Annotated in this window: 51 protein-coding genes, 6 tRNA genes and 1 pseudogene (1 of these 58 cut by a window edge); 39 read left to right on the top strand and 19 right to left on the bottom strand. The window is 70.6% G+C overall.

All coding sequences use genetic code 11. The features are described from left to right. Positions 1-502: the beginning of an ATP-grasp domain-containing protein gene (locus IEZ13_RS16700; RefSeq protein ID WP_183218602.1), read on the bottom strand. It extends 719 nt beyond the left edge of the window; 502 of the gene's 1221 nt are visible here — the first part of the coding sequence; it begins with the start codon at positions 500-502; its stop codon lies beyond the left edge, outside the window. Between the two features lie 460 nt (positions 503-962). Here IEZ13_RS16700 and IEZ13_RS16695 point away from each other — a divergent pair, with 460 nt between their 5' ends. The 9 genes from IEZ13_RS16695 (at position 963) to IEZ13_RS16655 (ending at position 5980) form a co-directional block, all read left to right on the top strand. Further along, entirely contained in the window at positions 963-2252 is a 1290-nt protein-coding gene (locus IEZ13_RS16695; protein WP_183218601.1) for a lysine N(6)-hydroxylase/L-ornithine N(5)-oxygenase family protein, read from the top strand. A 2-nt stretch (positions 2253-2254) separates the two neighbouring features. Beyond that, positions 2255-3865, top strand: coding sequence for a phosphotransferase (locus tag IEZ13_RS16690; RefSeq protein WP_183218600.1), 1611 nt, complete (start codon positions 2255-2257; stop codon positions 3863-3865). After that, a complete protein-coding gene (locus IEZ13_RS16685) occupies positions 3862-5082 on the top strand; it encodes an ATP-grasp domain-containing protein (RefSeq protein WP_183218599.1) in 1221 nt (406 codons plus the stop codon). Before IEZ13_RS16690 ends, IEZ13_RS16685 begins: the two co-directional genes overlap by 4 nt. A gap of 388 nt (positions 5083-5470) precedes the next feature. Continuing rightward, a tRNA-Ala gene (locus IEZ13_RS16680) sits at positions 5471-5544 on the top strand. Between the two features lie 25 nt (positions 5545-5569). Then, positions 5570-5642: transfer RNA gene (locus tag IEZ13_RS16675), tRNA-Lys, on the top strand. A gap of 1 nt (position 5643) precedes the next feature. Then, positions 5644-5720: transfer RNA gene (locus tag IEZ13_RS16670), tRNA-Met, on the top strand. 2 nt (positions 5721-5722) lie between these two features. Beyond that, a tRNA-Val gene (locus IEZ13_RS16665) sits at positions 5723-5795 on the top strand. Positions 5796-5800: 5 nt separating this feature from the next. Continuing rightward, positions 5801-5873: transfer RNA gene (locus IEZ13_RS16660), tRNA-Val, on the top strand. Positions 5874-5906: 33 nt separating this feature from the next. Beyond that, positions 5907-5980 (top strand) — tRNA-His (locus IEZ13_RS16655). 73 nt (positions 5981-6053) lie between these two features. Here the strand turns inward: IEZ13_RS16655 and IEZ13_RS16650 are convergent. Next, positions 6054-8438 (bottom strand): sensor histidine kinase, encoded by a 2385-nt coding sequence (locus IEZ13_RS16650; RefSeq protein ID WP_183218598.1) that lies wholly within the window; start codon positions 8436-8438, stop codon positions 6054-6056. 203 nt (positions 8439-8641) lie between these two features. Between IEZ13_RS16650 and IEZ13_RS16645 the strand changes: the two genes are divergently transcribed. Then, positions 8642-9313, top strand: a complete 672-nt coding sequence (locus IEZ13_RS16645) for a DUF4097 family beta strand repeat-containing protein (RefSeq protein WP_183218597.1) — start codon at positions 8642-8644, stop codon at positions 9311-9313. 19 nt (positions 9314-9332) lie between these two features. Then, positions 9333-10112, top strand: coding sequence for an alpha/beta fold hydrolase (locus IEZ13_RS16640; RefSeq protein ID WP_183218596.1), 780 nt, complete (start codon positions 9333-9335; stop codon positions 10110-10112). A gap of 19 nt (positions 10113-10131) precedes the next feature. Here IEZ13_RS16640 and IEZ13_RS16635 read toward each other — a convergent pair whose 3' ends face one another. From IEZ13_RS16635 to IEZ13_RS16625, 3 genes are read right to left on the bottom strand one after another with little or no spacing between them, the layout of a single operon-like run. Next, positions 10132-12027: an ABC transporter ATP-binding protein gene (locus tag IEZ13_RS16635; protein ID WP_183218595.1), complete on the bottom strand. Its 1896-nt coding sequence runs from the start codon at positions 12025-12027 to the stop codon at positions 10132-10134. Between the two features lie 58 nt (positions 12028-12085). Next, complete coding sequence (locus IEZ13_RS16630; RefSeq protein WP_183218594.1) at positions 12086-14140, bottom strand: hypothetical protein; 2055 nt, start codon at positions 14138-14140, stop codon at positions 12086-12088. After that, positions 14137-15177, bottom strand: coding sequence for a phosphotransferase family protein (locus IEZ13_RS16625; RefSeq protein ID WP_183218593.1), 1041 nt, complete (start codon positions 15175-15177; stop codon positions 14137-14139). Before IEZ13_RS16625 ends, IEZ13_RS16630 begins: the two co-directional genes overlap by 4 nt. A gap of 164 nt (positions 15178-15341) precedes the next feature. Between IEZ13_RS16625 and IEZ13_RS16620 the strand changes: the two genes are divergently transcribed. The 10 genes from IEZ13_RS16620 (at position 15342) to IEZ13_RS16575 (ending at position 25143) form a co-directional block, all read left to right on the top strand. Next, on the top strand, positions 15342-15671 hold the full coding sequence (locus IEZ13_RS16620; protein ID WP_183218592.1) for a hypothetical protein: 330 nt from the start codon (positions 15342-15344) through the stop codon (positions 15669-15671). Positions 15672-15677: 6 nt separating this feature from the next. Beyond that, complete coding sequence (locus tag IEZ13_RS16615) at positions 15678-17153, top strand: sensor histidine kinase (protein ID WP_203833708.1); 1476 nt, start codon at positions 15678-15680, stop codon at positions 17151-17153. Continuing rightward, on the top strand, positions 17150-17842 hold the full coding sequence (locus IEZ13_RS16610) for a response regulator transcription factor (RefSeq protein ID WP_183218591.1): 693 nt from the start codon (positions 17150-17152) through the stop codon (positions 17840-17842). Before IEZ13_RS16615 ends, IEZ13_RS16610 begins: the two co-directional genes overlap by 4 nt. Positions 17843-18136: 294 nt before the next feature. Continuing rightward, complete coding sequence (locus tag IEZ13_RS46545; RefSeq protein ID WP_229794740.1) at positions 18137-18331, top strand: hypothetical protein; 195 nt, start codon at positions 18137-18139, stop codon at positions 18329-18331. A gap of 348 nt (positions 18332-18679) precedes the next feature. Continuing rightward, complete coding sequence (locus IEZ13_RS16600; protein WP_203833709.1) at positions 18680-21067, top strand: PEP/pyruvate-binding domain-containing protein; 2388 nt, start codon at positions 18680-18682, stop codon at positions 21065-21067. Continuing rightward, entirely contained in the window at positions 21064-21672 is a 609-nt protein-coding gene (locus IEZ13_RS16595; RefSeq protein WP_183218590.1) for a gamma-glutamyl-gamma-aminobutyrate hydrolase family protein, read from the top strand. Before IEZ13_RS16600 ends, IEZ13_RS16595 begins: the two co-directional genes overlap by 4 nt. Next, positions 21669-22433 carry a phosphocholine cytidylyltransferase family protein gene (locus IEZ13_RS16590; RefSeq protein WP_183218589.1) on the top strand — a complete coding sequence of 255 codons (765 nt, stop codon included), beginning with the start codon at positions 21669-21671 and terminating at the stop codon, positions 22431-22433. The genes IEZ13_RS16595 and IEZ13_RS16590 overlap by 4 nt, the downstream gene beginning before the upstream one ends. Then, on the top strand, positions 22430-22948 hold the full coding sequence (locus tag IEZ13_RS16585; RefSeq protein WP_183218588.1) for an adenylyl-sulfate kinase: 519 nt from the start codon (positions 22430-22432) through the stop codon (positions 22946-22948). Before IEZ13_RS16590 ends, IEZ13_RS16585 begins: the two co-directional genes overlap by 4 nt. Continuing rightward, complete coding sequence (locus IEZ13_RS16580) at positions 22945-24174, top strand: SGNH/GDSL hydrolase family protein (RefSeq protein WP_183218587.1); 1230 nt, start codon at positions 22945-22947, stop codon at positions 24172-24174. Before IEZ13_RS16585 ends, IEZ13_RS16580 begins: the two co-directional genes overlap by 4 nt. 6 nt (positions 24175-24180) lie before the next feature. Beyond that, positions 24181-25143, top strand: coding sequence for a helix-turn-helix transcriptional regulator (locus IEZ13_RS16575; RefSeq protein WP_183218586.1), 963 nt, complete (start codon positions 24181-24183; stop codon positions 25141-25143). A 7-nt stretch (positions 25144-25150) separates the two neighbouring features. Here the strand turns inward: IEZ13_RS16575 and IEZ13_RS16570 are convergent, their stop codons facing one another. Both IEZ13_RS16570 and IEZ13_RS46540 read right to left on the bottom strand, forming a co-directional pair. Further along, on the bottom strand, positions 25151-26521 hold the full coding sequence (locus tag IEZ13_RS16570; RefSeq protein WP_183218585.1) for an MFS transporter: 1371 nt from the start codon (positions 26519-26521) through the stop codon (positions 25151-25153). After that, entirely contained in the window at positions 26518-28170 is a 1653-nt protein-coding gene (locus IEZ13_RS46540; RefSeq protein WP_203833710.1) for an alpha/beta fold hydrolase, read from the bottom strand. The genes IEZ13_RS16570 and IEZ13_RS46540 overlap by 4 nt, the downstream gene beginning before the upstream one ends. A gap of 194 nt (positions 28171-28364) precedes the next feature. On the opposite strand from IEZ13_RS46540, the gene IEZ13_RS16555 reads away from it, so the two are divergent. The 4 genes from IEZ13_RS16555 (at position 28365) to IEZ13_RS16540 (ending at position 31165) form a co-directional block, all read left to right on the top strand. Beyond that, positions 28365-29243 carry a sulfotransferase domain-containing protein gene (locus tag IEZ13_RS16555; protein ID WP_183218584.1) on the top strand — a complete coding sequence of 293 codons (879 nt, stop codon included), beginning with the start codon at positions 28365-28367 and terminating at the stop codon, positions 29241-29243. Positions 29244-29285: 42 nt separating this feature from the next. After that, positions 29286-29900 carry a phosphatase PAP2 family protein gene (locus IEZ13_RS16550; RefSeq protein WP_183218583.1) on the top strand — a complete coding sequence of 205 codons (615 nt, stop codon included), beginning with the start codon at positions 29286-29288 and terminating at the stop codon, positions 29898-29900. A 66-nt stretch (positions 29901-29966) separates the two neighbouring features. Further along, on the top strand, positions 29967-30377 hold the full coding sequence (locus IEZ13_RS16545; RefSeq protein WP_183218582.1) for a VOC family protein: 411 nt from the start codon (positions 29967-29969) through the stop codon (positions 30375-30377). Positions 30378-30379: 2 nt separating this feature from the next. Then, on the top strand, positions 30380-31165 hold the full coding sequence (locus IEZ13_RS16540; RefSeq protein ID WP_183218581.1) for an SDR family NAD(P)-dependent oxidoreductase: 786 nt from the start codon (positions 30380-30382) through the stop codon (positions 31163-31165). Here IEZ13_RS16540 and IEZ13_RS16535 read toward each other — a convergent pair. Both IEZ13_RS16535 and IEZ13_RS16530 read right to left on the bottom strand, forming a co-directional pair. Further along, the gene (locus tag IEZ13_RS16535) at positions 31135-32295 is read right to left on the bottom strand and encodes an alkaline phosphatase PhoX (RefSeq protein ID WP_183218580.1); all 1161 of its coding nucleotides are present in this window, start codon (positions 32293-32295) and stop codon (positions 31135-31137) included. The two genes, IEZ13_RS16540 and IEZ13_RS16535, sit on opposite strands and share 31 nt — an antisense overlap. 295 nt (positions 32296-32590) lie before the next feature. Next, complete coding sequence (locus IEZ13_RS16530) at positions 32591-33577, bottom strand: hypothetical protein (RefSeq protein ID WP_183218579.1); 987 nt, start codon at positions 33575-33577, stop codon at positions 32591-32593. 254 nt (positions 33578-33831) lie between these two features. On the opposite strand from IEZ13_RS16530, the gene IEZ13_RS16525 reads away from it, so the two are divergent. Further along, the gene (locus IEZ13_RS16525) at positions 33832-34770 is read left to right on the top strand and encodes a nucleotide-binding protein (RefSeq protein ID WP_183218578.1); all 939 of its coding nucleotides are present in this window, start codon (positions 33832-33834) and stop codon (positions 34768-34770) included. A 160-nt stretch (positions 34771-34930) separates the two neighbouring features. Continuing rightward, positions 34931-35617 carry a hypothetical protein gene (locus tag IEZ13_RS16520; protein ID WP_183218577.1) on the top strand — a complete coding sequence of 229 codons (687 nt, stop codon included), beginning with the start codon at positions 34931-34933 and terminating at the stop codon, positions 35615-35617. 59 nt (positions 35618-35676) lie between these two features. Here the strand turns inward: IEZ13_RS16520 and IEZ13_RS16515 are convergent, their stop codons facing one another. Further along, the gene (locus IEZ13_RS16515) at positions 35677-36561 is read right to left on the bottom strand and encodes an NAD(+)/NADH kinase (protein WP_183218576.1); all 885 of its coding nucleotides are present in this window, start codon (positions 36559-36561) and stop codon (positions 35677-35679) included. A 25-nt stretch (positions 36562-36586) separates the two neighbouring features. Next, entirely contained in the window at positions 36587-37645 is a 1059-nt protein-coding gene (locus tag IEZ13_RS16510) for an SPFH domain-containing protein (RefSeq protein ID WP_183218575.1), read from the bottom strand. A gap of 66 nt (positions 37646-37711) precedes the next feature. Here IEZ13_RS16510 and IEZ13_RS16505 point away from each other — a divergent pair, with 66 nt between their 5' ends. Beyond that, complete coding sequence (locus IEZ13_RS16505) at positions 37712-38395, top strand: NUDIX hydrolase (protein ID WP_183218574.1); 684 nt, start codon at positions 37712-37714, stop codon at positions 38393-38395. Here the strand turns inward: IEZ13_RS16505 and IEZ13_RS16500 are convergent. After that, a complete protein-coding gene (locus tag IEZ13_RS16500) occupies positions 38307-39293 on the bottom strand; it encodes a LysR family transcriptional regulator (protein ID WP_183218573.1) in 987 nt (328 codons plus the stop codon). The genes IEZ13_RS16505 and IEZ13_RS16500 overlap by 89 nt on opposite strands. Positions 39294-39365: 72 nt before the next feature. On the opposite strand from IEZ13_RS16500, the gene IEZ13_RS16495 reads away from it, so the two are divergent. Next, positions 39366-40337 (top strand): DMT family transporter, encoded by a 972-nt coding sequence (locus IEZ13_RS16495; protein ID WP_229794739.1) that lies wholly within the window; start codon positions 39366-39368, stop codon positions 40335-40337. Here IEZ13_RS16495 and IEZ13_RS16490 read toward each other — a convergent pair. From IEZ13_RS16490 to IEZ13_RS16470, 5 genes and pseudogenes are all read right to left on the bottom strand, one after another. Then, a pseudogene (locus IEZ13_RS16490) lies at positions 40256-41086 on the bottom strand (NAD(P)-dependent oxidoreductase); the annotation flags it as partial. The gene IEZ13_RS16495 and the pseudogene IEZ13_RS16490 sit on opposite strands and share 82 nt — an antisense overlap. A gap of 104 nt (positions 41087-41190) precedes the next feature. After that, a complete protein-coding gene (locus IEZ13_RS16485) occupies positions 41191-42540 on the bottom strand; it encodes a CotH kinase family protein (RefSeq protein ID WP_183218571.1) in 1350 nt (449 codons plus the stop codon). 36 nt (positions 42541-42576) lie between these two features. Next, positions 42577-43983, bottom strand: a complete 1407-nt coding sequence (mptB, locus tag IEZ13_RS16480; RefSeq protein WP_229794738.1) for a polyprenol phosphomannose-dependent alpha 1,6 mannosyltransferase MptB — start codon at positions 43981-43983, stop codon at positions 42577-42579. Positions 43984-44133: 150 nt separating this feature from the next. After that, a complete protein-coding gene (locus IEZ13_RS16475) occupies positions 44134-44727 on the bottom strand; it encodes a dihydrofolate reductase family protein (RefSeq protein ID WP_183218569.1) in 594 nt (197 codons plus the stop codon). Positions 44728-44770: 43 nt separating this feature from the next. After that, on the bottom strand, positions 44771-45673 hold the full coding sequence (locus IEZ13_RS16470) for a LysR substrate-binding domain-containing protein (protein WP_183218568.1): 903 nt from the start codon (positions 45671-45673) through the stop codon (positions 44771-44773). Between the two features lie 71 nt (positions 45674-45744). On the opposite strand from IEZ13_RS16470, the gene IEZ13_RS16465 reads away from it, so the two are divergent. After that, complete coding sequence (locus IEZ13_RS16465; protein WP_183218567.1) at positions 45745-46365, top strand: LysE family translocator; 621 nt, start codon at positions 45745-45747, stop codon at positions 46363-46365. Between the two features lie 28 nt (positions 46366-46393). Here IEZ13_RS16465 and IEZ13_RS16460 read toward each other — a convergent pair whose 3' ends face one another. After that, on the bottom strand, positions 46394-46822 hold the full coding sequence (locus IEZ13_RS16460; protein ID WP_183218566.1) for a hypothetical protein: 429 nt from the start codon (positions 46820-46822) through the stop codon (positions 46394-46396). Positions 46823-47198: 376 nt separating this feature from the next. Here IEZ13_RS16460 and IEZ13_RS16455 point away from each other — a divergent pair, with 376 nt between their 5' ends. From IEZ13_RS16455 to IEZ13_RS16440, 5 genes are all read left to right on the top strand, one after another. Next, positions 47199-48095, top strand: a complete 897-nt coding sequence (locus IEZ13_RS16455) for a sulfotransferase domain-containing protein (protein WP_183218565.1) — start codon at positions 47199-47201, stop codon at positions 48093-48095. A 40-nt stretch (positions 48096-48135) separates the two neighbouring features. Continuing rightward, the gene (locus IEZ13_RS16450; RefSeq protein ID WP_183218564.1) at positions 48136-48990 is read left to right on the top strand and encodes a transglutaminase-like domain-containing protein; all 855 of its coding nucleotides are present in this window, start codon (positions 48136-48138) and stop codon (positions 48988-48990) included. 273 nt (positions 48991-49263) lie between these two features. Next, positions 49264-49482 carry an HAD hydrolase family protein gene (locus tag IEZ13_RS47900; protein WP_372441846.1) on the top strand — a complete coding sequence of 73 codons (219 nt, stop codon included), beginning with the start codon at positions 49264-49266 and terminating at the stop codon, positions 49480-49482. Continuing rightward, on the top strand, positions 49464-49838 hold the full coding sequence (locus IEZ13_RS47895; RefSeq protein WP_373293026.1) for an HAD family hydrolase: 375 nt from the start codon (positions 49464-49466) through the stop codon (positions 49836-49838). Before IEZ13_RS47900 ends, IEZ13_RS47895 begins: the two co-directional genes overlap by 19 nt. 263 nt (positions 49839-50101) lie before the next feature. After that, positions 50102-51238, top strand: a complete 1137-nt coding sequence (locus IEZ13_RS16440) for a hypothetical protein (protein WP_183218562.1) — start codon at positions 50102-50104, stop codon at positions 51236-51238. Between the two features lie 116 nt (positions 51239-51354). Here the strand turns inward: IEZ13_RS16440 and IEZ13_RS16435 are convergent, their stop codons facing one another. Beyond that, the gene (locus IEZ13_RS16435; protein WP_183218561.1) at positions 51355-52263 is read right to left on the bottom strand and encodes a hypothetical protein; all 909 of its coding nucleotides are present in this window, start codon (positions 52261-52263) and stop codon (positions 51355-51357) included. A gap of 220 nt (positions 52264-52483) precedes the next feature. On the opposite strand from IEZ13_RS16435, the gene istA reads away from it, so the two are divergent. The 4 genes from istA to IEZ13_RS16415 all read left to right on the top strand — a co-directional run. Then, a complete protein-coding gene (gene istA / locus IEZ13_RS16430; RefSeq protein WP_183218875.1) occupies positions 52484-53959 on the top strand; it encodes an IS21 family transposase in 1476 nt (491 codons plus the stop codon). After that, on the top strand, positions 53956-54786 hold the full coding sequence (istB, locus tag IEZ13_RS16425; protein ID WP_203833712.1) for an IS21-like element helper ATPase IstB: 831 nt from the start codon (positions 53956-53958) through the stop codon (positions 54784-54786). The genes istA and istB overlap by 4 nt, the downstream gene beginning before the upstream one ends. Positions 54787-55026: 240 nt before the next feature. Continuing rightward, entirely contained in the window at positions 55027-55431 is a 405-nt protein-coding gene (locus tag IEZ13_RS16420; RefSeq protein WP_183218560.1) for an NUDIX domain-containing protein, read from the top strand. Positions 55432-55615: 184 nt separating this feature from the next. Next, on the top strand, positions 55616-56758 hold a 1143-nt coding region (locus IEZ13_RS16415; protein WP_189285744.1), incomplete at its 3' end, for a pentapeptide repeat-containing protein.

Below are 56758 nucleotides of genomic sequence, written 5' to 3'. Positions count from 1 at the left end.
GACGGTCCAGGCGGACGACGGCGAGGCTGCCCACCCCGTCGACCGGTTTGACCACGGCCGGTGTGCCGTGGCGTGCGGCGAAGGCGGCCAGATCGGTGACGTCGCCGAGCGCGGCCGCCGGGACCGGGCTCAGGTCGGCGGCGGCGAGACGTGCCCGCATCGCCAGCTTGTCCTTGAGCAGCCGTACCACCCCGGCCGGGGTTCCGCCCAGACCGAGCTGCTCGTTGACCAGGGCGGCCGGCACCAGGCCGGGTTCGGTCAGCGACACGGCACGGGTGAATCCGTAGCGGGCGTGCAGATCCCGGGCGACGCCGGGCAGCACGTCCGGGTCGGTGTAGTCCACGAGCTCGATGTGGTGCGCCTGCCGGGCGGCGCCGGGATCCGACCACCCCGGCGGCTGGAGCAGCACCACTCGGGCGCCGGTCGCGGCGGCCTGTCGCAGGGCGCGTGGGGAGCCACCGATGAGCAGGACGGCAGGGCGCCCGTCCGGCGATGAGGTCATGGCGGAGCAACTCCCGAGGTGGTGTTTCTGTGGAATGCCAGCCACATTAACAGCGGGGGAATAGACCGTGAACGGTTTCCGGAATGAGAGAGATCACAACGCTGGTCGATCGCCGTTCCGTTTCGGGGCATCGACGCAGCTCAGCGGCGTTTTCGGGGGATCCCGGCCGAGTGCTCGAAAACTGTCTCGACGTTTATGAATACGAGCTGCTCAACATGCCTTCGGAGCACCCTTTTCCCAGTAGTTGAGAGGGGCGTTGTGTCCGGTTAGCGGCAGCCGTTACGTTTCTGGAGGCCGCCGAACAGGTGAACAGAAAGTTTCTAGAGGGTGTCCACGCCCCCTCCATTCGGCGCCTGCCTGACCGGCTCGAGAATTCCCGCCACGGCGGGCGGAGCCATTCGACATTCATGGTGCGACACGGTCGTCGCGACAATGAACCATCACCGGGGGAAAGCAATTCATGTCTGAATCGACCTACGATCTCGTCGGCATCGGCTTCGGCCCCGCCAACCTCTCCGTCGCCATCGCGGCCGAGGAGGCCGGGCAGCCGGTGCGCGCCGTCTTCTTCGACCGCAAGCCGGAGTTCTCCTGGCACGAGGGCCTCATGTTCGCCGGCGCGGAGATGCAGGTGTCCTTTCTCAAGGACCTCATCACCATGCGGAACCCCCGCAGCGACTATTCGTTCCTGAGCTATCTCGCCGACCGTGAGCGACTCGCGAAATTCGTGAACCTCAGGACCTTCTACCCCACGCGTACGGAATTCAACGACTACTACCGATGGGTCGCCGCACGCTTCGCCGACCGCGTCCACTGGGGCACCGAGGTCGTCGCCGTCCACCCCGTCGCCGGCGCCGCTGACGACGTCGAACTGCTCGACGTCGTGGTCCGCGACCTGGCCGACGGCACCGAGCGCACCGTACGCACCCGGAACCTGATCATCGCGCCCGGCGGGCAGCCGCACCTGCCGGCCGGAGTCCAGGCGGGCCCGCGCGTCTTCCACGCCTCCGAGACCGCCCACCGGCTGGACGAGTCGTACACCGACACCGCGGCGCCGTACCGGTTCGCGATCGTCGGCGCCGGGCAGACCGCGGCCGACGTCTTCCTGCACCTGCGCCGCACCTACCCGAACGCCCGCATCGACCAGGTCATCCGCGGTTTCGCGCTGCGCCCCGAGGACGACACGCACTTCATCAACGAGTTCTTCGACCCGGCGATGCCCGGCTGGTTCTACGGCCAGCGCGAGGAGTTCCGTGGCGAGGTGCTCGACACCTACGGCCTCGCCGCGCACACCGGCGTCAGCTACGACCTGATCCCCACCATCTACCGGGAACACTACGAGGACCTCGTCACCGGCTCGCAGGCCGTCACCCTGCACCGCTGGAGCGAGCTGACGGCCGCGGAGAACGGCCCGGACAAGGCGACCGCGCACCTGCGCCGCCGCGACACCGGCGACACCACCACCCTGGACGCCGACGCGATCATCCTGGCCACCGGCTACCGCTACCCGATGCCGGTGCCCGTGCTGCACGACGTCCAGCGGCACCTGACGATGGCCCAGCCGGACCGCTACGCCCTGCGCCGCACCTACGACATCGAGGCCACGCCGCGGTTCCGGCCCAAGATCTTCCTTCAGGGGTACGGCGAGGCGACCCACGGATTCAGCGAGGTCCTGCTGTCGCTCATGCCGTTCCGTGCCGCCGAGATCGTCGACGCGGCGATGGCCGGCGCGCCGATCCCGGTCGAGGCCTGACCATGACCGCCACCACGAATCCGGTCGACCTGCACGGGCGGGTCCGCGCCGCGACCACCGACGAGATCGACACCGTACGGCGACTGCTCGGCACGCCGGCCGGCGACCCGGTGATCGTCTTCGCCTACCCGGGCCACGGCGTCGGCGAACAGCACCACGACCTGTCCGGCTGCACCAGCCAGACGCTGCTGCTCGGCGCCGTCCACCACGAGGTCCGCCGCCTCGGCATCACCGTGGCCGCGCTCAGCACCGAGGACCCGCAGAAGCACGCCCACCTGCCGGCCGACCTCGCGGCCGCCGTCCGGCAGCCGGGCGACGACGCCGCCCGCCTGCCTCACGTGGACCGCGACGGCAACCGCTACCTGTCCCGCTGGACGCTGTTCCTCGACGGCCCCCGCCACGGCACGATGATCGACCGGATCACCGACAGCGCCCAGCACACCCGCGCCGTCATCGACCTGCTCGTCGCCGACCGGCTGCGAACCTGGGCGGACACCGCCGACGTCACCCTCGGCGAACCGGCCACCGTCCGGGCGGCGTACGCCAACGGCGCCGACTCACTGGGCATCGTGGCCTTCGGCGCCGACCCGGCCCTGGTCGCCAAGGTCGGCTCGCGCGACGTGGTCACGGCCGAGGCCGAGTTCGTCGACCGGGTCAACGACCACCTCGCCGCCCACCGGCAGCCGCCGCTGTTCCCGCGCCGCTTCGGCACCCACCTCGACGGCACGCTCGCCACCAGCGTCATGGAACAGGCCGACCCGGCCACCCTGGACGAGATCGTCTTCGCCGACGAGGGCCGGTGGCGCCTGCGCCCCGACGCGCCGGACACGATGCGGCCGCATCTGGAGCTCCTCGACACGCTGTACCGCACCTCCACACAGCAGCGGACCCCCACCGTCGCCGCGTACCTGTACCGCGACCGGTTCCAGGCCGTCGTCGAGCACCCCGGATACCGCGGCACCTTCGCCGCACTGCTGCCCGGCTGGCGGGCCGACGAGGTGCTCGGCGCCCGGGTCCGCGTACCGGGCGGGCGGCTGCTGCCGTCCTTCCAGGAGGCCACCCAGCGCCTGTACGAGGTGTACCCACGTCTGGAACCCGGCCACGGCTGCCTGGTGCACGGCGACGTCCACCTGCGCAACATGATGCGGCGGGCCGACGGATCCCCGATCTTCGTGGACCCGCGCACCGTCTGGGACGGACGCGACCGGCCCGACATCGGCTACGGCGACCCGGCGTACGACTACGCCACCCTCCTGCACAGCGCCCTGCCGATGAGCGGGCTGCTCACCGCCATCGCCCGTGGCGCCACCGCGCAACTGCTCGACGGCCCGCCGTCCCCACCGGCCGACGGTGTCCTGGACCTGACCGGCCTGCGCACACCGTTCACGATCGACCCGGTGCTCCAGGGGTTCGAGGACCGGCTCGCCGCCGACACCGCCGCGCACGATCCGGCACCGGCCCGCGCCCGGCTGCTGATCGGAGCCGCGAACGCCCTGGCCGGCTGGCTCAAGTACCAGGACGCCCTCCGGACCACCGAAGTGTGGCTCGCCGTGCACGCCTACACCCTGTGGTATCTCGACCGGGCCTTCACCACACTGGAGGAGACGTCGTGACCCGCATCCTCATGATCAACTCGGGCAAGGCCGAAGCCCTGGACGAGCTGCGGCAGGCCGCCCCCGGCGCCCACATCGACGTGCTCACCGAACCCGCCTACCGGGCGCAGTACCCCGGCGACGCCCACCTCACCTTCGTCGACGACATCGGTGACCTCACCGCCGTACGGGAAACCGCGCTCCGCCTGCTCGCCGGCAACCCGATCGACCACATCGTCACCCCGTCCGAACGCAGCGTGCCGGCCGGCGGCTACCTGCGCTCCTACCTCGGACTGCCCGGCATCGGCTTCGAGGTCGCCAACCGGTTCACCAACAAGGCGGTGATGAAGGCCGCGCTCACCCGCGCCGGACTGCCGGTGGCCGCGCACCGGGTCGCCGCCGACCTGCCGGCCGCCGTTCGCGCCGCCCACGAACTCGGCGGGCCGGTGGTCCTCAAACCCGCGTTCGGCACCGGCTCGATGAACGTCCACGGCTTCACCGGCGCCGCCGAACTGGAGGCCTTCACCGCCTCGGCCGCGGGGGACACCCTGCGCCGCGCCGCCTGCCCGCTGCTGGTCGAGCGGATGGTGACGATGTCCGCCGAATACCACTCCGACGCCATCGTGCAAGACGGCCGGCTCGTCTTCGCCTCCGTCGGACGCTACCTGGTCTCACAACTCGACCCGGTGGGCCGGCTCAACGGCTCCCACCTGCTCCCCGAACAGCGACCCGAGACCGAAGCCGTACGCCGCCTGCACGCATCGGTGGTCACCGCCCTCGGCCTCCGCGACGGCGTCACCCACCTGGAGGTCTACCAGTCCGGACCGGACCTCGTCGTGGGCGAGATCTCCTGCCGCCCGGCCGGCGGCGGCATCACCGACATGATCAAGGCCGCCTACGGGGTGGACCTGTGGGAGGCGTTCAACCGCATCTCCCTCGGCCTGCCCGCCCCCACCGCCCCCGCCCGTCCGGTACGCGACGGCCTCGTCGCCGTCTGCCTCCTCCCGGTCCGTCCGGGCCGGGTGAAAGCGGTCACCGACGCCGGCGAACTGCGCGCCATCGACGGCGTCATCAGCGCGACGGTACGGGTACGGCGTGGCAGCACGATCGGCGCCCGCCTGCACTCCGCGTCCGCCGCCGGAACGGTGCTGATCGAGGCGACCGACGAGGACCTCCTGAACAAGCGGATCGACCTGGTCGCCGAACGCTTCCACCTCGACCTGGAACCGCTCGCCTGACCCACGCCAGGCCCGGCCGGACCCATCCGGCCGGGCCGATCACCCGCGCAACGACAGAACGACCGATAAATACGTCGCGCATTCCGCAGGCATGATGCAGAGTGATCTCAACGCCGGTGAGGCGGGCGAAGAACCCGCAACACCATGATCGTCGAAGGGAGTTGAACCGTCATGTTGACGCAGCCCACGTGCGCGACCGCCCAAACCCGGGCCAAGCGATATGGGTCCGCCGTGCCCGTCGTGGCGGCGAGACTGCACCGGCGAGGTCATGGCCCGCATCGGTGGAGCGGATAGCGCAGCATTTTCTGCGTCCTGGCCGCCCACCTCGCCATTCGAGGAACGGGCGGCTTTCCTGTTTCCCGCTCGTGTCCACCGCAGAAACACCCTCGGGCCTGTAGCTCCAATTGGTAGAGCAACGCTTTTGCACAGCGAAGGTTGTCGGTTCGACTCCGACCGGGTCCACTTAGTCCCGCCCAAGGGACGTCACGCGCCGTTAGCTCAGCTGGTAGAGCTGCCGCCTCTTAAGCGGCAAGTCCGGGGTTCGAGTCCCCGACGGCGTACTGCGGGGTAGAGGAGCTCGGTCGTCCTCGCCGGCCTCATAAGCCGGAGATCACGTGGTTCAAATCCCGTCCCCGCTCCCGTTCCGGTGGCTCAGTTGGTAGAGCGCCGCCTCGACAAGACGGAGGTCCCTGGTTCGATTCCAGGCCGGAACACGCATGCCCGTGTAGCTCAGCGGCGAGAGCACCGGTCCTACAAACCGGCTGTCCCGGGTTCGAGTCCCGGCACGGGTACGACCCGTCACCGGAGTCGCCGGTGACGGCATGGTGGCTGTAGCTCATCAGGTAGAGCGCCAGGTTGTGGACCTGGAGGCGGCGCGGTTCGAGTCCGGCCAGTCACCCTCACGCGGGCGCGCCGACGTTGGAGAGCCGGGCCGACCTCGCCCGGCAAGCGATCCCGATCCGCCGTATTCCCTATTCCGGCACGTGCCGGTTCGGCTCCAGCGGCCGGAACACGCCCCGCAGGGGGTAGCGCAGCGCGACACCGGGCTGTCCATCGGCCGGCGTCGTCGCCGCGGCGTGCAGCGGCAGGCGTACGAGGATGCGGGTTCCGTCCTTCTTGGTGGGATCCAGGGCCACGGTGCCGCAGTGCGCCTGCACGATGGCTCGCACCAGGGTCAGCCCCAGCCCTGATCCGGGGATGTTGTGGCGGGCGTTGTCGCCTCGGTAGAAACGGTCGAACAGCCGGTCCCGGTCGTCCGGGAGGATGCCGATACCGCTGTCGGTGACGGCCAGCTCCGCGAAGTCCTCCCCGGCGACCAACTCGACATGGATGTCACCGCCGTCGGGGCTGTACTTGACGGCGTTGGAAAGCAGGTTGTCCACCACCTGACGCAACCGCCGGGCGTCGCCGGCCAGCATCACCGTGCTCGGCAAGCCGGTGTGCAGCCGGGTCCCGCCTTGATCGCCGAGCTCCGCGATCGCGTCGGAGACGACGGCGACCAGGTCGATCGGCAGCAGATGCGGTCTCAGGTGGCCCGACTCCAGGGCGGCGAGGTCGAGCAGGTCGTCGATGATCGCATGCACGGATCCGACGTTGCGGCTGACGATTTCGACCAGCTCACGCGCGTCGCCGGACAGCTCTTCGTCCTCCAGCAACAGGTCGCTGCAGGTGGTGATCGACGTCAGGGGCGTGCGCAGCTCATGCCCGACCAGGGCGATGAAGTCGTCCCTCGCGCGGACCAACTGCATCGCCAGTTCCATGCTGCGGCGACGGGCGAGGAAGTAGCCGACCTGCTCGGCGATGTCCTCGAGCAGGCCGGTGAGCAACGGCCTGTCGTTTTCGACCGTGTCGGCGAAGCAGGTCAGCACGCCGACGACGCAGTCCTCATCGCGGATCGGCACCGCCACCGCTGTGTACAGACGCGGCCCTTCACCGGCCGGGCTGAACTCCCGAGCTCCGGGCCCGCGGACGTACCGGGACTCGGCATATTGCGGCACCCACAGCAGCGTGCCGCTCCGCCAGCATTCACCCGTCACGCTCGCGCCACGCCCCATCCGTGCCGGAATCGGCGCGGCGAGCGCGATGCCGGGGTCGACGTGGTGCGCGACGAGGTCGAGCACCCGTTCGGCCGGGTTGGCCAGCCAGAGCGCGACGCACGGCCAGTCCAGGGCCTCGCCCAGCGCGTTGACCAGCTCCGGACCAGCCTCTTCGACGGTGTCAGCGTGGTTGAGCATGGTGGCGATCCGCAGATTGCACTCGCGGAACCGGTCGGCGCGCCACCGGTCGGTGACGTCGAGGACCGTCGTGACGGTGCCGAGCACCTTGCCCTCGTCGGTGCGGAGCGCCTTGCCGTAGGCGACCACGTGCTGGTCCAGGAACCCGGGACCGTGCGAGATCGATTCGGCTCGCTGCACGGTCTCGTCGACGAGCGCCCGCACGTACGCCATCTCGTGTCGCTCGAACGGAGTGCCGTCGGGGTGGTACAGCCGGCGGCAGATCAATGCGATGGCCTCCTCCGGAGAGAGGCCGGCGGGAACCTTGTTCCGCTCGCGCGACATTTTGTTGACCAGCACCGGGCGGCCGGTGCTGTCGGCCACCACCACGCCGACCTGCAGGCTGTCCAGGAGCGCGGCGAAGAACTGACGGTCCCCCTCGAAGCCGGCCTGCATGCTCGACGGCCAGGCCTGGCCGGTCGGCCCGGAGGGCGGAGGCTCCTCGATGAGCGTGGCGCGGGCGGCCTCGCCGTCCGGCTCGAACCGGAGCATCTCGGCGACCTCGGAAAGTACCGCGAGTTCGCCCGGATCCCACGCGCGCGCCACGGTGTCGGCGACCGACACCGCACCCAACGGCCGGCCGGCCCCGTCGCGGAGCGGGGCACCGGCGAAGGCGCGAATTCCGCCATCGACGAGCAGCGGGTTGTTCCGGAGCGGATCGTCGGACGCGACCTCGCCCGCAAGCAGCTCCTCGACCGCGAGCACGTCGTTGCCGCAGACCACGTAGGCGCAGAGCGCGTGCCGGCGTGCACCGTGCCGGTCCGGTGCGAACCACTCGGGAACCCCGCACTGCCCGATGAGCTCTTCTTCGGTGTTGCCGAGCAGAGAGATCATCCCGATGGGGGCGTGCGTGAGACGGGCGGTCATCCGGGCGATGGCATCGAAGCCGACGGGCCTGCCGGCGAAGGTTTCGCGGGCTTGCGAGACGGCATGTAGCCGGGTGGGGGCGTCGAGTACGGCCCTGTCGAGCATGGGCATGCCCACCATCGCTGCACCCCCGTTCCGTGTGCCGCGCCCTACCACCTGACTATATGAGGCGGCCCGGATCATCGACGGCGCATTGGACCCGTCCTCGGCGTTCAACCGTCGCGCCCCACTGTCGCAGAAGTAGCGTTCAGTCCACCCTATTGCAACGCCGCCATTGCATTAGCTGGATGGCAGTTGCAACGAAATGATGGCGATGAGCTGGTTGTTTCCCACTGCAGTGCAACAAGCTTGTTGCTGGATTCGCAAACGCAACGTAGCGTTTCCTGCATCGGAAACAACGAGCTCGCAGGGAGAACATCATGTACAAGTTCGACACCACCACCGCCGTCACCGCCGTCCTGAACATCCCCGCCGGCCGCATCCAGGTCATCGCCGCCGACCGCTCGGACGCCACCGTCGAGGTCCGGCCGATCGACCCGGCCAAGAGCCGCGACGTGAAGGCCGCCGAGCAGACCACGGTCGAGTTCACCGACGGCGTCGTTCGGGTCACCGGCCCCGCCGCGACGAAGCAGATGTTCGGCCCGTCCGGCACCGTCGAGGTCACCCTCCAGGTCCCGTCCGGCTCCCGCATCGAGGCGACCGCCGGCGCCGCCGAGTTCCGCGGCGTCGGCCGGCTCGGCGACGTCACCGCCACCGGCCTGCACGGCACCGTCAAGATCGACGAAGCGGGCAGCCTGACGATCGACGCCCTCGGCGCCGACGTCACCATCGGCCGCCTCACCGGCCCGGCCGAGATCAGCACCCAGAAGGGCGACATCACCGTCGCCGAGGCCACCGGCGGCACGGTCGTGCTCCGCACCCAGATGGGCAACGTGGCCGTCGCCGCCGCCCACGGCGTGTCCGCCACCCTCGACGCCGGCACCGGCTACGGCCGCATCAACAACACCCTGCTCAACACCGACGGCACCGCCGCCGCCCTCACCATCCACGCCACCACCACCCACGGCGACATCACCGCCCGCAGCCTCTGACCACGAAAGAGAGAAACAGATGACCACCGGCACGATCGAAATCGACGACACCGCACTCGCCTTCACCGACACGGGCGGCCCCGGGATCCCGGTGGTCTACCTCAACGGACAGTTCGCCACCCAGGGCTACTGGCGACACGTCATCACCGGCCTGGGCCCGGGCTTCCGCCACATCACGTACGACGAACGAGGACGCGGCAGAAAGTCGAGGACGTCCGCCGACTACTCCTTCGAGACCGTGGTCCGTGACATCGACGTGGTCCTCGCCGACCGGGGCGTGGACCGGGCGCTGCTGGTCGGCTGGTCCTACGGGGCGTACGCCGCCGCCCACTGGGCCAGCCGCAACCCGGAGCGCACCATCGGCGCGGTGCTGGTCGACGGCGCCATGCCGTACGACTGGCTGGACGAGGCCATGGAACAGCGCATCCGGAAGCTCTTCGGCCGGCTCCGCTGGATCAGCCCGCTGCTGCGCCCGTTCGGGCTGATGCCCCGGTTGACCCCCGGCCAGCAGGCCGACAGCAACATCGAACTCGGCCGGATCGGCAGCGAGAACGAACTGTGCCCGGTGCTCGACGCGATCACCGTCCCGACCCGCTACGTGATCGCCTCCGGCCAGTCCCTGGGCAGCCGCGGCGACGAGCAGGAACGGATCCGCGCCAACCTCGACAAGGTAACCGCCGGCAACGCGAACATCAGGATCCACGCGAAGGTTCCCAGCAACCACGGCGCCATCCTGCGCAAGGACCACGCCGCGATCGCCGCGGCCGTCCGCGAGATCGCCACCCTCGACCAGCACTGACACACCGCCAGGCGGGTCCTCATCCGGCGCCAGCCCCGGACGAGGACCCGCCTGCGGCGTCTGCCCAGGCGGTTCGTGCCAGGTTCCTGGCGGTGCTGTGACGATGTCCGGCCATGGTCGAGGCGCTGGACGAGCCGGCTGACGACGGTGCGGCCAGCAGGTCGTTCATGTCGCGGAATCGTCCCGGCCGGCTGGTGAGCTCGGCGTGGGTGCCTGCTTCGACGACACGGCCGCGGTCGATGACGAAGACCCGGTCTGCGTGGCGCAGCGTGGTCAGGCGGTGGGCGATGACCAGGACGGTGCGCCCGGCCGTGAGCCGGGCCAGGCCGCGCATCACGTAGGACTCGCTGATCGGATCCAGCCCGCTGGTGGGTTCGTCGAGCACCACGATGGGGGTGTCCGCGGCGAGGGCGCGGGCGATGGCGATGCGCTGTCGCTGACCGCCGGACAGGGAGAGGCCGCCCTCGGTGACCTGGGTGTCGTACCTGTGGGGGAGGCGGTCGACGAATTCGTCGACGTAGGCGGCCTGCGCGGCGGCGAGCAGCTCGTCCCGGCTGGCGTGGGGGGCGCCGTAGGCGATGTTGTCGAGAATTGTGCCGGAGATCATCAGTGGTTCCTGGAGGACGACGGCGACCTGGCTGCGTACCGAGCGGAGGGTGAGGTCGCGGACGTCGTGGCCGTCGAGGAGGACCTGGCCCGCGGTGACGTCGTAGAGGCGGGGTACGAGGGTGGCGATGGTGGACTTGCCGGCCCCGGTGGGCCCGGCGAAGGCGACGACCTGGCCGGGGCGGGCGTGCAGGGACACCTCGTGCAGGACGGGCTGGCCGGGCTGATAGCCGAAGCAGACGTTTCTGAGTTCGACGTCGCCGGACAGCCGGGGAGCGGGCGTGGCATCGGGGCGCTCGTGGACCATCGCGGTGGACCGCAGCACCTCTTCCACGCGTTCGGTGCCGGCCTGTGCCTTGCTGATCGTCGAGGTGAGCCGGGCAAGGGCTTTCATCGGGGCGTACACCTGTTGCAGGTAGGCCAGCAGCACCAGCAGGACACCCAGGCTGAGCTGGCCGCGCAGGACGAGGGTGGCACCTACGAACATCACGGTGGCGCGGCCGGCCTGGGCCACGATTTCGACCGCGGCGGGAAGCCGTGATTGCAGTTCCACGGCGCGGAGCCCGGCGTCGAGCCGGGCCTGGTTGTGGGTGCGGAACCGCTCCAGAACGCGGCGCTCCGCGGCGAAGGACTGCACCAGGCGGATCGTGGTCAGGGTCTCGGTGACGTGGCCGGAGAGCCGGCCCTCATGGGTACGCGCTTCGCGGGAGGCGTGCTTGATGGCGCCGCGGTAGTGCCGGACGACGGCATACAGCGCCGGGGTGACGCACAGCAGCAGCACGGCGAAGACCGGCTGGATCGCGATCGCCACGACGACGATGCCGATGAGCAGGGCCAGGTTGGGCAGTAGCGTGCTGAAAGCGGCTACCAGCAGCGCCTGGACGGCTGTCACGTCGCCGGTCAGCCGGGCGGCGAGGTCCCCGACCCGTCGCTGGTCGTGGAACGTGAGGGACAGACGTTGCAGGTGGGTGAAGATGTCGGCGCGCAGGTCGGCGACGAGCCGCTCCCCGACACCCTGCAACAGCCGGGAGGCCAGGTAGGTGCCGAGCGCGGCCAGGGCGGCGAGCACGACCAGGGACAGGGCGCAGACGGCGAGCACGGCTGTCGGGGAGTCGGCGACCGGACCGAGCAGATCGCCGAACAGGCCGCTGGGCGGCCGCTGTCTCAGGACGTCGTCGACGACGACCATCAGCGGCCATGGCTGTGCGAGTTCGACGGCCGCCACCAGCATCACCAGCACGCCACCGGCCACCATCCGGGGTCGGTAGGGGCGTAGGTTGGGGCCGAAACGGCGCAGGATCTCGAACACGGTCACTCCTTGCCTCTCGACGATGCTGGAACTCTTCGCGTACGGATCATGGTGGTGTTCACCCGGCTCCGACCGTCGCGGGCATCGTGGTGGTCTGCCCGGCCGGCGCGGCCGCGTGTAGCCGGGCGTCGGCGGCGGCGATGTGTGCCGCGCCGGTGCTGTCGTCGACCGGGCCGGTGCCCAGCACCAGGTGCAGGTGGCGGCCGCAGCCGTCGACGGCGCCGACCAGGGCGTGTCCGGTGGCCGGGCTGGTGGCGACCAGTTGGCCGGTGTGTTCGGCCGGGTCGTGCGCGACCCATGCGTCGATCATGGGGGTGCTGGCGCCCCACCAGGTTCGGCCCTGGCGCAGGCTGGTGTGGCGGCGGCCGGCCCGTAGCAGCCCCGGGTAGTCCGGGGAGAGCGCGACGGTGGTGCGCAGTTCTCCGGGTAGGCCGCTGCGCCGTACGCACACCACCAGGGCGGTGCCGTCGGCGGTCAGGAGCATCTGCTTGGTCAGGCCCCGGTCGGGACCGGGCTCGACGTCGATCAGTTCGACGACCGCGGCCGCGGGGGTGACGGTGACGCGGCCCAGCTCGTGCCGGTGGGTCTCGGTGCCGAGCACGGCCAGCGCGCCCGGATGGTTGGGCGGCGTCCGCATGTGCTGGTGCAGCTCGGCCTGGAAGTTCCAGTGGTCGGCCGGGTTGCCCACGAGCATCACCGCGCACGGAGCCGCGCTGGTGTGGGTGTCGCGGCGCACGAGCAGGCTGAGACGGCCCCCGTGACGCGGGGAGAGCACGGCGAACAGCCGGTCGCTGCTGAGAACGACCTCCTCGCCGCCGTCCTCGTCCACGTCGGTGACCAGGACCCGCGGACCGTGCGGGCTCGGGTCGGCGGCCCAGCGGGCGGCGGCGAGCACGGGCAACGCGTCGGCGGCGTGGACGGCGGTGGCCCGCGCCCACGGGGCGGGGGAGCGGCCGCCTTCGGTGCCGGGGTCCTGCCAGGCGGTCTCGTGGCGCCCGAGCAGCACCAGCCGTTCGGCCAGCGCGCACAGGGTGGGGTCGGCGCCGTCGTTCTCGGCCTGTTCGAGGGTGGCCTCCACGTGGTCGAGGCGATCGGCGTGCGGGCGCCACCGTGGGTCGTCGGCCCATCGGGCGTAGTTCTCGCCGGCGCCGTGCTGGTGGGCCAGTTCGTAGTAGGTGCCGGCCTCCACGGGTAGCTCGGGTGCGGGGTCGATCCGACCGCACCAGTCGTCGAGCGCGACCGGGCGTACCGCGTGGCTGTGGGTCAGCCAGCGCAGGAACCGTGCGTAGCGTTCCAGCCCCTGTTCCCAGCCGGCGACGCCGGCGACCCGTTCGAGGTCGTCGGCGAAGACGAGCAGTGATCCCTCGGGGGCCTGTTGGGCGTCTTCGCCGAGTTCGGTGAGCAGCCGCAGGTGGCCGGGGTCGTGCGGTGGCACCAGGTAGCGCAGGTGGGAGGCGATGGGGACGGCGACCAGCCCCTGGCCTTCGGCGATGCGGTACGGCCTCAGCGATGGGCGGTGCAGCCGGCCGTGGACGCTGGCGGGGAAACCGTCGCTGTGCCAGCGGTACGGGCCGTCGGCGTCGAAGGCTTCCCGCGCGCTGCCCGGGTAGCGGCCCTCGCGCAGGGGATGGGACAGCCGATCGTCGAGCAGCACCCGCTGGTAGCGCACGCCGGTAGCGGCGGCGTCGCGCAGCGGCGGCGCGCACGACGCGGTGGCCCACACCCGTTCGGGCACCCAGGCGGTCTTCAGCCGCCGGCGGGGGACTTCGAGCAGATCCTCGGCGAGCTCGTGGAAGGCCCGCAGCTGCCGGCGGTTGTGGCGGGGCGAGGCCAGCGGCATGACGTTCTCCCCGTAGGTGCCACCGATCAGGGTGACCACCCCGCTGGCCAGGTGCTGGCGAAGCCGGGCCAGCAGGGCGGGCCGGTGCCAGGCGATGGCCTCCAGCACCGGGCCGGACATGTGCAGCGAGGCCGGGACGCCGAGTTCGACGTGCAGCGACAGGACCGCGTCGTAGCCGGCGGCGATGGTGCTGATCCCGTCCCGGTCGGCGTACCCGTCGGTGATCAGGAACTGGTTGGCGTGGTGGACGAAGGCGATCGGGGCAGCGGTCATGGCACGGGCTCCTGGACGGTGGTCAGGGTGTGGAAGGCGGCGCAGAGGCCGTCGGCGAGCACCGCCTCGGCGATGTCCAGCCAGCGGTCGAGCAGGTCTGTCCGGGCGGTGCGGTAGATGATCAGCTCGAAGTGCAGGCTCTGCATCAGGGTGCGAGCGACCTCGGCCGGCACGGCGTCGGCGCCGGCGCCGTCGTGGGCCGTCCACCGGCGCCAGAACGCCATGCCGGCGCCGGCTCCGGGCCGGAACGATCCGGTGCGCATCCATGAGGCGACCAGCAGTTGGGCCAGCGCATAGCCGACGTCGTAGGACGGCCGGCGCAACCCCGCGGTGTCGACGTCGATGGCGGTCACCGTGGGCGATCCACCGGGTGTCAGGTGCAGGTTCTCCGGGTGCAGGTCTCCGTGGGAGGGCACCAGGGCGGGGCCGGCCGCCTGCCGGTCGTCGTGCAACCGTCGATGGGTCGTCTCGGCGACCCGCAGCAGCCGGGTGGCGTGATCCGGATACCGGTCGGCGAGCCGGCCGGCTTGCCGGCGCAGCTGCGCCTCGGCGCGGTAATCAGTGCGGTCGGGCAGCGTCACCGACAGCGACTGCAACCGGATCAGCCAGTCGGCGGCGGCGACCGCGGCGGCGCGGCCGGCGGCCGGAGCCCGCAACCAGTGGGCCCAGGCGTGACCGCGAGCCACGTCGGTGACCAGGGTGTGGTGGATACCGGACCAACCCCGCGCCGGAGTCACCGCGAATCGGGCCGGTGGGGCGAAACCCGCTTCGGTCAGCCGCTGCAACCATTGCCGGGTCCACGCGCCCTGGCTGTCGCCATACCGCTTGAGCGCCAGCCACCGGCCGTCGCGGAGTTCGACCAGAGCCAGCCGCCGGTGGCCATCACGCAGCATGACGACCCGGTCCAGGCCGCCGGCCAGAGCCGGAACCGCCGCGGCCAAGACGTCGCGCGCCCACAGAGACACGGCCGGGCTCGCCTGACCGGACGTCACCATCCGTCCGGGGCCGGACGAGCGCTGGTGCTGCAAGACCGTCATGTCTACGAGGTTGGGCGCCCGGGATGACACCCGCCTTGGCCCTGCCTTAGAGACCTCTCATCTCGGTCAGCGGGTCGTCGACGGTCGCGAGCATCGCCGCGGACCCGAGAGTTTTCTCATCGTTGGCTCATCCGGCCGCAAGGCTGCGACGGAGACTTGATGGCATGACTGGTCGCCGGCTGGCGGCGCTGCTTGCGGTACCGCTGCTCCTGGCTGCCGCGTGGATGCTCGGTGGAGCGCTGTTCACCCACCCACCGCTGGACGTGGGCGGCGTGGTCGTGGTCCCCGCCGGCGACCGGCCGCCCGCGACCGCTCCCGCGATCGGCGCCTCGACCCAGCCGGGCGACCCGGCGACCCGCGCTCCCGCACTGCCTGCTCCGGGGACCGCCACCCCGGCTCCGCCGGGAGCCACCAGGGTGACCAACGGCCCCGCGCCGACAGCCGGAGACGACGATGACGACGACGGCATCGACGACGACTGCACCGACAGGTGAATCGCCATGCTTCGCCACCCTGCGCCCCATGCCGTGAGCCTGAGCGCCCGCAGCCGGATCATCGGCTGGATGATGCTGCTGGTGGCGTTGGCGCTGAGCGCGGAACTACTCATCGCCGCCCGCGTGCTGACCGAACGGGCCGAGGCCGAACTCGACCAGGAACTGGTCCACGAGGGCCACAAGCTGCGTGACTATGCGGGACGGACCGTGGACCCCGCGACAGGCGAGCCCTACCGTGAGGTTCGCGGCCTGCTCGCCGGCTACCTCGCCGAGGCTGTTCCCGACGCCGACGAGACGCTGTTCAGCCTGATCGACGGTCGTCCCGCGCATCGCGCCCGCACCGAGCCGCTGGCCCGGCTGGACACCGATCCGCAGTTCGTGGGCCGGATCGCCGGGCTGGGGCAGCCGCAGACGGGCACGGTGACCAGCACTGCCGGCCCGGTCCGGTACGCCGTCTTCCCGGTCCGCTTCGAGGGCGCCCCGGATCTCGGCGCCCTGGTGGTGGTCGAGTTCGCCGCACCGGTCAAGGAGCGTGTCGCCTCGACGGTCCGGGTGCTGGGCGCGGTCAGCTTCGTGGCGCTGAGCCTGGCGGGCCTGGCGAGCTGGCAGGTCGCCGGCCGGGTCCTGGCCCCGATCCGAACCCTCCGGCGGACCGCGGAGACGATCCGCGGGTCCGACCTCGACCAACGGATCACCGTGACCGGAACTGACGACGTCGCCGCCCTGGCCCGCACCTTCAACGAGATGCTCGACCGCTTGCAGAGCGCCTTCGCCGGCCAGCGGCAGTTCCTCGACGACGCCAGCCACGAGCTGCGAACCCCGATCACCGTGATCCGCGGCCACCTCGAACTGATCAGCGAAGACCCGGCGAAACGGAAACGGACCCTCGCCCTCGTGCTGGACGAACTGCAACGGATGAACCGCCTGGTCGACGACCTGATGCTGCTGGCCAAGGCCGAACGCCCCGACTTCCTGGACCTGTCCGAAGTCGATGTCACCGATCTGGTGATGCAGGTCCTGGCCAAGGCCGGCGCTCTGGGCGACCGGCACTGGACGGTGTCCGACCTCACCGAGCAGACGGTGCTCGCCGACAACCAACGGCTGACCCAGGCGCTGATGCAGCTGGCCGCCAACGCCGTACGCCACACCCGGCCCACCGACCGAATCTCCATCGGCGCCACGACGGTCACCGACCGGCTGAGGCTCAGCGTCACCGACACCGGCACCGGCATCGCACCTGAGGACCAGACCCGCATCTTCGACCGCTTCACCCGCCTCGATCACCCCGGCCGCCGCAGCCGCGGAGGCGCCGGCCTCGGCCTGGCCATCGTCGCCTCCATCGCCCACGCCCACGGCGGTCGGGTGCTGCTGGACAGCACTCCGGGCAAGGGCTCGACATTCACCCTCGACCTGCCCCTGACCCCGGCCCACCGTCCACACCGTCCCGGCGCTGCCGCCGACTCGCCCAGGATCCACCGGTGAACCGCGTCCTGGTCGCCGAGGACGAACCCCGGATCGCCTCGTTCCTGGAGAGCGGCCTGAACAGCAACGGGTTCGTCGTCACCGTGGTCACCGACGGTGAGTCGGCCTACCAGTACGCCCGAACCGGCGCGTTCGACCTGATGGTGCTCGACCTCGGCCTACCCGTCACCGACGGCCTGACCGTGCTGCGCCTGCTACGTGCCGAGAAGATCGACCTACCCGTGGTCGTGCTGACCGCCCGTGACAGCGTCGCCGACACCGTCACCGGTCTGGAGAGCGGAGCCGACGACTACATCCGCAAGCCCTTCGGCTTCGACGAACTGCTCGCCCGCGTCCGGCTCAGGCTCAGAGGGCCGGGACACGCACCGGAGCCGACGATGCTGCGTGCCGGCGACCTGACCCTCGACCTGCGCACCCGCAAGGTCCTGATCGACGGCGGCGCGGCGGAGGTAGCGCTGACCGCCCGCGAGTTCGCCCTCGCTGAGGTGTTGTTCCGCCACGTCGACCAGGTCCTGACCCGCGAACAACTGCTGAGCCAGGTATGGGGCCTGGACTTCGACCCCGGCTCCAACGTCGTCGAGGTCTACGTCCGCTACCTACGCCGAAAAATAGGCGACTCGCGGATCGAAACACTGCGCGGAATGGGATACCGCCTGCACGCGCACCCTCCACCCCACACCACGGACTGAGCCAGCCACCGTGCCCGCCGGATGCGGCTACTGCCGCGGTCGAGGACGCGCTCGGATCCGACCGTCGCGTGCCGGAGGAGCTGGCCGCGAACTGGCGAGACCGTTACCCGCTCGTTATCCAAGATCGCGAACTGCCGGGTGATCGCGTGCATCGCACCGTATGACAGCATGTCCCCCTGCTCCAGGAGAACGAGAAACCGTGCGCGCCTTCACCATCCCCGCCTCCTTGTCCTCGTTGCCCTCGCCGGCGCCTGCTCGACGCCCATCGAGCACGTCGGCGGCGCCGCCCAGCCGGTGAACGACGCGCCGGCGGTCGCGTCGTCCGCCCCGTCAGCGGCGCCGACCACCGCGCCGGCCAGCCCGTCGGCGACCGGCTTGCGAGGACGGCCGCCCCGGGAGGGCGCGGCCATCGCGATTCGCCTGGCCACGCTGCCCGACGGCGGCCCGACCGGTTCGTTCTTCAACGACGCCGGCGTCATCCCCTGGTGACCGGCAGGGAAAGGGTGCGGCAAGGTAGCACACGATTTATGACAATGTCGGTTGCCTATCTATTAACAAATGTTTCTACGCCGTGATTGTCAAGCTCAGGGCGCGCAAGCTGTCCACTGTGGGTTGACTTCAGATGACGAAACCATGGGGTCGTTAACCTCGCATTCGCTCGGGTAGCAGGATGTTCAGCGGGAGTTACCGGAAAGACTCCAGAAAACGACCGGCGTAGCGGATGTTCACCACCGCTTCGCCTCGACGGCGCTCGCTTGCCGGTTTCCACCGGGCGCATCCATGACCTCACGACGGGATTCCTGCTGCCCTGAGCACGCCCGGAAACGAAGGAGCATCATGGCGTTACACCACCCTGCCCCGACCATGCAGCGCGGCTCGCCCGCCGCCCTGCTGGGCTCCAAGGCCGAAACGCTGGAGCAGCTCGCGCCACTGGTCCGTACCGCCCGTGTGCTCCCTCTGCTGTACTTCCCGGTCGACGCCTGGCAGTCCGGCCCGGACCGGTTGCTCGACGACGTGCTGAGCCGGCCCTGGGGTGGTCAGCCGCTGATCGTGCGCAGCAGCACCCGCCGGGAGGACGACGCGGGAACCCTGATGCCGGGCAGCTACCTGTCGGTGGCCGGCGTCGCCGGCCGGCAAGGGCTGCGCGACGCGGTCGACGCGGTCATCGACTCCTACCGGCAGCGGCCGGAGACGGCGGTCCTGGACGGGCTCGGCGAGGAGCTGGTGCTGGTGCAGCCGCTGGTCGTCAACGCCACCATGACCGGGGTCGTCTTCACGTGCGATCCCAACACCGGCGCCCCGTACCTGGTGATCAACTATGAGGAGAACGGTGACTCCGCGGCCGTCACCAGCGGGGCCCGGGCCCGGCTGCGCACCTTCTACGCCTGGAAGACCAGCGGCACCGGCCGGGGCGATCCGCACCTGCAACGGCTGGCGGATCTCTCCCGGGAGCTGGAGGAGCTGCTGGAGCGCGACAACCTCGACATCGAGTTCGCGTTCGACGACACCGGCGATCTCTATCTGCTGCAGGTGCGGCCGATGGTGGTCGAGACACTGCTCGACAACGTCGACCACGAGCAGGCGCTGACCGCCATCGCGACCAAGGTCCGCACGGCCGCCCAACCGCATCCCCACCTGCGTGGCAAGCGCACGGTCTTCGGGGTCATGCCGGACTGGAACCCCGCGGAGATCGTGGGCACGCGGCCGCACCCGCTCGCCCTCTCGCTGTACCGGCGGCTGATCACCGACGGTCTCTGGGCGGACCAGCGGGCCCGGTACGGATACCGCGACGTCCGCGGGTTCCCGCTGATGGTGGACTTCTTCGGCCTGCCGTACATCGGTGTCCGGGAGAGCTGCAACTCGCTGATTCCCGCCTCGATCGACGACGAGCTCGCCGAACGGCTGGTCGACCACTACATCGACCGGTTGGCCGCGAACCCGGAACTGCACGACAAGGTGGAGTTCGACGTCGTGTTCTCCTGCTACTCGCTCACCCTGCAGGAACGCCTGAGCAACCAGGCGGAGCACCTGTTCAGCGTGCAGGAGCGCGACGACCTCGTCAGCGCGCTGCGGACCCTGACCAACCAGCTGATGGATCCGGAGCACCCGGCGCGCCGGGAGGACCTGGCGAGCATCACGTCGCTGCGCGCGAAGCTGGGCGAGGTGCGCCAGTCCGACCTGGACCTGCCGACCCAGATCTACTGGCTGCTGGAGGACTGCCGCCGGTTCGGGACCCTGGCCTTCGCCGGCTTCGCCCGGCTGGGGTTCATCGCCACCGAGATCCTGCGGTCGCTGGTGGACACCGAGGTGCTCACCGAGAGGGACGTCGCCCGGCTGATGGCCTCGCTGGACACGGTCACCAACCGCATGCTGCGCGACCGTACGGGGCTGTCGCGTGCCGAGTTCCTGCGCCGGTACGGCTTTCTGCGCCCCGGAACGTACGACATCCGCTCCCCGCGCTACGACGAGGAGCCCGACGGCTATTTCGACTGGCCGAACTCGCGGGTCAGGCTGGAGGCGCCCGAGCCGTTCCGGCTGCCGGCGCCGACCATGCACCTGATCGACGACCTGCTGCGCCAGCACCGCCTGGAGCAGGACGCGTACGGGCTGCTGAACTTCATCATCACCAGCATCGAGCTGCGGGAGAACTCCAAGTTCGAGTTCACCCGGCACCTGAGCGAGGCCCTGTCGCTCTTCACCCAGCTGGGCCGCGGCGTCGGCATGGACGCCGAGGAGATGTCCTACCTCGACGTGGACTGCGTCGACGAGCTGCACCGCGGCGCCGAGAGCCCCGCCACGGTGCTGCGCCGGTGTGCCGCGGAAGGCCGGCGGCGCTACGAGCTCACCCGCCGGCTGGTGCTCCCGCCGATGATCACCGAACCGGCCGACGTGAAGGCGTTCCACCTGCCCAGCACGGAGCCGAACTATGTCACCCAGGAGTGCGCGGCCGGGCGGGTGGAGCTGGTCTCGGCGCATCCGGCCGACCTGACGGGAAAGATCCTGATGCTGCCCAGCGGCGACCCCGGCTACGACTGGATCTTCTCCGAGGGGGTCGCCGGATTCATCACCCGCTACGGCGGCGCGAACTCCCACATGGCGATCCGCGCACACCAGTTCGGCATCCCGGCGGTCATCGGCGCCGGTGAGGTCCTGTACAACCGCTGGGCGGCAGCCGAGTACCTCAGGGTGGACTGCCTCAATCACCGCGTGGAGATCCTCCGATGACGTGTATCGCCGTCACTCAGCGCGTGGTCGTCGACCCGGTGCACGGCACCCGCAGCGACGCGCTCGACCAGCGGTGGTGGCCGTTTCTGCGCGACTGCGGCCTGGTCGGCATGCCGGTGCCGAACGACGCCGGCGTCGCCGTGCGCCTGGTGCGCGCCGCTCCGGTCCACGGCATCCTGCTCACCGGCGGCAACGATCTCGCCGAACTCGGCGGGGACGCGCCCGAACGGGACCGCACCGAGACCGCCCTGCTCGACGTGGCGCGCGAGCGCGGCCTGCCGGTGGTGGCCGTCTGCCGGGGCATGCAGCTGCTGCTGCGCCGCTTCGGCGTCCCCCTGCAACGGGTCAGCGGGCACGTCGCGGCCCGGCAGACCGTGACGATCGGGACCCGCAGCCGGGTGGTGAACAGTTACCACAACTGGGCGGCGAGCACGGTGCACCCGCCGCTGCGGGTGTGGGCCACCGGGCCCGGCCGGGTCGTCAAGGCGGTACGGCATGAGACCGAGCCGCTGCTGGGCCTCATGTGGCACCCCGAGCGCCTCGCGCCGGACCTCGCCGCGGAGGACCGTCAGGTGATCCGGGAGCAGTTCGGGGGTGCCCGGTGAAGGGGATCATCCTCGCCGCGGGACGCGGCAGCCGCCTGGGCGGCCTGACCGCCGAACGGCCCAAGTGCATGGTGCCGCTGGCCGGCCGGCCGCTGCTCGACTGGCAGCGTGCCGCGCTCACCGCCGCCGGGATCAGCGATCTGGCCGTCGTCGTGGGCTACCGTCGCGAGCTGGTCGACGCCGCGGACCTGACGATCTTCCACGCCGCCCGCTGGGCCGAGACGAACATGGTCGGTTCCCTGCTCGCCGCCGAGAGGTGGCTGTCCGCGGGGCCGTGCGTGGTCTCCTATGCCGACATCGTCTACAGCGCCGCGACCGTACGCCGCCTGGCCGCGGCGCCGGGGGACCTGGCCATCGCCTACGACCCGGCCTGGGCCGCGCTGTGGCGGCGGCGCTTCGCCGATCCCCGCGACGACGCCGAGACGTTCCGGCTGGCCGCGGACGGCGCGCTGGCGGACATCGGCACCCGGCCGGCCACCTTGGAGGAGGTCCAGGGCCAGTACATGGGCCTGCTGCGCTTCACCCCGTCGGCCTGGTCGGCGGTGCGGGCGGTGCTGGACACGCTGCCGCCGGCCGAGGTGGACGCCCTGGACATGACCAGTCTGCTGGGGATGCTGCTGCGCGCGGGCCGGCGGATCGAGACGGTCGCCTGCGAGGGCGCCTGGGGCGAGGTCGACAGCGGCTCCGACCTCGCGGTCTGCGAGGACCTGGTGGCCCGGGGCGATCTGCGACTCGACGAGCAACGGAAGGCACTCTCATGATCGTTTGGCTGATCGGTCTCTCCGGCGCCGGGAAGACCACCGTCGGAACCCGGCTCGCCGCACGGCTGCGCCCGGATCTGCCGAATCTCGTCTACCTCGACGGTGATCTGCTGCGTGACGTCTGGGGCGGCGACCTGTCCCACGACGTCGCCGGGCGTGAGGTCAACGCCGCCCGGCTGAGCAAGCTCTGCCTGATGCTCGACCGGCAGGACATTCACGTGGTCGCCGCGGTGCTCTCCATCTTCCCGCAGTGGCAGGCGTGGAACCGGGAGAACCTGTCCAGCTACTTCGAGGTGTTCCTCGACGTGCCGATGGACGTCGTCGTCGACCGCGACACCAAGGGCCTCTACCGGGCGGCGCTGCAGGGCCGCGGCCACGACGTGGTCGGCGTCGACATCCCGTTCCCCCGGCCGGCCGGCCCCGACCTGGTGCTGGACAGTTCGGGACGCGACGGCACACCCGACGAGCTGACCGACCGGATCCTCGCCGCGCTGCACGAGCGGGCCGCCCGGTGAGGGCCCGGCACCTGGCGGCTCTCGCGGCCGGATACCTGGCCGCCGAGTACGGCGTCAGCGTCCTCGTCAAACGCCTCAAACCCGTCTTCCCCTGGCTGATCACCCCGGCGGACCTGACGCCGCCGATCCCACCCGGCCTGGTCGAGCGGCATGTCGCCAAGTCGTTCGACCCGGAGCTGGGCTGGTGCCGGCGTCCCGGCGAACACGGTGACGAGGCCACCGACCGTGGCCGGGTCGGCTACGCCGTCGACCAGCACGGCCGCCGCCGCAACCCCGGCTTCGAGCAGGACCCGGCGCTGGTCGCCTGCTTCGGGGACTCGTTCACGTTCTGCCGGCTGGTCGCCGACGACCAGACCTGGCCGCATCACCTGTCCCGGGCGCTCGGGGTCAACGCCGCCAACTACGGTGTGGGCAACTACGGCCTGGACCAGGCCCTGCTGCGCCTGGAACGCGAACTGCCGCACCTCGAGTCGCGGGTGGTCGTCATGGGAGTGGTCCCGGAGACCATCGCCCGCGTGCACTCGTACTGGAAGCACTACTTCGAGTACGGCAACGTCCTGGCCTTCAAACCACGCTTCACCCTGGGCCCCGAGGGGCTGCGACTGCATGCCGGCGCGGTGCGCGAACCCGGCCAGTACGCGACCTACCGGCAGCGCCTCGCCGAGATCACCGCTCTCGACCCGTTCCACGCCGGCAAGTTCCGCCCGGATCTGCTGCACTTCCCGTACCTGCCGAAGCTCGTGCGCCGGGCCCGCCGGCATCTGCCGGTACTGGCCCACCTCACCGCGGGCCTGGCGCGCGGCCGCCGCGAGGAGGCGGTCCGCGCGGCGTTCGGTGTGGTCCTGCGCGACAACGCCCGGTGGACGGCCCGGCTGTACGCGGACCCGCAGGCACGCCGGCTCATGCGCGCCCTGGTCGAACGGTTCGCGGCGGTGTGCCGGGACGCGGGCAGGCATCCCGTACTGCTGATCATTCCGCAGCTTGCCGACCTGGAACGCGGCGACGGCGCGACGGCGCACCACCGGTTCGCCGCGGAGGCGGCCGGCATCCTGCCGGTCGTCGACCTGACCGGCCGGTTCCGGCGGGAACCCGACCGGGCGGGACTCTTCTCCTACGGCCGGCTGGGACCGCACTGCAGTGACCGCGGCAACGCCCTGGTCGCCGAGGAGCTACGGCCCGTCGTCGGCGCCCTGCTCCACTCCGACGCCGAATCCCACGCGGGGTGATGACCGATGCTCGAGGCACTGGGGCTCACCCCGGCCGACCAGAGGGTGTACGCCATGTGGCTGCGGCATCCGCAGTGCACGGCCGCCGAGATCGCCCGGCGGCTCGGCGCGACCGAGGACGAGGTGACGGCCAGCCGCCGGGCGCTGATCGGCGCCGGCATCCTGATCGCCGACACACAGCGGCCCGGCCGGCTCACCCCGGTCGCGCCGGACGTGGTGGTGGACCGCCGGCTGGCCGACATCGAGGCCGCCGCGGCCCGCCAGCGGGCGCAGGCCATGCGGGCACGCGTCCACCTGTCCGCCCTGATGGCGCAGCAGATGCCGGGTGACGGCGGCGACCTTCCGGGCCAGCGCATCCGTGGGCGGTTGCGGCAGGCCAAACTCGACGAACTGGTCCGTGGCGCCCGCAGTGAGATCGTCGCGTTGCAGGCGGGCCGGCCCACGGTCACCGGGCTCACCGGCGCGTCGACGGGCCTGGACCGGCGCGTGCTGCGCCGGGGCGTGGCCATCCGGGTGCTCTACCCGCACGACCGGCTGGCGCGCGGCGACGACGTGGCCCACGTGCGGCGCCTGGCCGGCGACGGCGCCGAGGTCCGCACCACGGCGCGGGTGCCGGCCGCGGCACTCGTGGTCGACCGGGCCGCCGTGGCCCTGTTCGTGGACGGCGACGACGGCGAGACGGAGATGCTGGTGCTCATCGACCACGTCGTGGCGGGCACGCTGGCGGCGCTGTTCGAGTCGTGCTGGGGGCAGGCACAGCCGCTCGGCGCGCCGGTCGACGGGCTGAGCGGCAACGACCGTACGCTGCTGCAGTTGCTCGCCCTCGGCGCCACCGACGAGACCGCCGCGCGCAGCATGGGGGTGTCGGTGCGCACCGTCCGGCGGCACGTGTCCCTGCTGCTGGACCGCCTGCAGGCGGTCAGCCGCTTCCAGGCCGGGGTGCAGGCCGCCCAGCGCGGATGGCTGTAGGGCGCGCTCAGCGCCGGGGGATCAGCAGCAGGGTCAGCAGCGCGCCGGCCGCCACCACGAGCGCTCCGGACAGCTCCACCGAGCGGAAGGCGATGCCCGCCCCGAGCATCGTCATGAAGGCGGCCACCGCCAGCGCCCCGCCGAGGTGGCTCATGCACTCGAAGAGCGCCGAAGCGGTCCCGCGGTCGTCCTCCGGCGCGTCGCTGATGCACTCACGGGTGAGCCCCACGTAGATCGGGCCGGAGCACAATCCCCACAGCAGCAGCCAGGGCACCATCCGCGGCACGCTGCCGGAGGTGGCGATCAGCGTCAGCGACACCGCGCACAGCGCCATCGCCGTCACCACGATCGTGCGCGAGCTGAAGCGGCGCATCAGCAGCGGGCCCAGGGTGGAGCTGACCACACCGCCCACCAGGACCGGCGACAGGGCCAGGCCGGCCGCGTCGGCGGAGAGCCCGTACCTCTCCTGTAACGCCTGGCTACCGATCACGATCAGGGCGGTGTACCCGGCGCAGTAGGTGCCGAACGCGAGGTAGCTGCCGGCCCGGCGCCGCGACGCGAGCAGGCCGGGTTTCACCATCGGGTACGCGGACCGGCGCTCCACCACGACCAGCAGCACCAGCAGGGCCAGCCCGGCGCCACCGAGCAGAGGCGCGCGTACGCCGCCGTGCCCCCCGATCTCCTGCAACCCGAGCAGCAGCACGATCAGCCCGGCGCTGACCAGCACCGCGCTGGCGACATTGAGCCGCTGGCCGGACACCGCGCCCGGCCGGTCCGCCGGCAGCAGCACCCGCGCCACCGCCAGCGCCGCCGCGCCGACCGGCACCGTCACCAGGAACACCCAGCGCCAGCCGAACTGCGTGGTGACCACTCCACCGAGCATGGCGCCGGCCAGCCCGGCCGACCAGGCCGCGAACGCGATCACCGAGAAGACACGGCTGCGCCACGGCTCGGTGTCGAACTCGCCGGCCGCGGTTGAGAGCGCCGCGGGCAGGGCGAACGCCGCGGCGACACCCTGCAGCCCCCGGCCGGCGAGCAGCACCGCAAGGTTCGGCGCGAGCCCGGCCAGCAGGCCGGCGCCCGTGCACATGGCCAGCCCCGCCATCATGACCCGGCGGCGTCCCCACACATCGCACACCCGGCCGCCGAGGATCAGGAAGGCGCCGATGGACAGCGAGTAGAGGCTGACCACCCACTGCAGCACGCCGGGCCGCAACGCGAACTCGTCACCGATGGCGGGCAGCGCCGTGGCGACCGCCAGGCTGTCGAAGAGCACCAGGAACGAGGCGCTGGCGAGCAGCAGGGCGATGGCCCAGGAGCGGCCGGCCGACCGCTCCTGGGCCACACGTGCCGTCGGCGACGGCGCCGCGTCGGTCACCGCCGCGGCCGCAGGCGGGCGATCCAGCCCACCGTCTCGTACGGGATCTCCAGCTCGTCGGAGCCGAGCGAACGTACGTAGGCGTCGATGTCCTCGAGGATCGCCGGGAACTTGTCGCCGGCCTGGTTCTCCAGGATGCCGTGCGATCGCCACGCGGCCAGCCAGTCCTCGACCGGCACCCGGTGCAGGACCGGCTCGCGCAGGGTGGTGGGCTCCTCGAACAGGCCACTTTCGATGATCACCGGCGCCTGGTCCTCGCGCCGGACACCGTAGCCGTAGTCCGGGATGTGCCGGCGGATGATGCTCTCGACCTCGTTCTGGATCGGGTCGTTCAAATCCCGGTGGTTCCAGATGCAGGTGAACCAACCGCGCTCCCGCAGGATCCGTGCCGTCTCCTTGAGGGCGAGCAGCCGGTCGGTGGTGGCGAACGACGAACCGAACGTCACCAGGTCGTACGCATCCGTCTCCAGGCCGGTGTCCTCGCCGACGCCGACGTGCCAGGTCACCGTGCCGCCCTCGGTGCGCTGGATGCCGATGGTGCGCATCGCCTCGTTGGGTTCGACGGCGTCCACGACACAGCCGCGGGCCAGCAGGTCGACCGTGAGATGGGCGTTGCCGGCGCCGACGTCGGCGACCCGGGGACCCGGCTTGCCGGTGGCCTCGACGATCCGGTCGATCGCGCCCGGCGCGTACGAGGGTCGCTGGGTGTAGGTGGCGGCGAGGTCGGTGTAGTCCCACTTCACGTACTTCTCAACGGCGGGCATGCGTAGACCTTTCTTCTCTTCGGGGGAGTGCTGGGGTGGGTGGTCGAGGAACCCGCGGACCACGTCGATGAAGGCACCGTGCTCGTCGTCCTGCACGTTGTGGCCACTGTTCTCGAACATCCGCAGCTGGGCGCCCGGGATGCGGTCGGCGATCTCCACCGAGAACTCCGGAGCGCAGATCCAGTCGTGACGCGCCCCGATCACCTGGGTGGGCACGGTGATCCCGGAAAGCCGGTCGGTCACGTCGTACTTGTGGAGATCGACGCCGTACGCGGCATTGATCGCCTCGTGGTTGAACCGGGGTTGGAAGGACTGTTCCTCGGCCGTGTCGAAGTGCTGGGCGTACATCGATCCCATCGTCTCGAAGTAGTCCCGCATCTGGCCGGAGTTCTCGAAACCGCCGCGGAACAGCCGGGCCGCGGCGGCCTGCTGCCGCGGGGTGCCGCGCTCCGCGGCGATCTCCTGCGCCCGCGTCATGAAGCGGTGGTCGGGGGCGGTGACCACGAGGATCAGGTGGCTCAGATGCCGCTGGTAGCGGGTGGCATAGGTCATCGAGACCATGCCGCCGTAGGAGATGCCGAGCAACCCGATCCGGTCGAGCCCGAGATGCGACCGCAGCGCCTCGACGTCGTCCACATAGGTGTCCATCGTGTGGGTCCCCGGCGGTGCGGGCGCGGACCATCCGCAGCCGCGGTAGTCGAAATACACCAGCTGGGCCTTGTCGGCCAGCGGCGCCAGGGTCGCCTTGAGCCGGCTGTGGTCGCCGCCCGGTCCACCGGGGACCACGAAGAGCACCGGCTTGTGGCGCATCGTGGCGCGGTCCCGCACGAGGCCCGCCCCGTCGACGTCGAAGAACAGCCTGGCACCGCGGACGTCTGCGTACACCTGTCAAACACCTCATTCCCTCGGTTCCACCCTGGGGCGACAACGATGAGTAATGTCCCGGCCTCCCGCCGGCAAACGGCCCGGAGCTGGCCGAAAGCTGCCGCGATCCCCTTTGGCCGGAACCTGCAAGGCGGTGTCCCGTCCGGCGGTTCAGGGAATCGGCTTCTCCACCGACAGACGAGGAGATCCCGTTCATGACGACCCTGCCCGACGAGCGAACCGCCGATGCCCGAGTCAGCGACCTCTACCGCCGCAACGTCACCCGGCTCGGCGCCGGCGACATCGTCATCGCCAGCCACGGCGGCTCCGGCCAGTCCCTGATCGGCAACATCCTGGCCGAACTGGGACTCAACTACGTCGACGCCTACACCGAGGTGCTCCACGCCGACGGCCGCGCCGTGGTCGCCGACCAGCACCTCTCGTACCGCCGGCACCTCGCCTCGCAGCACGACAAGGACCACGCCGCCGATGAGCGCACCACCCGGTTGTGGCCCCGGTTCGTCAAGACCCACCATCCGCCGTCGGTCTTCGCCGGCGCGACCATCGGCGGCGTCTGGATCCTGGTACGCGACCCGCGCGATGCCATCTACGCCAGCTACCAGTGGCGCGCCGGCTTCGCCGAGGAGGAGTGGGACAAGGTTCCCGGCACGTTCGAGCAGTGGCTGCGCGGCCCCGGCGACTTCAGCCCGAGCCCGGCCGACGACTGGCACGCCTTCTACACCGCCTGGGCGGGGCACGCGCGGGCCTACGACCGTACCGAGGTGCTGCGCTTCGAGGATCTGAAGACCCGCCCGGCCGAGATCGTCACCGGCGTGCTGCGCCGGGCCGGCGTCGACATCGACGCCGGCGCCGTCGCCGAGGCGGTGGAGGCCAGCTCCTTCGCCAGGATGCGCGCTCACGAGGATCAGGTCTCGGCCGGTGGTACGGCCCAGGCCGCGCCCCGCGTGATCCGGGAGGGCCGGACCAACGGCTGGAAGGGCTGGATGACCCCGGAACTGGCGGACTTCTTCACGGGTACGGAGCTGCGGGCCGTTGCCAAGGAGTACGGCTACCACCTGAATCCCGCCATGTGACCGCGGCGCCGCGCGGATCGGCGATTTGGAATGATCAGCGCCATGGCGATGTCGAACACCGCCCGTCTGACGGCGGCGGACCGGGCGGCCCGGCTCCTCACCGAAGTCCTCTCACCCGCGGTGCTGGTGGCAACGGTGCTGCTGGCGGTCGCCTGGCACGCCGCGGACTCCCCGATGTCCGCGCTGATCATGGGCGTGATCGCGGCCGCCGCGGCCAGCTTCCTGCCGATCGCCTACATCCTGCACGGCGTACGGCGCGGAGCCTGGACCGACCGGCACGTCGGCGTCCGTGCCCAGCGCACCCTGCCGATGCTGGTCTGCCTGGGCTCCACCGTCTCGGGCACGCTCGCCCTCGCCGCGGTGGGCGCGCCCCACGACCTGCTCGCCCTGATCGCCTGCATGGCGGCGGCGCTGGTGGTGGTCACCCCGATCACCCTGCTGGCCCGGTGGAAGATCTCCATCCACGCCCTGGTGGCGGCCGGAACCGCGGTGACGTTCACGGTCGTCTTCGGCCCCGCGCTGGCCTTCACCTGGCCGCTGGCCGCGGCGGTCGGCTGGTCCCGGGTCCGCCTCCTGGATCACACCCCGGCCCAGGTCCTGGCCGGCGCCCTGGTCGGCGCGTGCGCCACCGGCCTGCTCTACCCCGCGCTGCGCTGAAAGGCCATACCAGGCATCTCGACGAATGATTTCCGGGATCCGCGCCACCTTTGATTGGCTCGGGTCATGAAACTCGATCACGTCGGACTGAGCGTGGCCGACCTGGCCGCCGCCGAGGCCTGGTACACCGCCGCCTTCGGGCTGCGGGTCGAGCTGCGGCTGCGGGTCGACCCGGTGGACCTGGACATCGTGATGCTGATCCACGACGAGCACGGCTACCGCCTCGAACTGCTGCACCGTCCCGGCGGCGCGCACGCCGAACCGGCCGAACACCCGGCCGCCGAGGTGCTGCGGCACGGCTTCGGGCACTGTGCTTTCGGCGTACCGGATGTGGGTCTGGCCTATCGGCACCTGCTGGATCTTGGCGCGAAGCCGGTGATGGCACCCGGCCCGTCGCCCGAACCAGGCGTGACCATGGCGTATGTCGCCGATCCGGAAGGCAATCTGCTCGAGCTGGTCTCCGCCATGGGAGGTTGACCATGCGGTGCCAGGGCAAGGTCGTGGTGGTCACCGGCGCGGCCCGCGGGCAGGGTGCGGCCGAGGCGGCGGCGCTGCGGGCCGAGGGCGCCACGGTGATCGCGGCCGACGTGCTCGACGCCCCGGGCGTACGCCATCTCGATGTCACCCGCCTGGAGCAGTGGGAGGAGCTGGCCGCCGAGGTCCTCGACCGGCACGGGCGGCTCGACGCTCTGGTCAACAACGCCGGGGTGACCGGCCGTGACCGGCTCCCGGACATCGACGTGGCCGCCTGGGAACGGACCATGGCGATCAACGTGACCGGCCCGATGCTGGCCATGAAGACGCTGGTCCCGCTTATGCCGGCCGGCTCGTCGATCGTCAACATCTGCTCGGTGGCGGCGGTGTCCGGGCACGCCGCGGCGCCCTACACGGCCAGCAAGTGGGCGCTGCGGGGCCTGACCCGCAGCGCGTCACTGGAGCTGGGGATCCGCGGCATCCGGGTGAACGCGGTGATGCCCGGCCTGATCGACACGCCGCTGATGGAGTCGGCGCCGCGGGCGTTCTTCGACGCGGCGCTGCCGGAGATCCCGCTCGGCCGGGGCGGTGTCCCGGCCGACGTCGCCCCGTTGATCGTCTACCTGGTCTCGGACGAGTCGGCGTACGTCAACGGGGCGGAGATCGTGGTCGACGGCGGCCTCACCGCGCACGTGTCACACAAGGCGATCGCCGACGCGACCCGTCCTCAGGTCCGGAACGGTCCGGTCCCGCAGTCGCCTCAGGTCCGGAACGGGCCGGTCACGCAGTAGGTTATGCCGCCCGACGACGCCCCGGTCGTGCCGCGCTGCGACGAGAAGTAGAGCCGGTTGCCGGCCGGGGTGAACGCCGGGCCGCACAACTCCGACGAGCCCTGCCCGGTGACCCGCAGGAACACCGAGATCTTGTCGTCCGGCGTGATCAGGCAGATCTCCATGTTGCCGCCGTCCTCCGCGACGTAGAGATCCCCGTACGACGACCCGGTCACGTTGTCGACGCCGGTCAGCGGGGCCGTCCCGGGGGAGACCAGGCTGTCGTCGTAGGCCAGCTCGTACGTGCTGGTCAGCAGGTTGACCTGCCACACCCGGTTGTCGCCCTTGGTGGTGAACCAGACGGTGTCGTTCGCGTAGTGGCAGCCCTCGCCGCCGTTGAACGACTTCGACCCGGACACCTGACTGCGGGTACGGGTCGGCGAGCCGTCCGGATCAGGCACGTTCGCCCAGGTGAACGACCCGGACGTGCCGGAGCCCGCGACGAATACCTGGAGTGTGCCCGAGGACAGGTCGCCCCAGGTGGTGGGCACGAACCGGTAGAACCGGCCGTTCGTCTCGTCCTCGGTCAGGTAGATCACCTGGCGGACCGGGTCGGCGGCGGCCGCCTCGTGCTTGAACCGGCCCATCGCCGGCCGCGCCACCGCCGTACCGCCGAGCGGGTAGGTCTCCCAGACCCGGCCCAGGTCCACCTCCTCGCAGCTCAGCCAGGTGTTCCACGGGGTCTTGCCGCCCGCGCAGTTCTGGTTGGTGCCGGACAGGATGCGGGAGGCGCCGACGATCGCGCCGCCTCCGTCGAACAGGATCCGGGACGCCCCGCCGCCGGCCGACGAGCTGACCTCGGAGTTGGAGACGTAGACCCAGCCGGAGCCGTTGGGGATGACCGCGCCGCCGTCGGGCGCGTCGTGCCAGACGTACGAGGTGCCGGGCACCGTCTGCCGGGAGCGGGCGATCACCGTGCTGGTGAAGCCGGCCGGCAGCTGGATGCCGTTGGCGTCGGCGGCCTGGAGCGCGCCGTAGGGTCCGGTCGCGTTCTGGGCGGGTGCGGCGTACGCGGCCGACCACGCGGTGAAGGGCAGAGCCAAGCCTCCGGCTCCGGCCACGGTGCTGCGAAGAAGGGTTCGGCGATCCATGCGCCAGACGGTGGTGGAGATTGCTGACCATCAATCGATCTCATTCTTAACAGTGGGCGACCAATCGCTGTCCATCAGTGACGCCCGATTCGCCGGATTTGCCTGGACCCCCGGTAGAGCGTCGCCCGGCTGATCGCCAGCTCGGTGGCGAGGGCATTCATGTCCATTGTGGAATGCTGCAGGAAATGCATGGCCGCACCCCAGAGGAGGACTTCGGGAGCGATGACACGCCGTTTGATCAGCAAGATTCTCCCCCCTTCCGAAATGAGTACGGAAGAGAGGAGAAAACGGATCACTAATGGTGGCGGCGCCGCATGGCGAACAGGGTGACGGCCGCCCCGGCGAAGGCGATCCCGGCGATCATCGCGCCGACCGGGAACGGCCGGTCCAGCGGGGAGGTGGCGTCCACGACGGGGGACGGCGACGGCGATGGCGACGGCGGGACCGGCAGCCCTGACGGGTAACGCGTCAGCGGCACCCCGCCCTTGCCCTCGGAGACCGTCAACAGGGCGGTCCCGTCCGTGGAGTACGCGATCGACTCACCCTGCGGCTCGTCCGGCAACGCCACCGGCGTGGCCGTGCCCTCGGTGATCGCCCGCACCACGTCACCGTCCGGCACGTCGAACTCGAACGCGTCCGCGTACGTCCGCAACGCCACCCGCCGGCCGTCCGGGCTGACCGCGCCGCCGGTCACCACGGCCCGGCCCCGGATGCCGTACGGGTTGCTGGTCCCGGTGCCGATCGGGATCCCCCAGCCGCCGGCCCGGCGCAGCGTCGTGGTCCCGTCGGCGCGCAACTCACCGTCCGGCACGTACACCCCGGCGGTCAGCGGATCCTTCGTCACGATCACCGGTACGCCGTCCGCGCCCACCAGTAGCGCCTCCGCGTCGTGCGGCCCGTCCGGGTAGGACAGCCGGAACAGTTCCGGCTTCTTCGACCCCGGGTCCAGCCGCCACAGCGCGATGGACTCCCGCTTCTTGTCGTTGTCGCCGGTGTCGCCCACCCACAGCGTCCCGTCGGCGGCGCGGGTCAGATCCTCGGTGTCCTGCGGGTCCGACGGGTACTTCACCGTCCGGGTCACCGCACAATCCTCGTCCAGGAAGAAGATCCGGCGCCGGTCGTCGTCGTCGGAGCTGTCGTTGATCACCACGTAACCGCTGCCGTCGCTGACCAGGCCGGAGATCTCCACGAGCCGGTCGTCCTCGATCCGGCACACGGTCTCGGCCGGTCCGGCCGTGGCGACGGGCGCTCCGGTCAGCGCGGCCATCAGTAGAACACCCATCACGGCCCATACCCTGCCATGACGCCGCCACCGGCCGGCGCGGGCCGTCAGCAAGCCCACAGTTGGCCACGGCCCTGGTGGTCAACCTCGGCGCCCGTCCGGAGACAGATCAAACCCTTTCCCGGTACGCCGACCGCGGCGCCCCGGTGACGCGGGCCCGTCCCGGCGCGGAGCGGTTCACGTAGGTGTACCGGACCGGAATCGCGGAGTGGCGGTGCTTGCCACCACGCCGTGCCATCCTTACCTTCATGCAAATGAAAATCGCTTTCACTGGCAAGGGCGGCAGTGGGAAGAGCACCCTGGCGGCGCTGTTCGTGCAGCACCTGCGGGCGGCCGGGCACCGCGTGCTCGCCGTCGACGCGGACGTCAACGTGCACCTCGCGCCCCTTCTCGGTGTGACCGCACGTGCCGAGGACGCGCTGTCGCACCCGGACAACGTGCGGTCGGTGCGCACCCATCTGCTCGGCGGCAACACCCGGATCGCCGGGGTGGAACACTTCGTGGCGACGACACCCCCGGGCCCCGGGTCACGGCTGGTCACCCTCGACCCGGCGGACCCGGTCCTGGCCCGGCACGCGACACCGCTCGACCATCGGGCACACGTCCTGCACGTCGGGACCTACGAGCCCGCGGACATCGGATCCGGCTGCTACCACGGACATCTCGCCATCCTGGAGAACCTGCTCTCCCACCTGGATCCGGCCGACGACGGCTGGGTGGTCTGCGACATGGTCGCCGGGACGGACGCGTTCGCGAACTCGCTGCACGCCCAGTTCGACATGATCGTCGTGGTTGCCGAGCCGACGCCGGAGTCGGTGTCGGTGGCCCGCCGCTACCGGGAGCTGGCCGCGGCGGCCGGGGTGGCCGATGCCGTGGTGGTCGCCGGGAACAAGGTGGCCGACGAGCTGGACCGGGAGTACCTGGAACGGGAACTGGGCGTCGCCCCGATCGCGGTCCTCGGCATGCAGGCCGGTCTGCGCCGGGCCCGCCAGGCCGGCAACCCGCCACTGCCGCAGGACCTGGACGACGCCGCCCCGCTGGCGCGGATCGCGCGGCACGCCGAGTCCCGGCCGATCTCCGCCGGCCGGCGCGCGGACCTCATGCGCACACTCCACCTGCGCGTCGCCGGCAAGGGCTGGGTCCGCGCCGCGCACGGCGACGTCACCGGCCAGCTAGGCCCGGTCACGGTGTGAGAAACGCCGGAGTGCCCCGCCGGCAAACGGGGCATTCCGGCGCGGTCTCAGCGACTCCTGCTGGAAACGGTTGTCATTATAGACACGATCCGCTCGCAGGCGGTCCCGTCCCGGCGACTACTATGTTGCGCGATCTTCGAGGCGGCTGAGACGAGGCGACATGCGGTGGTTCCGATTCGGGTCGGGTGGACGGCAGGCGCAGACGGACCCCGGCCGCCAGCAGGAGCTGCTCCGCGAGCTGCGGACCCGGTTCGGCGGGCAGGCGCCGGCCCGGTTCGCCGATCAGGCCACCGAGGCGGCCGCGCTGCTCGACGGTGACGACGGGCTCGTCACCGCGACCCTCGTGCTGCGCGAGTCCGCGGACACCGCGTTCGCGGCGATGGCCGCCCAGGGCTTCCCGGTCGAGCGCCGCGACTACCGCTGGACCTGGCAGAGCGCCGGCACGCGGCTCCGGTCACCCTTGACCACGGTGCCGGCCGGTGCCTTCCATCCGTACGTCCAGACGACCGCGGCCGTGACCGTCGCCGGAAACCAGGCCAAGCAATTGGTCCGGATCGTCGACGCGAACCCGGTCCTGACCCACATCCTGGAGCTGCTCGACCTGGTCACGGCCGGATGGGAGTACGGCGGCGTGCTCCCCGACGCGGACTCCGCCACCCTCGCGGCCCGCCTCATCGCGGCCGCCCGCGACATCCGCGACGCCATGCCCGACACGCCGCCGCTGCCGTCGCCGATCCGCGAGCAGATGCGCCGCAACAACACCGTCGACGTCCGCGATCCGGCCACCAGCCGGGTCGTCGGCGGCTTCAACCCGGGCAAGGAGATGCGCGAAGCCCTCCTCGCCTAGCCCGTCCCGCTGATCACGCGGGACCACGCCGCACACCCGCGCGACCGACCGGGCAGACCCTAGACCAGCCGGAGCCGGCGGGCCGCCACGCCGATCCGGACGCGCTGGCCCCAGGACAGCTCCAGCGCGTCCGACTCCAGCCCGTCCGCGAAGACGACCAGGCGCTCCGACTCGCTGGTCAGCTCCAGCTCGGCGGTCGCGGAGAGCCGGCCGGCGGTCTGCCGCACCCCGGTGGCGGGGGAGGGCCACGCCTCCCGGACGAACCAGCACAGCTCGGCGTCACCGGGCCCCGGCAGCGGCGGCGCGGCGGCCCGCTCCCGGGCGATCGACGCGCACCAGCCGGTCGCCCCGGTGCCGGTGCCGGCGATCAGCCCGGACGACGACTGCCGCTCCCGCTCACCGTTCGGGGTGGTCAGCACGTACCGGGCCGACTGGTGGCCGGCGTGGCCGACGTACACCTCGTTCAGGCCGTACAGCTCCTGGCCGTCGTCGAGCCGGGCCACCACCATGGTCCGCTCCTCGGCGTGCCGGCCGGAGTCGCGCAGCCGGGCCGCCACCCCGGCCGCCCGGTGCCGCGACAGCACCCCCGGATTGCGGCCCGGCTCCGGGTCCACCCCGATCACCGGCTGCCCGTCCAGATACTTCGCCACGTTCGCGACCAGCCCGTCCTGGCCGACCGCGACCACCACGTCCTCCGGCGCGAACAGGAACCGCGGCAGATCGGCCCGCTCCACGTGACCGCGCCGCCAGTCGGCCGGCACCGCCGCGCCCACCTCGGCCAGCGCGGCCCGCAGCGCCTCGTGCCGGGCGGTGACCTCGTCCAGGTCACGGCCGCGCTGGCGCAGGAAGTACGCGGCCGCGCCCAGCGTGCCGTGCCGGGCCAGCAGCTCGTCGAGCTCACTGCGCCGCGACACGACCACCACCCGCGGAGCCAGGCTGCTCATCGTCCCGCCTTCGGTGGTAGCTCGCTCATCGGCCCAACCGCCCGACCAGCTTGGTGAGCACGTCCGGGGTGATCGTCAGCTCGTTCACGGCGGGCAGGTTGCCGGCCAACTCCTTGAGGGCCAGCGCCTGCAGGACGGCGGGCGGCAGATCCTGGTACGCGGCCAGGCGCGCCGCCTCCGCCTCCGCCTCGGCCAGCCCGACGATCCGCGCCCCGGCCGCCCGGGCCTCGTCGCGCACCCGGGTGGCCTCGGCCTCGGTGACGGCGCCGCGCCGGGTCCGCTCCCCGGCCGCGATGCTGGCGATCTCCTTGCGGTCGGCGTCCGCCTGCGCGGCGACGAGCTGCGTCTCGGCGTCCAGCTCGGCCTCCCGGCGGGTGTTGGCGCCGTGCTGTTCGACCAGCTCCTGCTGCCGGCGGGCCAGCTCGATCTTGCTCTGCAACTCGTTCTCGGCGATCTGCCTCTCCTGCTGCACGGCGTGCGCGCGGCGGGCGTACGTCGCCTTGTCCGCCTCCTGCTGCACCTGCTCACGGGTCGGCGTCTGCAGGGCCCGCTCGATGTCCGGCTCCGGCCGGATCGCCACGACCCGGGCGCTGACCACCGAGACACCCGTCTCGGTGAGCCGGGGATCGCCGGCCAGCGCGTCCGCGACCGACTGGCGGACCGGGGCGATGCCGCTGGTCAGCGCCTCACCCAGGGGCACCCGGGCCAGCACGTCGAGGGCCGGCTGCTGGGCCAGCTCGGCCAGCAGCGTCGCCACCTGGTCGAGGGGCTGACCACGCCACTTCCCGGTGAAGGGGTCGATCGAGAAGTCGAGGCGCCCCGCGGCCGCGGCCGGGTCACTGAACCGGTAGGTGACCGTCGCCTGCACGGTCACGTCGGCGAAGTCCCCGGTCCGGGCGTGGAACAGCAGCGGCAGCTCCCGGTCGTCCACCGGGACCTCGGACAGCACCGCGGTCAACGGCCGGTACCAGAACGACAGCCCCGTCCCGGCCCGCTTGAGACGCCCCTTGACGGTGTGGCTGACCCAGATGGTCGGGGCCCCGCGCAGGTGCCGCAGGTGCAGTCGTCGCGTCACGTCAGCCATCTCAGCCGTCCTTCACTCGCTTTTTCGTCGTGCTGACGATAATCCCGGGGCGCTATTATCGTCAACATGACGCTAAGCGTGGTGTCGGTCACCGTGGACCTCGTGCTGCTGACCATCCGGCAGGCCGCACTCCAGGTGCTGCTGATCCGCCGGGGCATCCCGCCCTACCCGGACCGGTGGGCGCTACCCGGCGGGTTCGTGCTGCCCGACGAGGACCTCGGCGAGGCCGCCGCCCGCGAGCTGCGCGAGGAGACCGGCCTCGACCCGCAGCACGGCCACTTCGAACAGTTGGCGACCTACGGCACACCCGGCCGCGACCCGCGCGGCCGCGTGGTGACCGTCGCCTACCTGGCCCTGCTGCCTGACCTGCCGGCCCCGGTGCCCGGAAGCGACGCCGCCGGCGCCCAGTGGCGCCCCGCCGCCGACATCACCCCGGGCGAACTGGCCTTCGACCACGACCGCATCCTCGCCGACGGCCTGGAGCGGGCCCGCGCCAAACTCGAGTACACCCCGCTGGCCACGGCCTTCTGCCCACCCGAGTTCACCGTCGCCGACCTGCGCGCCGTCTACGAGACCGTCTGGCGGACCCGCCTCGACCCGCGCAACTTCCACCGCAAGGTGACCGGGGCCGAGGGCTTCATCGAACCCACCGGCGGCACGGTCATCCGCGACCGCGGCCGCCCCGCCCAGCTTTTCCGCCGGGGCCCGGCCACCCTGCTGCACCCACCCCTGCTGCGCCAGCGCGTTTGACGCCGGTCGCCTGGCCCGCGATCTCCCGCAGGACGTTCAGAACCGTGCGCACCGACGCCCGGTGCAGCGTTTCCGGCCTGGTCAGCACGTCGATGTGCCGGCCGGCCGGCAGGTCCGCGAGCGGCCGCAGCGCCAGCCGCGGATCCGGCACCGTGGTACGCCCCGGCAACAGCGCCAGCGCCGCGCCCGACGCGACCACCGACGCGGCCACGGTGAACTCGTTGATCCGGTGCGCCACGTCCAGCGGCCGCCCGGCCGCCGCCGCGATCGCGGTCAGCACGCCTTCGAGCGGGAACCCCTCGTGCACGCTGATCCACGGGAACGCGCTCACGGCGGCCGCGGTGAGCCGCTCCCGCCCGGCGAGCGGGTGGTCCACCGACATGGCGACGTACAGCGGCTCGTGGATCAGCGGCACGACGGTCAGCCGGCCGACCGGCCAGGGCGGGCTGTGCGCGAGGCGGTGCGCCAGCACCAGGTCGTAGTCGCCGACCAGCCGCGGGAAGCCGGCGTGTGCCACATCCTCGTCACAGCAGCGCACCGGTGGCCCGCCGGTCGCGGCGAGCCGGGCGATGAGCGGGGCGAACCAGGTGAGCCCGGCGCTGTGGAAGGCGGCCACGCTCACCGGAGCGGCCGGATCGTCCAGGTGGTCGCCGACCGCCCGGGACGCCCGGTCGAGCGCGGTCATCACCTCGACGGCGGCCGCCGCCAGGGCACGCCCGGCCTCGGTGAGCACCAGCCGGCGGCCGCTGCGCTCGGTCAGCGGCACCCGCGCCGACCGTTGCAGGGTGTTCAACTGCTGGGACACCGCGGACGGCGTGATGTGCAGCGCGCGGGCGACGGCGGCCACGCTGCCCCGCTCTCCCAGCTCGCGCAACAGTCTCAGGTGATGCGGATCCATCAGGCCTACTACATCGTCGATTCACCAGTTGCCGTCTTGTCTACCGGATCGAACGCCCACACGCTTCCCGATGTGACCGGAGACCTTCTTCTGCTGGCCGTGGCCGTGATCTGGGGCAGCAGCTATCTGGCGGCCAAGACCCTGACCGTGGCCGGGGGCGTGCTCGTGGTGCTGGCGCTGCGCTACCTCGTGTCGGCGGCCGCCCTGCTGCCGCTGGCGGTCACGCGCCGGCCGGGACGGCGAGAGCTGGGCGCCGGTGTCCTGCTCGGGTGCACGCAGGCGTCGGTGCTGGTGCTGGAGACGTACGGGGTGTCGCAGACCAGCGCCACCAACGCCGGTGTGCTGATCAGCCTGACCATCCTGCTCACCGCGCTGATGCAGGGCGGCCTGCCGGGCCGGTTCCTGCTGGCCGCCGCGACGGCGACGGCCGGGGTGGCGCTGCTGGTGGTGGGCCCCGGACTGAGGGCGCCGTCGGCTGGTGACGCGCTGATCCTGGCCGCCGCCGTGATCCGGGCCGCGCACGTGACGCTCTCCGGGCGGCTGGCCAGGCCGGGCTACGACACGCTCACGCTGACCACGGTGCAGACGGTCGTCGGGGCGGTGGTCTTCGGCGTGGCCGCCGGGCCGGCGCTTCTGCCCACCGCCGCCGGATTCGGGACAGCGCAGTGGCTGGGTGTGCTCCACCTGGCGCTGGGGTGCAGCGTGTTCGCGTTCCTGGTGCAGCTGTGGGCGATCCGGCGAACCTCCGCGGCCCGGGCCAGCCTGCTGCTGGGCACCGAGCCGGTGTGGGCGGTGCTGATCGGCGTGGGCATCGGCGGCGAGCACCTGACCGGCACCGCGGTGGCCGGGATCGGGCTGGTGCTGGCCGGTGTCTACTGGGGTCAGCGGGTGGAACGGTCCTCCAGGGCGCGGACCACGGCCGCCATGTCCGCGGCCCCGAGCCCGGAGGACTCGGCCTCCGCGTACAGCCGCGCGCAGACCTCCAGCAACGGCGACGCGAACCCGGCCCGGCGGGCGGCCTCGACCACGAGCCGGTTGTTGTAGTGCACGTCGCGAATGGACGCCTGCACCTCGAAATCGCCGTCGGCGAGCTTGCGGCCCTTCACCCGGGACACCGTGCTGGCCATCGGCCCGGCGTCCAGCACGGCGAGCAGCGCCCGCGGGTCCAGACCGTGCCGCCCGGCGAAGTGGAACGCCTCGGCCAGCCCGGTGACCATGCTGATCAGGAAGGTGTTGACGGCCAGCTTCATCAGCAGCGCGCCGGGCACGTCGCCGCAGCGCACGATCTCCCGGCACAGCGGCCGCAGCAGGGCCTCCACCTCCGGATCGCCTCCGGCGATCATCACCACCAGATCGCCCGACTCCGCGGGTCCGCGCGAGCCCGAGACCGGGGCCTCGACGTACGTTCCCCCGGCGGCCCGCACGTCCGCGGCCAGCCCGGCCGCCCAGTCGGGCGCCACGGTGCCCATGTTGACCAGTGTGCGGCCCTCGACCAGCCCGGCGAACGCGCCCGAGCCCCGGCGCAGCACGGTGTCGGTGACGACGTCGTCGGCCAGCATCAGGATCACCGTGTCCGCCGCGGCGAAGACCTCCCCGGGGCCGTCCGCGACGAGGGCCCCGGCGGCCCGCAGTGGGGCGGCCCGTTCCGGCGTCCGGTTCCAGACGATCAGCCCGGTGCCGGCCCGTGCCAGATTGAGCGCCATCGGCTGCCCCATCACGCCGAGCCCGACGAATCCCACCCTCATGCACCCGACGTTACGGGCCGGGCGCCCGCCGGAATGCGGCCAATCCAGCGGCCGTGGCCCGCCGCCCGGCGCCCGATCTCATCCCACCCCGCCAGACTTCCGCTGCCTGGGCCCGATCTCATCCCACTCCGCCGAACCTCCCGCTGCCCGGGTCAGGCCGTGAAGTAGGCCTTGATCGTGTCGGACTCGCTCGTGACGGTGTCGGCGGGGACGAGGTCGCTCGCGTGGGCGGTCAGCACCGCGGCCCGCTTCTGGAGGATCTCGGTGGCCTTGCCGCTGGTGTAGAGGCTGGCCTTGAGGTCGGTGAGCGCTTTGTCGTACGCCGCTTTGAAGGTGGTGTCGGCGTTGAACCGCTGAACCAGGATGTTGCTGCGGCCGCCGGGCCGTCCACCCCCGCCGCCGTTGCGCTGGCCTCCGCCGGCCGGGGCGTTGCCGTCGGTCGGGGGCTGCATCTGGCCACCGCCCGGGTTTCCGCCACGGCCGCCGCCGCCCATTCCGCCGAACGCCAGATTGTGGTCCCAGGCGACCACGGTGAACTGGTCCTCGGCGGTCGTGTAGCGCAGGTACGAGTTGTTGCCAGGCCCGTCGATGTCGTCCGAGTTCTTGACCAGCTCCTGGAACGCCAGGTAGGTCGCGAACGCCGACACGTCCAGGTGCGAGCCCAGATCGGACGTGAAGGCCGCGTCCTCGGCCTGGTTGATGAACTTGAGAAAGGCGATCAGCGGGACCAGGTTCGGATTGCCGGAGTCGGTCTCCTGGTCGAAGACGTCCTGGTAGCTCTCGGCCCCCTCACCCCGGTACGAGTAGTCGCCGCCGCTCTCCGCCTTGTAGAGGATCCCGGCCGCGCCGAAGTTGTCGGAATCCCACTTGTCGCCCAGGTTCTCGACGATCAGGCGCAGCACCTGGTCGCCGCCGTTGACCTTGAGCCGGGTGGACGCCGACCTCTGGGTGGCCAGCCCGGCCAGGCCCAGCAGTTCCAGGGCGACCGCCTCGTTCAGCGCCGACTTCGTAGTGTTCGAGCGGACCACGAACTCGGTGTACCCGCCGTACGCCTGCCCGGCGGTGAACTTGTCGAGCCGCACGAGCCACGGCAGGTCCTGCGGGTTCTCGGCGGAGACGCTGCCGCCCGGCCCGCCACCGCGCTGTTGCTGGGTGCCGGTGGTCGCGGTGCTGCCCGACTTGGTGAGGCCCTTCAGTGACGAGTTGCCCTTGAGCCGCAGGCCGGCCTTCTCGAAGGTGGTGCCGTCGATCGTGACGTCGGCCTCGATCCAGTTCTTGTCGCCGTCTTTCAGGAAGGCGTCGATCACCGTGTCGTAGTCGGACTGCTCGAACATGACGTCGATGTCGTGCACCAGCGTGGCGTCGAAGAGCCCGCTGCCAGCCGTCGACGCCGCCTTCCCGCTGCTGCCGCTCTGGATACCGCAGCCGGCGAGGACGGCCACTCCGAAGGCGCCGGCGAGCGCGGCGCCGAACGAGCGGCGGGAGAGCTTGTGGTCGAGCATGCGGGCCATCCTTGAACGCGATACGGCGGGGACGGCTCAAGGAAACGTCGCGGGCTCAGGAGTGGGTTGTGCGGAGCCTGTGCGCCGCCTGACAGCCACGATCAGCAGGACGACGAGCAGCACGGTGGCGATCGGGGCGCCGGGGAACTTGACGAACCGGGCCAGCCCGCCGCCGTCCGGCAGCACCGAGAACGCGCACACCACGGTGGCCGCCATGATCGCCGTGGTGCGGCGGGTGGTGGCGGCGAGCAGGGTGAGCGGCCAGAGCAGGTACCACGGGTGCAGGACCGGGGCCAGCAGGACGGTCGCGGCCAGCGCCAGGGCGGCGCCGTGCAGGGCGGCCCGGGTGCGGTCGGGGGCGCGGTGGGCCCGCCACCAGAGGTACGCCAGGGTGGCGGCGAGCAGGACGACGGCCAGGGCGCGGACCACGGGCACCGCGTCGAAACCGGGGTGCACGGTCTTGCCCAGGTAGGTCAGGGTCATCCCGACCGCGGTCGGCGGTGACGTGAACTGGATCATCGAGGTGCCCACGCCGGTGGCCGGAATCCACCCCCAGCCCAGGCCGCTCGCCACGGCGAGGGACATCAGGGCGGCGGCCGCTCCACCGCCGATCGTCACGGCGGCCCGGCGCAGTGGGCCGGCGGCCAGGATCGCGAACGGGACGATCACCAGGGCGGTGAGCTTCACGGAGATCGCCAGGCCGAGCAGCGCGCCGGCGGGGAGCAGCCAGGATGTGCGTGCTCCCGACCGTACGATCAGAAGAAGGGCGGCCACCGCCAGGCCGAGCATGACCGCGTCGTTGTGTGGCGCGGCGAGCAGATGGGCGCCGACCAGCGGCCCGGCGAGCGCCAGCCAGAGGGCCCGCTGCGGCGGGATGCCGCAGCGGCGCGCCAGCGGCGGCAGGGCGACGGCGACCGCCACGATTCCGGCCAGCGAGGCCAGCCGCAGGATGAGGACGGCGCCGGCCAGGCCTCCGCCCACCGCGACCGCCGCGGCGGCGATCAGGATGAAGAGCGGGCCGTACGGGGTGACCGTGTCCCGCCAGTTCATCGAGACAGTGTCGATCCAGGTGCACGGGAGCGCGTTCACGCCATGCCGGTAGGGGTCGATCCCGTGCCGGAACATCTCGCCCTGGCAGACGTAGGAGTACACGTCCCGGCTGCCCATCGGCGGCGCCAGCAGGAACGGCAGCGTCCACAGCGCCGCCGTGACGAGAACCCAGCGCACCGACGGCGCCCGGTCGCGGCCGGACCACCAGGCGTACGCCTGCAGACCCGTCCCCACCAGCCAGCACGCCAGGATCAGCAGTCCGTGCGGGCCGCGCGCCACACTCGCCGGTGTGGCGTCCAGGTCGGCCGTGGGCAGCGCGCCCCCGAGCCGTCCGCCGATCACCAGCAGCACCGTTCCGGCCAGGCCGAGATAGCGGATTCCCGTCAACGACACGTCCACATCGTCGGGCCGCCCGGTGAACACCGTGCGGCCGGCGTCGAACCGGCGGTGCTCCGCCGGCCGACGTCATGATGACCGGTTCGCGCCAGCGAGCTGCCGTGGTCGACGTCCGTGTTTCGCTTCCGGACCCCGACCACAAGATCGCTAGCGCACCCGGTAGGTGATGTGGGTGGCCAGCGACGCGGCCCGGGAGCCGATCTGTTCCAGCTTCAGTGGCGGGATCCCGTCGAACAGTCGCTCGCCGGCCCCGAGCATGACCGGTACGACGTTCAGGGTCAGCTGGTCGATCAGCCCGGCGGCGAGGTACTGGTTGACCGTCGAGGCTCCGCCGGCGATCATGATCCGCCCGTCGCCGGTCGCCTCGCGCGCCCGGTCGAAGGCGTCGTGGATTCCGCCGGTGACGAAGTGGAAGGTCGTGCCGCCGGCCATCGGCTGGTCCTCGCGAGGGTGATGGGTGAGCACGAAAACCGGTTTGTGGTAGGGCGGGTCGTCGCCCCACCAGCCCGTCCACGACAGATCCCACTCACCGCGGATGGGGCCGAACATGTTGCGGCCCATGATGTACGCGCCGGCGTCCGTGTGCGCGTCGATCTCCGGCCGGTTCTCCTCCGGCGTCTCGAACAGCCACCGGTGCAGCTCGATGGCCGGGGCCTCGCCGAGCGGCCGGTCGGCGGCCTGGTTCCTCCCGGCGACGAACCCGTCGACCGAGACCGAGATGGATGCGGTCACGAATGCCATGGTGAGCCCTCTCAACCTGATCGCGTCTTGCCGACATTCTGGCTCAGGTGGCCGTTTTGAGCGCCCCCACCAGATAGCGGGACAGGTGCCGGACCGCCGGGGAGCGGTCGGCGGTCCGGGTGGTGGCGTAGATCTGGCGGACCAGCCCGGTGGGCCGGGCGATCGGCAGGTGCACGAGCCCGCGCTGCCCGGTGGCGGCGAGCCGCGGCACGAGGGCGACCCCGAATCCGGCGGCCACCATGGCGAGCGCCATCGGATAGCTGTGCACCCGCGTCTCGATCCGTGGTTCGAAACCGGCGGCCCGGCAGGCCATCTCGGTGGCGGCCTGGAAGCCGGTGCTGGTCAGCGCCGCGACCCAGGCCGCGCCGGCGAAGTCGGCCAGGTCGATCGGGCCGCTTGCGGCCGGTGCGTCTTTGCGGGGTACGGCGAGCAGCATCGGTTCGCGGTAGAGCGGCCGCTGGTCGAGGCCGCGCAGGTCGGGCCGGGACAGTGGCGCGTATTCGTGGGTGACCGCCAGGTCGACCGTTCCGGCGCGCAGTTCGGGCAGTGCCTCGGCCGATTCGAGTTCGGTGAAGCGTAGTTCGACATCGGGGTGGCGGCGCCGGAAGGTGGTCAGCGCCGGGACCACGAACCCGATGGCGGCGGTGGCGAAGGCGGCGACCCGCAGGCTGCCACCGCGTAGTCCGGCCACGTCGCGGACGGCGCGTTCGGCCTCGTCGATGCCGGCGAGCAGGGGGCCGGCGTGGTCGGCGAGAACCCGGCCGGCCTCGGTGAGCCGGACGCTGCGTGCCGAGCGTTCCAGCAGCACCGCGCCCAGGTCGCGTTCCAGGGCGGCGAGTTGCTGGGAGGCGGCGGCCGCGGTGCATCCGGCCAGTTCCGCGGCGGCGGCTATGGTGCCGGTGGACGCCACGTCACGTAACAGGCGCAGTCGGCGGGGGTCGAGCATCGGCCAACCTTATGCTCAGCCTCCGTCACCGGCTATGGATCTTGTGCTGGGCCGTCGGCAGGCTTGGCCGTATGCCGTTGGATCCGCATCTTCTCGCCGCGTTCACCGTCGCCACGATCGTCGCCATGCTGGCGCCGGGGCCGGACATGCTGTTCGTGCTGAGCTGTGGGATGCGGGGAGGGCCGCGGGCCGGGTTGCTGGCCACGGCGGGGCTGGCCACCAGTGAGGCGGTGCACGTGCTGGTGGCCGCCGCCGGGTTGAGCGCGCTGTTCACCGCGGTCCCGGAGGCGTTCACCGTGCTGCGGGTGGCCGGGGCGGTCTATCTCGGCTGGCTCGGTGTCCGGATGATCCGGCAGCGTGGGGAGGCGCTGTCGGAGAAGCCGGGCGCCACCGGCCGGCGGGCGTATCTGAGCGGGTTCCTGACCAATCTGTCCAACCCGAAGATGATCGCGTTCTCGGTGGCGTTCCTGCCCCAGTTCGTGGATCCGGCGCGGGGGCCGGTGTGGGCGCAGTTCGCCGTACTCGGGGCGATTCTGATCTTTCTGGAATTTCTGATCGACGGGGCCGTGGGGGTCGGCGCCGGCCGGATCGGCTCGTGGTTGCGGCGGCGGCGCGCGCTGAGCCGCCGGATCGACGCCACCACCGGTGGCATCCTGATCGCCCTGGGTGTGCGTCTGGCCGTGGAGCGGTAGCCGGCGTCAGGGACGCCGGCCACCCCGGTCAGCTGTACCGGATGACGTAGGCGACCTGGGCCTCGTTCGCGTCGCCGGCGCCCTCGACGTCACAGCGCAGTTCGTCGGGGACGTCGCAGATGTAGTCGCTGCTCTGCGTCCACGGATTGCTCAAATAGAATTCCACCTTGCCGAATCGTGTCTTGTAGGTGGCGGTGGCCGCGGTGCCGCCGGTGTCCCTCGTCGACTCCGCCGAGAATGTCACCGTCTTGTTCCGGTTGACGCCCTTCGGGGGTTTCACCAGCCATTCCCCCTCGGACACATCGAATTCGATCAGACTCAGCCTTTCGTCGCTGTAATTCCGCACGGTCGCACTCACGCTCCGATCACCGGGATCTGCCTGGGCGGGAACGGGAACGGCCGCGCCGGCGGACGCCGCTACCAGCACCGATGCGATCGCCAGATACTTGCGTGCCACGAAGGTTCTCCTCTTTCACGGGGTTCGATCCGCTTTCGCCTGCGGTCGATTCCAGTATCAGGTTCGGCGCGTTGTGGACCTGCCGGAACGGCACAGGCCAAAGGTATGACCTTTCACCCGGCAAGATCATCAAGTGTTGTGCCGGATGTGCACCGTTTCGTACGCCTTCGTCGTTGGACTCGGCATGAGCACCCGAGCCACCCGGCGCACATCGCGACCGGGGCGCCCGCAACCACGCACCACACCGGACACTCGATGGAATTCACATAGAACTCTCAGGTGAACCTTAGGCGAGACGCCCTCGTAACAAAGTCGAGACTCTTGTAAAGTGCACAACCGCACCGCTCCGGCCGGGATGAAGATTCGGACTCAGACGATGCTCAATCGCACGGTCATGTTCGCCAAGCAGCACGCACCCGAATCCGTGCGTGTCCTCGCACGAAGGGCGCAGCTCGAAGCCCACAACGCACGGCTTCGCCTCACCGTGCCGGTCGTCGAGCGCAGTGAATACGTGAACCTCTATCACTGCGCGGTCCGCAAGACCGCCAGCCAGTGGATCAAATCGCTGCTCAGCGACCCGATCGCGTACCGCTACTCTGGGCTGCTGACCTATGATCCGCGCTTCTACAACTGGAGCCATCCGCGGGTCTGCCCGCCGAACCGGATCGCGCTGTCGCTGTTCTTCTCCCGTAAACGATTCGACACCATGCCGAAGCCCGACGCCCACCGCGCGTTCTTCGTCTACCGCGATCCGCGGGACCTGGTCGTGTCGAGCTACTTCTCCACCAAGGACTCGCACGGCCCGATGGGCGACGTGCTCGAGGTCCGCCGGAACCTGCGGGAGAAATCGAAGAAGGACGGCCTGCTCTACCTGGTCGACCACCTCGCCCGCAAGGGCACGTTCAACGCCGTCCGCTCCTGGGTGAAGGCGCCGTCCTCCGCCGAGGTCGCGCTCTTCCGCTACGAGGACCTGGTCGGCCCGGACCAGGCCTCCCAGGTCGACCGCCTCTTCCGGCACTGCGGGATCATCGTCCCGCCCACCGAGATGACGGCGCTGCTCGACAGGTACAGCTTCGGCCGGATGAACGACAAGAAGGGCGCCGGCACGGTCTCGCACTACCGCAAGGGCGAGGCCGGCGACTGGCGCAACCACTTCGACGACGACATCACCGAGGCCTTCAACCGGGCCACCGGCAACCTGCTCACGCTGCTCGGCTACGACGAGCCGGCGCCCGCCCCCGAGACGGAGCTGCGCCGCCCGGCCACCACGTAGGATCCGGAGATTGTCACACCCCGCGCATACGATGCCGGACATGACGGGGACCATCGATTACACCTCACCGGGCCCGCTCACCGACCTCGCGACGATCGACCGCGGCGCCCTCGCGGACCTGCCGGAGGATCCCGCGGCCATCCTGCGGCTCGCGCAGCACCTGGTCATCCAGCCCGGCGACGCCGGGCAGCTCAGCCCGCCACCCGGCCGCTTCGGGGAGAACCAGTTCCGGCCCGCGGCCCGCCTGATCCGCGCGTTGCTGGCGCTCGATCCGTCGCCGCTGACCGTGGCCCGCCCACCCGAGCGCCGCGTCATCGGCACCTGCCGCCATTTCGCCGTGCTGACCTGCGCGCTGTTGCGCCACCGGGGGATCGCGGCCCGGGTCCGCTGCGGGTTCGGGGCCTATTTCCAGCCTGGTCTGGCGCTGGACCACTGGGTGGTGGAGTTCCGCCTGGCGGCCGGGGCGCCGTGGGTCCGCGCCGATCCGGAGACCATCTCGGTGACCACGCTGCCGCCGTCGCCGTTCGGGCCGGGCGGCCGGCCGGATCCGGCGGCGCTGCGGCCCGGCGAGTTCCTGACCGGGGGCGAGGCGTGGGCGCTGTTCCGGGCCGGGCGGGCCGACGGGGCGGTCTTCGGCGTGCCCGGCACGGAGAATTTCGGTCCCGCCGAGATCCGGGGCAACGCGATCCGGGATCTGGCCGCCCTCAACCGGGTGGAGATCCTCCCCTGGGACGAGTGGGGCCGCATGGAGGCGTCGTACCAGAACCGCACCGGCCCCGGCTACGACGCCCTGATCGACACCATCGCCACCACCTGCGCCACGGACGACCCAGCCGCCGTCGCGGCCCTCTACAAATCCGAGGACCTGGAGGTGCCACCGACCCTGCTGCTCTGAGCCGCCCGCCCCGGCCCGGGCCGGCGGCCCTTGCCCGCCGACCCCTCTTTGCCCTTGGCCGCCGACCCCTCTTTGCCCTTGGCCGCCGACCCTCCTTCGCCCGGGCCGCCCGCCCTCCTTTGCCCGGGTCGTGGGCCTTGGCTGCCCGGGCCTCCCGCCCACCCAGCACCGGATCGGGGTGGTTGCCGCCCTACGTGCCACCCGACCCCCGTCGCCCTCGGGCGTGAGGTCGGGTGGCGGCGCCGGGCCGGTGGCTGCAAGCATGTCGCTTCTATGGGCTACAACGTGCGCGAAAGTGGGCCGGGAATCCCTGGGAGCGCCTGCCGGGTCGTGGTCACCGATCTCGACGGAACGGTCGTTCCGCACGGGGACACGATCAGTTCCGCCACGCTGGCCGCCGCGGCCGCACTGCGAGACCGGGACGTTCCACTCGTGGCCGTGACCGCGCGGACCACCCGGGCTACGCCGCCGCCATCCGGCACCCCACACTGAGCTCGGACGACCTGATCGCCCAGCTCACCGCCGCCGGTTTCGCCGGCTGGCTCAACCTGACCTACTCGGCCGAGCGCCTGGTCGACGTCAACCCGCTCGGCGTCGACAAGGCGACCGGGATCCGGCGCGGGCTCGCCGTGCTCGGCCGTACCCCGCAGGAGGCCGTCGCCTTCGGCGACATGCCCAACGACCTCCCGATGTTCGCCTGCTGCGGCCGTTCGGTCGCGATGGGCAACGGCCACCCATCGGTACGCGCCGCCGCCACCTTCACCACCAGGACAGCCGCGGACGACGGCTTCGCCCACGGCCTGGCACTCCTCGGCCTGATCCCGGAACCGAGGCGCCGCCCCGCCTGAGCCCGCCGTTAACCTCCGGCTCCCAGCACAAGTGCCGCGTCGCATGGAGGCCTTCGACGATGAGGTCATAGCCGGTAATCACCGGGGCGCGGCCGGCTGTCGATTGCCACTGCACGTGAAATCACCACCTGCCGATCTGCGGTGATCATGCCATGTAAGCGGTTGTCTCCACGACGACACCTCGCTGGCCCATAGGGGATAATTTGACCCTGCCACCCGGCAAGGCGGGTCAGCCGATGGTCCAGTGTTCTAGCCTTCGGTCGATGACTGACATACATGCTGGCGACGTTCCTGACGGGGCTTGGACCAGATTGACCGCAATCGCCGACCTCGACCGGCGAGTAGTCCCCTGCTGGCTCTTTGGGCTCGGATTCAACCGCTCGGCGCCTGAAGACGTACTTCTCGGCCTCTTGGATCTTGGTGAGACCGGCCTTCTCCACCGCGATGACCTTCCTGCCGGGGTCATGGATGCTGCCGTCGTCCATGACTCCGCGCAGGTTCGCGCCACCGCTGCAGAATCCGGCCGCCTTTCAGCTACGCAGTGGGACAGACTCGTCACCGCCACGCCAGAGCCGAGACGGCGAGAAATGTTCGCGGCGCTAGCGGCAGAGCAACTGGCCGCTCAGCGACGCTCCCGTGGGGGCCGTGGCGTCGGCAGTGCTCCGCACCCTGACGCCACACCACCCCGGACGCCGCAGGAAATCGCGGCGATGGCGGCCGAAGTCCCCGACATCGACCCGGCCGACGTCACGACTGCGCTCTGGTGGATCGGCGCCCTCCACGAGAACGCCGAGGCCATGCGCCAGCTCGCCGTCTCACCGAAACTACTGGTCCGACGGAGCGTCGCACGCGCACCGCGTCTGCCCACCGACGTAGCGGCGACGCTCTCCCGTGACCAGGACCGCATCGTGCGGCTCTTTCTCGCCGAGTCATGCGACGACGCTCCGCCGGAGATGCTCCTGGAGGTGGCTTCGTGGTGGGAAGGAAGCCTGTCCTTTCCCGGCCGACCGCAGACCCATCCCAACTTCCCCCGGGACGGGCTGCTGCGCTATGCGGCCGATCCCAACCCTCGGATGCGGATCCTCGCCCTCACCGACCCGGCCTCCACGAGCGCACTAGCCGAACAGTTCAGCTACGACCCCGACCCGATCGTGCGCAGAGCCGCCGGCGAGGACCACCGCCTCTCGCCGGAATCGCTGCGGAGGCTTGCTGCCGACACGGATCAACGCGTCCGCCTGCGAGCCTGGCTCAACCCCTCGATATCGGCGGACACCTTGGTGACACTCCTGCTCGGCACGCGCAGTGCCAAACATGCCGCCCGCAATCCCGGCATCCCCATCCCAGTCATGCGCCGCATGGTCACCATCGCAAGGCTCCCCTCCACAGCACAAACCTTGTGAGTACCCGAGGACGGCGCGGCCCGCACTTTGCGCGGGTCGCGGCAAGGTAGCGTCGTGGATGGTAGCCGCGCTCGGCGTGGGCTGCGGCGTGGACCGGTTGCAAGGATTGACTGCGGCTAGAGTTGCGGCGGAGCGTTGCGTGCGGAGATGGCGACGCACGCAACCGGCAGCGGCCCGTCGCTGGACGGCGACGGTCGCATCGTGAGGATCTGGATGCCGGCGTCGGCAATCTCGATCCCGGCCTCTTGCTCGATAAGGCGGTGACCGGCCTGGGTAAGAAGCGGGCGCACATCCTCGATCGTCTGCGGATAGGCCGGCATAAGGTTGATCGCATCCAGGAGCACGGCGTCCGCCCTGGTCACGAAGATGCGGTCGGCCAGCAGGCTCGGGCCGTACCGGACCACCAGGTGGTCTTCGAAGAAGTTGTCCTCCACCGGTTCCCGGGAACCTGCCGCGTGCTGCCAGCAGACGCCACCGTTCAGTTGGCGCCTGACCTCGTCGCGGTGCTGTCCCAGCATGATCGGGCCGATACCCGTTCCTGGGGTGACGAGGTACGACGAGTTCGCCGGCGTCGCGTCCACACCGGCCGGGAAGAAGACGATCTCGCCGCGCATTTCGTGTCCCGGCCCGAACGCTGTGACAGCCTCGATATGGGCACCCGGTTCCGAGGACGGCGTGTACAACGCGATCGCGCCGTCGGCGAGGAGCCAGCCGGAGTCGTCGGCGGTGACCTCGATGCCTGCGACCCGTAGATCGTTCAGCACGGTGGTAACCGCGCCATTGAGGTGTACGCCGCGGTAGTACACACCGTCCGGGTCCGGGATCTCGATCAGGTGAAGGCCCTGATCGTCGGAACAGGTGAGCATGATCGTGCCGGTCTCGTACTGGTCCGCCAGATCCGACGTCGGGCTGCGGCGGAACGCCCGATGCTGTCCGAGAAGTGCTTGCAACTCGGCGCGTGGGGTTCCGAACCGCAGCGGGCCGACTCCGGAACCGGGATCGACTTCCCATGATCGCTCGGACACGTCTGAATCGTACGCAGCGCTCGATTGCTAGCGGAAACGCGAAAATCCTTGTCAGCGGACAGTTGAGTCCCGGCTCGCGGACACCGGAATTCCTGGTGAGCGGTCAGGTGATCTCGGTCCGGGCTTCATGAAATCGGATCTCTCCGGCCGATCGGTGCGGGTGCTGACCCATGCACTCGATCGGACCGGAGAGACCGTGACCAAGTCTGACAGGGAGATAATGGAAATTCTGGAAGCTTTCGACCTGACCGGATGCGTGCACTCGGCCGGGCAACTCGCCGGTTGCGACCCGAAAACCGTCAAACGCTACGTAAACCTGCGTGATGGCGGCGGGAACCCGTTCACCCGGGCCGCACGGCCAAAGCTGATCGACGCGTTCCTGCCGAAGGTCGAAGAGCTCGTCGAGAAGTCCCGAGCGAAGATCCGGGCAGACAAGGTGCATGAACGCCTGGTCGCGATGGGGTTCACCGGCACCGAACGCACCACCCGCCGGGCGGTGCAAGCGGCCAAGCAGGCGTGGCGGGCTGGCAACCGAAGGGTTTATCGCCCGTGGGTCGCCGAGCCCGGGCTGTGGCTGCAGTTCGACTGGGGCGAAGGCCCCCGCATCGGCGGCCGCCGCACGAGTCTGTTCTGCGCCTGGCTGGCCTGGTCACGGTTCCGGATCGTGATCCCGACCTGGGACCAAACATTGGGAACGCTGGTCGCCTGCCTCGACGCGACGCTGCGCCGGATCGGCGGCGCCCCCACCTATCTGCTCGGCGACAACGCGAAGACCGTCACGATCGAGCACGTCGCCGGCGTGCCGGTGCGGCATCCGCAGATCGTCGCCGCCGGCCGGCACTACGGCTGCACCGTCGCCACGTGTGAACCGTTCGACCCCGAGTCCAAAGGCGGTGTCGAAGCAACCGTGAAGATCGCGAAAGCCGATCTGGTCCCGACCAACGCGAACCTGCGCCCGGAGTATGCGTCATTCGCTGAGCTCGTCACGGCCTGCGAAGCCTGGTGCGATCAGGTCAACACACGAGCCCATCGAGAGACCTCGGTCGCCCCGACCGAACGCCTCGCCGCCGAACGCGGGCGCCTGCATCCGCTGCCCGCCGACCCACACACAACAGCATTGGGTGAGGAACGCCTGGTCAACGACGATCAAACAGTCCGGTTCGGATCCGTGCGGTATTCGACACCACCAGGCCACATCGGCTCACGCGTCTGGGTCCGGGTGGTCGGCGACGACCTGTCGATCACCGCCATGACCAGCACCGGCGTCACCGAGATCGCCCGGCACCAGCTGTCGACGCCCGGCAACCCGTCCATCCGCGACGAGCACTACCCCCAGCATCCGAACATCGGCGGTGGCCCGAAAGCACCCCGGCCCCGGCCACGCACCAAAGCCGAAGCCGACTTCCTCGCCCTCGGCGGCGGCGCCCACGACTGGCTGGTCGAAGCAGCCGCCACCGGCACCGTCCGAGTCCGAGCGAAAATGGCCCGCGCGGTCGAACTGGCCACCATCCTGGACACCGACCGCGTCGATCACGCCCTCGGCCTGGCCGCGGCCGCCGGCCGGTTCGGCGAACACGACCTCGCCGCCATCCTCGACCACCTTTCGCAAGCAGGCGACCCCGCCGACCTCGTCCGCGCCGACGAAAACTACTCGGCCCAACCCGGCACCGCCGCCTGGAAGCAGCTGGGCGCATGATCACCACGACCGCGACCGTCAAAACACCCCGGTCACGCAACCGGCGTCCCGACCAGAGCCTGACGGCCCCGGCCTTGCCGGCCGAACTCGACACGCTGCTACGCCGCATGCGCATGCCCTACCTGCGGGCGGCCGCCCCGGACGTCCTGGTCACCGCGAAAGCACAACGCTGGGACCCCGCCGAAGTCCTGCGGGTGCTGCTGGCCGAGGAAGTCCTCGGCCGTGACAACGCCGGACGCCGCATCCGCCGCAAAGCCGCGAACCTACCCACCGGCAAGAGCTTCGCGACCTGGAACAACCAGCAGTCCTGCATCCCCGAGGCCACCCAACAAGGCCTGGCCACCCTGGAATGGATCAGCCGAGCCGAGAACCTGACCATCGCCGGACCGTCGGGCACCGGCAAGTCCCACTTCGTCGAAGCCCTCGCCCACACCGCCATCGACCAGGACCTGCGAGTCGCCTGGTTCACCCTCGAAACGCTGACCGCGACCGTCGGCAAGGCCAAGGCCGACGGATCAGTGGCCCGCACCGTCGCCCGGATCTGCCGCGCGGACCTGATCGTCGTCGACGACATCGGCATGCTCCCCGCCGGAGCCGACGCCGCCGAAGCGTTCTACCGCGTCGTCGACGCCGCCTACGAACGCCGCTCGATCGCCGTCACCAGCAACATCCACCCATCCGGCTTCGACACCATCATGCCGAAAACGATCGCCACCGCGACCGTCGACCGGCTCCTGCACCACGCCCACGTCATCACCACCAAGGGCGACAGCCACCGCCTGCAACAAGCCCTCGCCGGCCACGGCACCCAGCCCTTGACCACCTAAACCCACCGCAGAGCACCTGGCCACCAGCACGGAATTCTGGTGTCCGCCAGCCCAGAGATCACAAGACCGTCAGCAAAGAGCTCTTCCTGACCGTTGACACTCGATCCCGCTGATTGGCAGTTCAGCACGACGGACAGCCGAGATTTCGATCACCAAGCGCCACGGCCCGTTGAGTGCTCGCGCACGCCCTGCGGCTAGTTGCGGACGTTCTTGTCGGAGGGCCGTGCCAAAATCCCGCCCATGCCTGAGATCGTCACCGCAGCGCTGGTTCGCGAAGGTCAAGTCCTGCTTGTCCACCGAAGTCCGAACAAACCTGCTTACCCGAACGTGTGGGGTCTGGCCGGTGGGCACATCGATGCCGGCGAGACGGAGCTGGCAGCGCTCGCGAGGGAGGTTCACGAGGAACTGGGCGTGCAGATAGCAACAGGCTCGGCGATCCACCTGTGCCGGCTGGATATAGGCCGTGCAGAGGAATCCGTGCGCTTGAGCGCCTGGATCGTCAGCGAGTGGGAGGGGACGCCGACAAACGCCGCTCCCGATGAACATGACGAGATCCGCTGGTTCCAGCCGGAGAAGTTACCTCCGCTCGCCCACGAACCCGTACGTACCGCCTTGATGGAAGCCATGCGGGGAACTCGCGCCTGACCGTCAACGCGTCGTCTCATCGGCTTCCCCGCGCCAGCCGCGTCGACTTGGCCGTGACGCTGCGTGGCGTGCTACTCGCGGCAGGAGAGTAAGCCGGCGCTCACGCACCATTGCCTTACTCTAATCGGTTTGTCACCCTCATAAGGTATGGACCCGGCATGATCAGACAAAGGCTTGGTACCCGGTGAGTGACCGACACGTCGAAAGCAAGTTCGAGGGGCCGAAGTTCCGCATCATATCGTGGCCGGCAGTAGCTGTCGCTTTAGTCATAATCGCTGGCGGTACCGCCGCATTGATGGTGTGGCTTCTCGGCATAGCGGGTGCCGACCCGGGCCGGCGGCTCGATGCGGTGAAGACCGCCTTCACCGTCGGACTCGCCGCTGGCGGGACGCTCGCTCTCCTACTGGCAGCACGCAGGCAATGGCTTCAGGAACGCGAACGCATACATGCCGAACTTGTTGCCGCCGACACGGCCGATCGCGCCGAGAGGGTAGCCGCCGCGACCGAGCGCGATGCCACTGAACGGCGGATGACCGAACTTTATGTCAAGGCATCTGATCAGCTTGGCTCCGAGAAAGCGGCAGTAAGACTGGCCGGTCTTTTTGCTCTGGAGCGTCTGGGTCAGAACAATCCAGGCCAGCGTAAGGTTGTAGTCAAGGTCATTACTTCATATCTACGCATGCCTCTCCCTCGGGCTAGGGTGGGTGAGAAATCCGATGACGGACCTGCTCCAGAGACCGCTGACAGCGTCGAGATGATCCAAGAGGTAGAGGTCAGAAAAGCGGCACAGCAGATCATCGCGGACCATCTAGGCAGCGACAGGGTCGAAGATGCACGGTGGCAGGAGATCGACTTCATCGACCTTTCAGGAGCGCATCTCTTCGACTTCTCACTCTCCGATTGCCATGTCGGGAGCCTCCAAGTGAATGGGGCGGTTTTCGAGGGTGAGACTCTTTTCCGCAACTTTCATTGTACCCGGATGTTTGCCGCCAGCACCGTCTTCAAGGGATTCGCCGACTTTAGAGGAGCGGTCTTTGAAGGCCATGCTTGGATTTCCTGGGCGAAATTCGAGGGTGGAGCAATGTTCAACTCTGATGATTTCTTCGCGGGTTCCCAATTCAAGAACTTCGTATCTTTTCAACATACCCGCTTCGCAGAGCAAACGAATTTTTCGGGCGCCATATTTTCGGCAGGTGTCAACTTCTCGGGAGCGGAGTTCGACGGTGACCGTCGGACAATAGGGTTAGGCGATGCAGTCGTCGAAGACCCAGACGCCAGATCGCCCGAAGTTGGCAGTGCGCCGAGCATTTGGCCAGAAGGCTGGACT

Origin of the sequence: Actinoplanes campanulatus (assembly GCF_014647795.1) — a bacterium.
GTDB lineage: Bacteria > Actinomycetota > Actinomycetes > Mycobacteriales > Micromonosporaceae > Actinoplanes > Actinoplanes campanulatus.
The sequence above is the reverse complement of the archived record's forward strand: the minus strand, read 5'-3'. Positions and strand labels throughout refer to the sequence as shown.

Bases quoted from the DNA above. Each gene is read 5' to 3' on its own strand.
- IEZ13_RS16695 (WP_183218601.1), top strand. From the start codon at position 963: ATGTCTGAATCGACCTACGATCTCGTCGGCATCGGCTTCGGCCCCGCC.
- IEZ13_RS16690 (WP_183218600.1), top strand. From the start codon at position 2,255: ATGACCGCCACCACGAATCCGGTCGACCTGCACGGGCGGGTCCGCGCC.
- IEZ13_RS16645 (WP_183218597.1), top strand. From the start codon at position 8,642: ATGTACAAGTTCGACACCACCACCGCCGTCACCGCCGTCCTGAACATC.
- IEZ13_RS16640 (WP_183218596.1), top strand. From the start codon at position 9,333: ATGACCACCGGCACGATCGAAATCGACGACACCGCACTCGCCTTCACC.
- IEZ13_RS16630 (WP_183218594.1), bottom strand. From the start codon at position 14,140: ATGACCGCTGCCCCGATCGCCTTCGTCCACCACGCCAACCAGTTCCTG.
- IEZ13_RS16625 (WP_183218593.1), bottom strand. From the start codon at position 15,177: ATGACGGTCTTGCAGCACCAGCGCTCGTCCGGCCCCGGACGGATGGTG.
- IEZ13_RS16620 (WP_183218592.1), top strand. From the start codon at position 15,342: ATGACTGGTCGCCGGCTGGCGGCGCTGCTTGCGGTACCGCTGCTCCTG.
- IEZ13_RS16615 (WP_203833708.1), top strand. From the start codon at position 15,678: ATGCTTCGCCACCCTGCGCCCCATGCCGTGAGCCTGAGCGCCCGCAGC.
- IEZ13_RS16600 (WP_203833709.1), top strand. From the start codon at position 18,680: ATGGCGTTACACCACCCTGCCCCGACCATGCAGCGCGGCTCGCCCGCC.
- IEZ13_RS16595 (WP_183218590.1), top strand. From the start codon at position 21,064: ATGACGTGTATCGCCGTCACTCAGCGCGTGGTCGTCGACCCGGTGCAC.
- IEZ13_RS16585 (WP_183218588.1), top strand. From the start codon at position 22,430: ATGATCGTTTGGCTGATCGGTCTCTCCGGCGCCGGGAAGACCACCGTC.
- IEZ13_RS16575 (WP_183218586.1), top strand. From the start codon at position 24,181: ATGCTCGAGGCACTGGGGCTCACCCCGGCCGACCAGAGGGTGTACGCC.
- IEZ13_RS16555 (WP_183218584.1), top strand. From the start codon at position 28,365: ATGACGACCCTGCCCGACGAGCGAACCGCCGATGCCCGAGTCAGCGAC.
- IEZ13_RS16550 (WP_183218583.1), top strand. From the start codon at position 29,286: ATGGCGATGTCGAACACCGCCCGTCTGACGGCGGCGGACCGGGCGGCC.
- IEZ13_RS16545 (WP_183218582.1), top strand. From the start codon at position 29,967: ATGAAACTCGATCACGTCGGACTGAGCGTGGCCGACCTGGCCGCCGCC.
- IEZ13_RS16540 (WP_183218581.1), top strand. From the start codon at position 30,380: ATGCGGTGCCAGGGCAAGGTCGTGGTGGTCACCGGCGCGGCCCGCGGG.
- IEZ13_RS16535 (WP_183218580.1), bottom strand. From the start codon at position 32,295: ATGGATCGCCGAACCCTTCTTCGCAGCACCGTGGCCGGAGCCGGAGGC.
- IEZ13_RS16530 (WP_183218579.1), bottom strand. From the start codon at position 33,577: ATGGGTGTTCTACTGATGGCCGCGCTGACCGGAGCGCCCGTCGCCACG.
- IEZ13_RS16525 (WP_183218578.1), top strand. From the start codon at position 33,832: ATGAAAATCGCTTTCACTGGCAAGGGCGGCAGTGGGAAGAGCACCCTG.
- IEZ13_RS16520 (WP_183218577.1), top strand. From the start codon at position 34,931: ATGCGGTGGTTCCGATTCGGGTCGGGTGGACGGCAGGCGCAGACGGAC.
- IEZ13_RS16515 (WP_183218576.1), bottom strand. From the start codon at position 36,561: ATGAGCAGCCTGGCTCCGCGGGTGGTGGTCGTGTCGCGGCGCAGTGAG.
- IEZ13_RS16510 (WP_183218575.1), bottom strand. From the start codon at position 37,645: ATGGCTGACGTGACGCGACGACTGCACCTGCGGCACCTGCGCGGGGCC.
- IEZ13_RS16505 (WP_183218574.1), top strand. From the start codon at position 37,712: ATGACGCTAAGCGTGGTGTCGGTCACCGTGGACCTCGTGCTGCTGACC.
- IEZ13_RS16500 (WP_183218573.1), bottom strand. From the start codon at position 39,293: ATGGATCCGCATCACCTGAGACTGTTGCGCGAGCTGGGAGAGCGGGGC.
- IEZ13_RS16485 (WP_183218571.1), bottom strand. From the start codon at position 42,540: ATGCTCGACCACAAGCTCTCCCGCCGCTCGTTCGGCGCCGCGCTCGCC.
- IEZ13_RS16475 (WP_183218569.1), bottom strand. From the start codon at position 44,727: ATGGCATTCGTGACCGCATCCATCTCGGTCTCGGTCGACGGGTTCGTC.
- IEZ13_RS16470 (WP_183218568.1), bottom strand. From the start codon at position 45,673: ATGCTCGACCCCCGCCGACTGCGCCTGTTACGTGACGTGGCGTCCACC.
- IEZ13_RS16465 (WP_183218567.1), top strand. From the start codon at position 45,745: ATGCCGTTGGATCCGCATCTTCTCGCCGCGTTCACCGTCGCCACGATC.
- IEZ13_RS16455 (WP_183218565.1), top strand. From the start codon at position 47,199: ATGCTCAATCGCACGGTCATGTTCGCCAAGCAGCACGCACCCGAATCC.
- IEZ13_RS16450 (WP_183218564.1), top strand. From the start codon at position 48,136: ATGACGGGGACCATCGATTACACCTCACCGGGCCCGCTCACCGACCTC.
- IEZ13_RS47900 (WP_372441846.1), top strand. From the start codon at position 49,264: ATGGGCTACAACGTGCGCGAAAGTGGGCCGGGAATCCCTGGGAGCGCC.
- IEZ13_RS16440 (WP_183218562.1), top strand. From the start codon at position 50,102: ATGACTGACATACATGCTGGCGACGTTCCTGACGGGGCTTGGACCAGA.
- istA (WP_183218875.1), top strand. From the start codon at position 52,484: ATGGAAATTCTGGAAGCTTTCGACCTGACCGGATGCGTGCACTCGGCC.
- istB (WP_203833712.1), top strand. From the start codon at position 53,956: ATGATCACCACGACCGCGACCGTCAAAACACCCCGGTCACGCAACCGG.
- IEZ13_RS16420 (WP_183218560.1), top strand. From the start codon at position 55,027: ATGCCTGAGATCGTCACCGCAGCGCTGGTTCGCGAAGGTCAAGTCCTG.